The following is a 57671-nucleotide window of genomic DNA, read 5'->3' as shown; positions in this document are numbered from 1 at the left end:
CCACGACCTGGTTGCCTTCGACGCGGGCGCGCTGTACCGCAGGCGCCTGGGTCTGTGCGGCCTTGGCCGACGCCTGAGCCTGCGCTTCGCTGCTGCCCAAGCGGACCATGAAGCGGGCGAGGAATTCGGTCTCGAGTTCCGGGTCGGCCGGGCGCGGCTGCCACTTGGTCTCGCTCTTGCCCTCGTTGACGTAAGTCTCGTACATCCCGCGGTGGGTGAAGTAGACCTCGGTGCCGTTCGCGGTGCGCTCGAGGCGGACGCGGAACTTGTCGCGCTCTGGGGTCGACATCACGCCGCCCAGACCCACGCCTTCAAGCAGGCGGCGCACCGGGTCCATGCCCAGCTTGGCGCGGTTTTCGGCCCAGTCGGTTTCCATCAGGCCGATGTCGGGCTCTTCGCTCTTGATCACGAAGCCGTTGTCCTGCCAGAAAGCCTTGAGCAGCGGCCAGACCTGTTCGGGCTGCTTGCCGTCGATCGCGAGCCAGCGCTGGGTGCCGCCGCGCTCGATGCGCGCGTTGGACGGGGTGGCCAGCAACGCGCTGTTGCCGGTGGTGGCCACGGCGGCCGCGTTCGGTTGCGGCGCGTTGTTGGTGTACGCGTTGAGCGACGCGGTGCCGCTGTCCGGCAACTGGTAGCGGTTCTGGATCTGCGGCGCGGTCAAGTCCGGTGGCATCTCCAGGCTGGCCTTCTTGTCGACCTTGGTGTCGGACTGATAGTCGAGCGGTTTTTCCAGTGGCGCGTTGCTGCCGCACGCGGCGAGCGTGCCGGCGATGAGCGCTGCCAGGGTGGTGTTGCGGGTGGTTTTCATCGGTCAGATCACTCCGGCCTGTTGCATGGCGGTTTCGACGACGGGCTTGGCGCCCTCGCCGATGGGTTCGAGCGGCAGGCGGATGCCGGCGGGGATCAGCCCCATCCGGTGCAGCGCCCACTTGGCAGGGATCGGGTTCGGTTCGACGAACAGGTGCTTGTGCAGGCCCTGCAGCGGGTCGTTGATCGCGCGCGCCTCGCGTACCTGGCCTGCGATGGCGGCCTTGCACAGGCGGCTCATCGCGGCGGGTGCGACGTTGGCGGTCACCGAGATCACGCCGTGGCCCCCGCACAGCATGAACGCCATGCCGGTCGGGTCATCGCCCGAGTAGAGCGCGAAGCCTTCGGGGGCGCGGCGGAACAGGTCGCAGGCGCGGCCGATGTCGCCGGTCGCGTCCTTCAGGCCGACGATGTTCGGGACCTCGGCGAGCTTGAGCGCGGTGTCGTTGCACATGTCGGCGACGGTGCGGCCCGGCACGTTGTACATGATCATCGGGATGTCGACCGCCTCGGCGATCGAGCGGTAATGCCGGTAGATGCCGCTTTGGGTCGGCTTGTTGTAGTAGGGGACGACCGACAGCGTCATGTCGGCACCCAGCGCCTTCGCGTGGCGCGACAGCTCGATCGCCTCGGCGGTGCTGTTGGCGCCGGTGCCGGCGATCACCCGGATGCGGCCTGCGGCGTGCTTGATGACGGCCTGCACGACGGCGAGGTGCTCGTCGACGCTCAGCGTGGCGGATTCGCCGGTGGTGCCGACCGCGACGATGCCGTCGGTGCCGTTTTCGATATGAAAGTCGACGAGGCGATTCAGTGCTTCGAAATCTACCCGGCCATCCTCGAACATCGGGGTGACCAGGGCTACCAGGCTACCGGTGAGCATAGTTGGGCCTACGTTTTTATTGGCAAAGGCTTCAGATTGTAGCGGAATTCGCGAAGCGGGCAAAAGAGCGGCAGGGCGGTGTTGCCACACTGCTGCTGTGCGCGTGTCTATGGTAGAATCTCCCGTTTTTCCGAAGACTTACGGCCGACCGGCCCGGGGATTCCTGAAGTGATTACTACCAGCAACATTACCATGCAGTTCGGCGTGAAGCCGCTGTTCGAGAAAGTTTCGGTCAAGTTCGGCGAGGGCAACCGTTACGGCCTGATCGGTGCCAACGGCTCTGGCAAGTCGACCTTCATGAAGATCCTTGGCGGCGATCTCGAACAGACCTCGGGCGAGGTGGCGATCGAGAACGGCCTGCGTCTGGGCAAGTTGCGCCAGGACCAGTTCGCGTACGAAGACCAGCGCGTGATCGACGTGGTGCTGATGGGCCATGCCGAGATGTGGGCGGCGATGAGCGAGCGCGACGCGATCTACGCGAATCTGGAAGCGACCGAAGACGACTACATGCACGCGGCCGAGCTCGAGGCCAAGTTTGCCGAGTACGACGGCTACACCGCCGAGGCGCGCGCGGGCGAGTTGCTGCTCGGGGTCGGCATCCCGCTCGAGCAGCACACCGGCCCGATGAGCGAGGTTGCGCCCGGCTGGAAGCTGCGCGTGCTGCTCGCGCAGGCGCTGTTCTCCAACCCGGACATCCTGCTGCTGGACGAACCGACCAACAACCTGGACATCAACACGATCCGCTGGCTCGAAAATGTGCTGAACGAGCGCAACTCGACGATGATCATCATCTCGCACGACCGCCACTTCCTGAACCAGGTGTGCACGCACATGGCGGACCTCGACTACAACACGATCCGTATCTACCCGGGTAACTACGACGACTACATGATCGCGTCGACCCAGGCGCGTGAACGCCAACTGGCCAGCAACGCCAAGGCGAAGGAACGCATCCAGGACCTGCAGGAATTCGTCGCCCGCTTCTCGGCGAACAAGTCGAAGGCACGCCAGGCGACCAGCCGCCTCAAGCAGGTCGACAAGCTCAAGTCCGAGATGGTCGACGTCAAGCCGTCCAGCCGCCAGAGTCCGTTCATCCGCTTCGAGACCGACGACCGCTTCAAGCTGCACCGCCAGGCCGTCGAGGTCGACAGCCTGTGCAAGGCGTACGACGACAAGGTGCTGTTCAGGAAGCTGGGCTTCATCCTCGAGGCCGGCCAGCGCCTGGCGATCATCGGCCCCAACGGCGCCGGCAAGTCGACGCTGGCCAAGCTGCTCGCAGGCGCGTTCGAGCCCGAATGGGCCGAGGGCGTGAGCCCCGACTCGGGCTCCATCAAGTGGGCGGAGAAGGCCAAGGTCGGTTACTTCGCGCAGGACCATGAGGCGGACTTCGATTCCGACGAGACGCTGACCGAATGGATGCGCGAGTGCGGGCAGGAGGGCGACGACGAGCAGGTGATCCGCGGTACGCTGGGCCGCCTGCTGTTCGGCAGCGACGACGTGACCAAGGCCGTGCGCGTGCTCTCAGGTGGCGAGAAGGGCCGCATGCTGTACGGCAAGCTGATCCTGCTCAAGCCGAACGTGATGATCATGGACGAGCCGACCAACCATATGGATATGGAAACGATCGAGGCCTTGAACATGGCGCTCGAGAAGTACAAGGGCACCCTGATCTTCGTGTCGCACGACCGCCAGTTCGTCAGCTCGCTGGCGACCCAGGTGATCGAACTGGACGGCAAGGGCGGTTACGACCATTACAAGGGCGACTACGAGGCCTATCTCGAGAGCAAGGGCATCGAATAAGCGTGTGCCGCCCAACCATCCAAACCGCCGGCTTGCCGGCGGTTTTTTTGCGCGCGCCAAGCGTATGGAGTCTTTGCTTTACCGTAAATATGCAATGAGCTATATTGCATCGCGCCAATTTTATGCTGCAATGCAGGGCAGCCTGGCGTATCCATAACGATAAAAACCACGCGGCAAGCCGCGAAGGGCGATGGCAGGAAGGTGCCGGCTTCGCCGGCCTCCCGGACCCGTGTACAAAGGAAGAATCATGCGTTTGAAAGGCAAAGTATCGATCATCACCGGTGCCGCCAGCGGCATCGGCAAGGCTACCGCCGAGAAGTTCGCCCGCGAAGGGGCGATCGTCGCGGTGTGCGACCTCAATATCGAGGCGGTCAGCACGGTGGTCGAGTCGCTGAAGGTGTCGGGTGCCGAAGCCGTCGGTTATCAGGTCAACGTGACCGACAAGGCGCAGATCGCCGCCATGGTCGCCGACCTCAAGGCGCGCTACGGCCGCATCGATGTGCTGGTGAACAACGCCGGCATCGTGATGGACGCGCAACTCTCCAAGATGACCGACGACCAGTTCGACAAGGTGATCGACATCAACCTGAAGGGCGTCTACAACTGCGCGAAGGCGGTGGTCGACACCATGATCGAGCAGGGCGGCGGCGTGATCCTGAACGCCTCGTCGGTGGTCGGCGTGTACGGCAACTTCGGCCAGACCAACTACGCGGCGACCAAGTTCGGCGTGATCGGCTTCGTCAAGACCTGGGCGAAGGAACTGGGCAAGAAGGGCATCCGCGCCAACGCGGTGTGCCCGGGCTTCGTCGCCACCCCCATCCTGAAGGCCATGCCGGAGAAGGTGATCCAGGCGATGGAAGACAAGGTGCCGATGAAGCGCATGGCGGCGCCGGAAGAGATCGCCAACGTCTACGCCTTCCTCGCGTCCGACGAAGCCAGCTACATCAACGGCGCCGCGATCGAGGTGACCGGCGGCCTGACGCTGTAAGCCGGACCGCGCGTGAACAAAGAAAGCCCCGCCGAGTGCGGGGCTTTACTTTTGTGCGTCAGTCGTCGTGGTCGGCGTGCGGGTCGTGCGCGAGCAGCGCGGCGTCGACTTCGCGCCGGTGCAGGTGCGGTGCGAACAGCTCGATGAAGGTATACGCGAAGCCGCGCAGGTAAGCGTCCTTGCGGATGCCGATCTTGGTGGTCGACGGCAGGAACAGGTGGGCGGCGTCGATCGCGGTCAGCTTGTCGTCGCGCTCGGGCTCGAACGCCATGCTGGCGATGATGCCGACGCCCAGCCCCAGCGCGACGTAAGTCTTGATCACGTCGGTGTCGATCGCGGTCAGCACCACGTTGGGGCTGAGGCCGGCCTCGGCGAACGCCTTGTTGATCTTGGAGCGGCCGGCGAACGCGAAGTCGTAGGTGATGACAGGGTAGGCGGCGATGTCGGCGAGCGTCAGCGGACGGTCCAGTTGCGACAGCGGGTGGCCGTTCGGCACGACGACGCTGCGGTTCCACTTGCAGCAGGGCAGCATCGCCAGTTCCTTGTAGAGCTCGATCCCTTCGGTCGCGATCGCGAAGTCGGCCTCGCCGGCGACGACCATCTCGCAGATCTGCGTCGGGCTGCCCTGCTTGAGCGACAGCCTGACCTTGGGGTGGCGGCGCACGAATTCGGCGATCACCTGCGGCAGCGCGTAGCGCGCCTGGGTGTGGGTGGTCGCGATTGTCAGCGCGCCTTCGGATTCGCGCGAGAACTCGTCGCCGACCCGCTTGAGGTTCTGCGCCTCGCGCAGGATGCGCTCGGCGATCTTCAGCACTTCCTTGCCCGGTTCCGAGACCGACACCACGCGCTTGCCGTTGCGGATGAACACCTGGATGCCCAGTTCGTCCTCGAGCAGGCGGATCTGCTTGGAGATGCCCGGCTGCGAGGTGTGCAGCTTCTCGGCGGCTTCCGAAACGTTGAGGCCCTGGCGGGCGACTTCGACCAAATAGCGCAGTTGCTGCAGCTTCATGCGGCCTCCAGATAAAACCGGATGGAATTAAGATCTAACACGATATTCTTTCTGGATTATAAGTCAATTGGGTACGATGCTGGCAACCATCGCCAGGAGAACCCTGATGCCCGCCCAGGACAAGCTGGAACAGACCGTCGCACGCCTGCTGTCGATCGCGCGCGAGGAGGCGTCGGTCGCCTTCGCCAACAGCCTCGGCGCCGAGGACATGGTGCTGACCGACCTGATCGCCCGTCACGCGCTGCCCTTTGCCGTGTTCAGCCTCGATACCGGCCGGCTGCCGGAGGAGACGTACGCGCTGATGCAGCGCGTGCGCGAGCACTACCCCGGTTTCACGCTCAGGGTGTTGTCGCCGGACGCCGCCGACGTCGAGGCATGGGTCGCCCGCTACGGGGTCAACGGCTTTTACGACAGCGTCGACGCGCGCAAGGGCTGCTGCGAGGTGCGCAAGCTCGCGCCGCTCAAGCGTGCGCTTAACGGGCATTCCGCATGGCTGACCGGCCTGCGCCGCGCGCAGTCGGTGACCCGCGACGCGCTACCCGAGTCGGCCTTCGACGAGGCGAACGGGCTGATGAAGTACAACCCCTTGTTCGACTGGAGCGAGGCGGAGGTCTGGGCCTACCTGAAGGAAAACGGGGTGCCTTACAACGCGCTGCACGACCGCCATTACCCGTCGATCGGCTGCGCGCCTTGCACGCGCGCGATCTCGGTGGGCGAGGACGTGCGCTCGGGGCGCTGGTGGTGGGAAAACCCGGCGTCGCGGGAGTGCGGCTTGCACGTCAAGGCGCTCACGCCGCTCACGCCACGCTGACCCAGCCGGAAACACGGAGAAACCATGTACCGATATGATGAAGTCGACCGCCGCGTCGTTGCCGAGCGCGTTGAACAATTCCGCGGCCAGACGCAGCGCTTCCTGGCCGGGCAACTGAGCGAAGACGAATTCCGGCCGCTGCGCCTGATGAACGGCCTGTATGTGCAGCGCCACGCGCCGATGCTGCGCGTCGCGATCCCCTACGGCCACCTGAGGAGCGGCCAGTTGAGGAAGCTTGCCGACATCGCCCGCCGCTACGACCGCGGCTACGCGCATTTCACGACCCGGCAGAACATCCAGTTCAACTGGCCGGCGCTGGAGACCGTGCCCGACATCCTCGCCGAGCTTGCCGAAGTCGAGATGCACGCGATCCAGACCTCGGGCAACTGCGTGCGCAATACCACCACCGACGCGTTTGCCGGCGTCGCCGCCGACGAGCTGGCCGACCCGCGCCCGTGGTGCGAGATCGTCCGCCAGTGGAGCACGCTGCACCCCGAGTTCGCCTACCTGCCGCGCAAGTTCAAGATCGCGGTGTCGGGCAGCGCCGAAGACCGTGCGGCGACCTGGGTGCACGACATCGGCCTGCAACTGCGTAAAAACGACGCGGGCGAGACGGGTTTCCGGGTACTGGTCGGCGGCGGGCTCGGCCGCACGCCCATCATCGGCGAGGAGGTGTGCGCCTTCCTGCCGGCGCGCCACCTGCTGACCTACCTGGACGCGGTGCTGCGGGTCTACAACCGCTTCGGCCGGCGCGACAACAAGTACAAGGCGCGCATCAAGATCCTGGTCAAGGCGCTGTCCGTCGAGGGCTTCGCCGCCAAGGTCGACGAGGAGTGGTGCCACCTGAAGGACGGCGCGGGCACGCTCACCGACGCCGACGTCGCGCACTACGCGTCGTTCTTTGTCGATCCTGTTTACGACACGCTCGAACCGGATCCGGCCGACTTCGTGCGCGCGCTGGCCGAGGTGCCCGCGTTCGCGCGCTGGGCCGGCCGCAATACCCGGCCGCACAAGGCGCCGGGCTACCGTTCGGTCACGCTGTCGCTGAAGAAGACCGGCGTGCCGCCGGGCGACATCAGCGCCGCCCAGATGGACGCCGCTGCTAGCTGGGCCGACCGTTTCGGCTACGGCGAGCTGCGTGTGTCGCACGAGCAGAACCTGATTCTGCCCGACGTGCGCGAGGCCGACCTGTTCGAATTGTGGCAACAGGCTCGCGAGGCAGGCTTTGCGACGCCGAACATCGGCCTGCTGACCGATATCGTGTGCTGCCCGGGCGGCGACTTCTGCGCGCTAGCCAACGCCAAGTCCATCCCGGTGGCCGAGGCGATCCAGCGCCGTTTCGAAGATGCGGACTATCTGCACGACCTGGGCGAGATCGAGTGCAATATCTCCGGCTGCATCAACGCCTGCGGCCACCACCATATCGGGCATATCGGCGTGCTCGGCGTCGACAAGAACGGTGAGGAGTGGTACCAGATCACGCTGGGCGGCAGCCAGGGCAACGAGGCGAGCCTGGGCAAGGTGATCGGCCCCTCGTTCGCGCAGGAGCGGGTGGCCGAGGTATTCGGCCGCATCCTCGACGTCTACGTGCGCGACCGCCTGGCGGGCGAGCGCTTTATCGAAACCGTCCGCCGAGTCGGCATCACCCCGTTCAAGGAGGCTGCGTATGCATAATCTGGTCAAGGAGGGCGTCCCGGCCGAGGACGCGTGGCAACTGGTGCGCGAAGGCGAGGGCGAGCTGCCGGCGGGCGATTTGATCCTGCCCCTGGCGCGCTTTGTCTCCGGCGAGCGTGCGCCGCATGGCCGCACCGCAGCGTGGTTCGCGCCGGACGACGACCCGCTGGCCGCCGCTGCCGACGTGCTGGCGCTGCCCTTGCTGGCGGTCGATTTTCCGGCGTTCACCGACGGTCGCGGCTACAGCGTCGGCCGTCTGTTGCGCGAACGCCGCGCTTTTGCGGGTGAACTCAGGGCGATCGGCGACGTGCAGCGCGACCAGCTGCATTTCCTGCACCAGGTCGGCTTCGACAGCTTCGCGATCCGCGCTGACCTAAACGCGGCGGACGCCGCCGGCGCGCTGGCCGACTTCAGCGCGGGCTGCCAGACCAGCTGGCGGCGCCGGCAGGGACGTGGTCTTCATGTTTGACATTCGGCTTATTTGCCGTTGCATGTGATGCAAAAATGATAATATTGGAGACTAGTGTTGCTTTTGAGCAATGCTGGCGGGTGTATGGCCTGTAAGCGAGTTGACACTATGTAAACGTGTTTATATAGTGGCTAGCGTTTGCAAATTGAATGATGTGCGCTATTTTGCAGGTGCGCCGTGACGAGAATGCTCGGCGACCCCAGGCACAGACGCACGGTCTTATTTGATAAGTAAAGGGAATACAATGATCAAACAGCTGAAAGTAAGCGCTCTGCTGGCTGCTCTGATGGTTTCGTCCAGTGCTTTCGCGGCCTACCCGGGCTACCTGAACGATCCGGCTTCCGAGTCCATCGTCCGCAACAACTACAACGAGTGCTGGCGCACTTCGTCCTTCGACAAGGCGAAGGACGGCGTGGTGCAGTGCGGCGACCGCGAAGCAGTGAAGGCTGCTGCGCCGGCACCGGTGCTGGTGCTGGTTCAGGAGAAAATCTCCCTGTCCGCGGACGTGTTCTTCAACTTCGCCAAGGCAACCCTGAAGCCGGAAGCCAAGGAAGAGCTGGGCCCGCTGGTCGAGAAGCTGAAGGCCAACGGCGACAAGCTGCGCTCGGTTGAGCTGGTCGGCTACACCGACTTCTACGGCTCCGACAAGTACAACCTGAAGCTGTCGCAAGAGCGTGCTGACGCGGTCAAGACCTTCCTGGTCGACAACGGCGTGGCAGCTGAAAAAGTGACCGCCGTGGGCAAGGGCAAGGCAGACGATGGCCTGACCCAAGAGTGCAAGGCGAAGAAGCTGAAGACCCAGAAGGAAATGAAAGAGTGCGTGGCTGGCGACCGTCGTGTCGACATCACCATCAACGCAGTCAAGGAGCAGATGGTCGAGCAGAAGTAATCTGCCCGTTCCTGCTTCACGCGAAAGCCCTGCAATTGCAGGGCTTTTTCCGTTTAAGGGCGGCTCCCTCGCGGGTGGACGCCCGTGCCGTGCCGCCGCTACAATCGAAGACTTTCTGATAAAAGGGCGGCAATGCAGGTTTTCTTCGGCGACCCGGGGCGATTCCGCCTGGACGGCTGCGCGCTGACCATCGGCAACTTCGACGGTGTCCACCTCGGCCACCGCAGCATGCTCGAGCGGCTGCGCGCCGAAGCCGACGCGCGTGCGCTGCCGACGGCCGTGCTGACCTTCGAGCCGCACCCACGCGAATTTTTCAGCCGGACCGAGCCGCCGGCGCGCCTGTCTACCCTGCGCGACAAGCTCGCCGCCTTGCGCGCGAGCGGCCTCATCGACCGGGTGTTCGTCTTCCGCTTCAACCACGCGTTCTCCCGGATGAGCGCGGCCGACTTCATCGACGACATCCTGGTGCGCGAGCTCAAGGTGCGCTACCTGCTGATCGGCGACGACTTCCAGTTCGGCGCGCGCCGCGGCGGCGACTTCGCCTTGCTGTCGGCCTGCCCTCAGTTCGTCACCGAGGCGATGCCGTCGGTGCTCGCGCGCGGCGAGCGCGCGTCGAGCACGCGGGTACGCGAATGCCTGGCCGCCGGTGATCTGGACGGCGCCGCCCATCTGCTGGGCCACCCGTACACGCTGAGCGGGCGGGTGATGCACGGGCAGAAGCTCGGGCGCACGCTGGGCTTCCCGACCGCCAACATCCACCTGCCGCACCGCCGCCCGGCGCTGGAGGGCGTGTTCGTCGTCGAAGTCGACACCCCGCTCGGCCGTTTCGGCGGCGTCGCCAGTTTCGGGCGCAACCCGACGGTCAGCGACACCCCCGATTACAAGCTCGAGGCGCACCTGTTCGGCTTTTCCGGCGACCTGTACGGGCGCCGGCTGACCGTGCGCTTCCTCAAGAAACTGCGTGACGAAGCACGCTATGATGACCTCACCGCGCTGGTCGCCCAGATCGAACGCGACGCGGCCAGCGCCAGAACCTATTTGAACAGTTTGCAGCGAGAGAAGGCATGAGCATCGACTACCGCAAGACCGTCAACCTGCTGGACACCCCGTTCCCGATGCGGGGCGACCTGGCCAAGCGCGAACCCGCTTGGGTCAAGCGCTGGCAGGAAGAGAAACGTTACGACAAGCTGCGCAAGCTGACGGCTGGCCGTCCGAAGTTCATCCTGCACGACGGCCCGCCGTACGCGAACGGCGACATCCATATCGGTCACGCGGTCAACAAGGTGCTCAAGGACATCATCGTGCGCTCGCGCACGCTGTCCGGCTTCGACGCGCCCTACGTGCCGGGCTGGGATTGCCACGGCCTGCCGATCGAACTGATGGTCGAGAAGCTGCACGGCAAGAACATCCCGGCCGCGCGTTTCCGCGAGCTGTGCCGCGAGTACGCGAAGGAGCAGATCGCCCGCCAGAAGAAGGACTTCATCCGCCTAGGCGTGCTCGGCGACTGGGACAACCCCTACCTGACGATGGACTTCAAGACCGAAGCCGACATCGTCCGCACGCTGGGCAAGATCAACGACAACGGCTACCTGTTCAAGGGCGAGAAGCCGGTGCACTGGTGCATCGAGTGCGGCTCGGCGCTGGCCGAGGCCGAAGTCGAGTATGAGGACAAGGTGTCGCCGGCGGTCGACGTCGGCTTCCCGGTCGTTGACGCGGCGGCGCTGGCCGAGGCGTTCGGCGTCGACAATGCCGACAACGCGCTGGCGGTGATCTGGACCACCACGCCGTGGACGCTGCCGGCCAACCAGGCGGTCGCGCTGAGCCCGACACTGGCCTACGGCCTGTACCGCACGCAGCGCGGCCTGCTGGTGCTCGCCAAGGAACTCGCCGAAGCGGCGCTCGCGCGCTACGGTTTCGACGGCTCGCCGTGCATCGGCGAGGCGAACGGCGAGGCGCTGGAGGGGCTGCGTCTCAGCCACCCGTTCTACGCGCGCCAAGTACCGTTCATCCTGGGCGACCACGTCACCACCGACGCCGGTACCGGCCTCGTGCACACCGCGCCGGCGCACGGCCTGGAAGACTTCCAGGTCGGCCGCGCGTACGACCTGCCGATCGACAACCCGGTGATGGACGACGGCCGCTACAAGTCGGACACCGAATTCTTCGCCGGTCTGAGCGTATGGGAAGCCAACCCGGCGGTGCTCGCCAAGCTGGAAGAAAACGGCGTGCTGCTCGCGCACGTCAAGCTCACCCACAGCTACCCGCACTGCTGGCGCCACAAGACGCCGATCATCTTCCGCGCGACCGCGCAGTGGTTCATCGGCATGGACAAGCCGGGCAAGGACGGCGAGCCCTTGCGCAAGCGTGCGCGCCAGGCGGTCGACGTGACCGAGTTCTTCCCGGCCTGGGGCCGCGCACGCCTGGAGGCGATGATCGGCGGCCGTCCTGACTGGTGCGTGTCGCGCCAGCGCAACTGGGGCGTGCCGATGACCTTCTTCGTGCACCGCGAGACGGGCGAATTGCACCCGCGCTCGGGCCCGTTGCTGGAAGAAGTCGCGCTGCGCATCGAACAGCAGGGCATCGAGGCGTGGTTCAGCCTCGACCCCAAGGAACTGCTCGGCGACGAGGCGGACAACTACCGCAAGCTGACCGACACGCTGGACGTGTGGTTCGACTCGGGTTCGACCCACTTCGCGGTGCTCAAGCAGCGCCCGGAGCTCGCGTGGCCGGCCGACCTCTACCTCGAGGGTTCCGACCAGCACCGCGGCTGGTTCCAGAGCTCGCTGCTGACCGGCTGCGCGACCATTGGCCGCGCGCCTTACAAGCAGCTGCTGACGCACGGCTTCGTGGTCGACGGCAAGGGCATGAAGATGTCCAAGTCCAAGGGCAACGTGGTCGCGCCGCAGAAGGTCAACGACAGCCTCGGCGCCGACATCCTGCGCCTGTGGGTCGCGTCGACCGACTACTCGGGTGAACTGGCGATCTCCGACGAGATCCTCAAGCGGGTGACCGAGAGCTACCGCCGCCTGCGCAACACGCTGCGCTTCCTGCTCGCCAACCTGTCCGACTTCGACCCGATCAACGACGCGGTGCCGTTCGCCGACCTGCTCGAGCTCGACCGCTACGCGATCCTGATGGCGAGCCAGCTGCAGGAGCGCGTCGCCGGTGACTGCTACACCCGCTACGCCTTCCACCAGGCGATGCAGGAGATCGTCGGCTACTGCGGCGAAGAGATGGGCGCCTTCTACCTCGACGTGCTGAAAGACCGCCTGTACACCACCGGCGCCGACAGCCGCGCCCGCCGCAGCGCGCAGACCGCGCTCTACCACATCACGCGCAGCCTGCTCCTGCTGCTGGGGCCGGTGCTGTGCTTCACGGCCGACGAGGCGTGGGCGGTGCTCACCGGCTCGGACGAGGAGTCGACGCTGTTCCACACCTGGCACGAGTTCCCGCAGCTGCCGGCCGAAGAGGCCGAGGCGCTCTCGGCCAAGTGGGAGGCGATCCGCGCGCTGCGCGCGCAGGCGAACAAGGACATCGAGGCGCTGCGCGGTGCCGACAAGATCGGCTCGTCGCTGCAGGCCGAGCTCACCATCGTCGCCGACGAGACGCTGTACCCGCTGCTCGCCAGCATCGAGGACGACCTGAAGTTCGTGTTCATCGTCTCCCGCGTGACGCTCGCCGCCGGCGACGAGACGCGGCTGACGGTCGGCGCGTCCGCGCACGAGAAGTGCGACCGCTGCTGGCACTACAGCGCCGACGTCGGCCAGCACGCCGGCCACGGCGATATCTGCGGCCGCTGCGTCGACAACCTGGACGGCAAGGGCGAGGTGAGGCGTTATGCCTGAGGCGGCCCACCCGCTGCAAGGCGGCGCGGACCGGCGCTGGGTCTGGTTCGCGCTCGCCGCCGCGATCATCGTGATCGACCAGCTGACCAAGCTCTGGTTCAACGGCGCGTACAGCTACGGTGAGGTGCGCACGGTGATCCCGGGCTACTTCAACTTCACCCTGCTGTACAACCCGGGCGCCGCGTTCAGCTTCCTCGCCGACGCCGGCGGCTGGCAGAAGTGGTTCTTCACGCTGCTCGCCTTCGGCGTGTCCGGTTACCTGGGCTGGCAGATCGTGCAGCGCCGCTTCTCGGCACTGATGGACTGCGCCGCCGCCTTCATCATCGGCGGCGCGCTGGGCAACGTGATCGACCGCATGCTGCACGGGCACGTGATCGACTTCATCCAGGTCCATTACTACGACAGCTGGTACTACCCCGCCTTCAACCTCGCCGACTCCTTCATCTGTGTCGGCGCCGCGTTGATGGTGATCGACAGCTTCAGGCACCCGAACTGAACAACCCACGGCCGGGCATCCCCCGGCCTTTCTTGACGGAAACCCTTCCGATGACGAAGACCATCCTGCTTGCGAACCCGCGCGGCTTCTGCGCCGGCGTCGACCGTGCCATCGCCATCGTCGAGCGCGCGCTCGAACAGTACGGCGCGCCGATCTACGTGCGGCACGAAGTGGTGCACAACCGCTTCGTCGTCGACGGCCTGCGCGACAAGGGCGCGGTGTTCATCGAGTCGCTCGGCGACGTGCCTGCCGGTGCGACGCTGGTGTATTCGGCGCACGGCGTGCCGCAGTCGGTGCGCGACGAGGCCGAGGCGCGCGGCCTGAACGTGTTCGACGCGACCTGTCCGCTGGTGACCAAGGTGCACGTCGAGGTGCGCCGCATGCACGAGGCGGGGATGGAAATCGTGATGATCGGCCACAAGGGCCACCCCGAGGTCGAGGGGACGATGGGGCAGGTCGACGGCGGCGTGCACCTGGTCGAGTCGGTTGCCGACGTGGCGGCGCTTGCCGTCGCGCGGCCGGACGCGCTCGCCTTTGTCAGCCAGACCACGCTGTCGGTCGACGAGACGCGCGACATCATCGCCGCGCTCAAGGCGCGCTTCCCGGCCATCGTCTCGCCGAAGAAGGACGACATCTGCTACGCGACGCAGAACCGCCAGGACGCGGTGAAGGTGCTCGCCGGGCAGTGCGACGTGGTGGTGGTGGTCGGCTCGCCGAACAGCTCCAACTCCAACCGCCTGCGCGAAGTCGCCGCGCTGCGCGGGGTCGCCGCGTACATGGTCGACAACGCGTCGCTGCTCGACCCCGCGTGGTTCGCGGGCAAGACACGGGTCGGCGTCACCGCCGGCGCGTCGGCGCCCGAGGTGCTGGTCGAGCAGGTGGTGGCGGCGATCCGCGGTTTCGGCGCGGCCGAGGTGAGCGAGCTTGCCGGCGTCGAGGAGTCGGTGCATTTCCCGCTGCCGGCCGCGCTGCGCTAGGCGCTGGTTCCGGCCGGGGCCAGGGCTGCCCTCGGGCAGCCCTTTTTCTTGTGTACCGCAGGGGGTTGAAATGCCTGTTGCTGCCCCTATCTCGCTTGCATCTTTTGACCAACGCTGACGAACAGAACGATGAGCAATAAGGAAACACTGGGCTTTCAGACCGAAGTCAAGCAGCTCTTGCAGCTGATGATCCATTCGCTGTACTCGAACAAGGAAATCTTCCTGCGCGAGCTGGTCTCCAACGCGTCCGACGCCGCCGACAAGCTGCGTTTCGAGGCGCTCGAACAGCCGGCGCTGCTCGAGTCCGACCCGGAGCTTTCGATCCGCATCGAGGCGGACAAGGCCGCGCGCACGCTGACCATCACCGACAACGGCATCGGCATGAGCCGCGCCGAGGTGATCGAGCATATCGGCACCATCGCCAAGTCCGGCACCAAGGCCTTCTTCGAGCGGCTGACCGGCGACGCGCAGAAGGACGCCAACCTGATCGGCCAGTTTGGCGTCGGCTTCTACTCGGCGTTCATCGTCGCCGACCGCGTGACGCTGAGCACCCGCCGCGCCGGCCTGCCCGAGAGCGAAGGCGTGCGCTGGGAGTCGGAGGGGCACGGCGAGTACACGCTGGAGACCATCGATCGCGCGGCGCGCGGCACCGAGATCGTGCTGCACCTCAAAGAGGGCATGGACGAGTTCCTCGACGACTGGACGCTGCGCCGCATCGTGCGCACCTACTCCGACCATATCTCGCTGCCGATCGAGATGAAAAAGGCGGCGAGCTTCGACGAGGACGGCAAGGAAGTCGCCGGCGAAGGCTACGAGGCGGTCAACCAAGCGTCCGCCCTGTGGGCGCGTAGCAAGAACGAGATCAGCGACGAGCAGTACCGCGAGTTCTACAAGCATGTCGCGCATGACTTCAGCGACCCGCTGGCGTGGACGCACGCCCGCGTCGAGGGCAGCCAGGAGTACACCGAACTCCTGTACATCCCGTCGCACGCGCCGTTCGACCTGTACGACCGCGAGCGCAAGCAGGGCGTCAAGCTGTACGTGCGCCGCGTGTTCATCATGGAAGACGCCAACAAGCTGATGCCGATGTACCTGCGCTTCGTGCGCGGCGTGATCGACTCGGCCGATTTGCCGCTGAACGTGTCGCGCGAGATCCTGCAGCAAAGCCGCGACATCGACGCGATCCGCGCCGGCTGCGTAAAGAAGGTGCTCGGCCTGCTGGATGACCTGGCCGCCAACGACGCCGAAAAATACGCGACCTTCTGGCAAGCGTTCGGCCAGGTGCTCAAAGAAGGCGTCGGCGAGGACTTCGCCAACAAGGCGCGCATCGCCAAGCTGCTGCGTTTCGCCTCCACCCACGAGGACGGCGCCGAGCCCAAGGTCTCGCTCGCCGACTACGTGTCGCGCATGCAAGCGGGCCAGGACAAAATCTACTACATCACCGCCGACAGCCGCGCCGCCGCGCTGGGCAGCCCGCACCTCGAGGTGTTCCGCAAGAAGGGCGTCGAGGTGCTGCTGTTGACCGACCGCGTCGACGAGTGGGTGACCGCCAGCCTGACCGAATTCGACGGTAAGGCGCTGGTGTCGGTCGCCAAGGGTGCGCTCGACCTGGGCGAACTGGAGAACGAGGCCGACAAGGCCGCGCAGAAGGAGGCCGAGGAGGCCGCGCGCCCGCTGGCCGAACGCATCACGGCGCTGTTGGGCGACGCGGTCAAGGAGGTGCGGCCGACCGCACGCCTGACCGACAGCCCGGCCTGCCTGGTGGTCGGCGAGCACGAGATGAGCGCGCATCTGGAGCGCCTGCTAAAGCAGGCCGGCCAGGACGTGCCGCACGCCAAGCCGGTGCTCGAGATCAACCCCAGCCACATGCTGGTCAAGCGTCTGGCCGCCGAGGCCGACGACGCGCGCGCGGCGGACCTTGCGCAGGTGCTGTTCGACCAGGCCCTGCTCGCCGAGGGCGGCAAGCTGGAAGACCCGGCCGCTTTCGTGCACCGTATCAACCGCCTGATGCTCGAGCTCTCCGCCTGAGCATTTGTTTGGAACGATGAAAAACGCCACCCAAGGGTGGCGTTTTTTTGCGGGTGAGCGGGTGCTCAGGCGGCGGGCTTCGCGTAACGCTTACCAAAGCGCATCTCGGTCGGGTAGGGGAAGAAATCCTCGATATGGCCCTCGGCGATCATGTCCTTGCGCTGTTGCCAGAACGGCACGTCGAGCAGGTCGCGGTGGTACTTGAGGAACAGCCGCCGCACTTCCGGGTCGCCCAGCAGGAAGGTCGCGAACTCCTCGGGGAACACGTCGTTGCGTTTGACCGGGTACCACACCTCGCCGGAGAGCTCCATTTCCGGCGTTGGCGCCGGCGGGATGCGCCGGAAGTTGCAGTCGGTCATGTACTCGATCTCGTCGTAGTCGTAGAAGATCACGCGGTTGTAACGGGTGACACCGAAGTTCTTGAACAGCATGTCGCCCGGGAAGATGTTGGCCATCGCGAGCTCCTTGATCGCGTTGCCGTACTCGCGTATCGCGTGCTCCTTCTCCTCGGCGTTGCAGTTCATCAGGTAGAGGTTGAGCGGCTTCATGCGCCGCTCGATATACAGGTGGCGGATCACCACGCGCTCGTCGTCCTCCTCGACCAGCGACGGCGCCAGCGTGCGCAACTCGTTCAGCAGCTGTTCGGTGAAGCGCGCCTTGGGGAAGGCGACGTTGGAGAATTCCAGCGTGTCGGCCATGCGCCCGACCCGGTCGTGCTTCTTCACCAGCAGGTACTTTTCCTTGACTGTGCTGTGGTCGACTTCCTTGCTGCTGCCGAACACGTCCTTGATCAGCTTGAACACGTAGGGGTAGGAGGGCAGCGTGAAGACCAGCATCACCAGGCCGCGGATGCCGGGCGCGATGTCGAACTGGTCGTTCGAGTGCGACAGGTGCTGCATGAAGTCGCGGTAAAAGATGTTCTTGCCCTGCTTTTGCAGGCCGAGCATGGTGTAGAGCTCGGCCTTGGTCTTGGACGGCAGCATCGAGCGCAAGAACTGCACGTAGGCGGACGGAACGTCCATGTCGACCAGGAAGTGCGCGCGGCTGAACGAGAACAGGATGCTGATCCGCCACGGCTCGAGCAGCAGGGTGTCCAGATAGAGCCGGCCGGTCTCGTCGCGCAGCACCGGCACCGCGAACGGGTAGGCCTGCCCGCCGTTGATCACCTTGCCGAAGATGTACGCGGTCTTGTTGCGGTAGAACGCAGAACCCAGCACCTGGATCTGGTAGCTCGCCTCGGCCGCCGGCCACGCGCCGCCCAGGTACTCGTGGGCGGTGCGCAGCACGCAGGCGAGGTCGTGCGCGAGGTGGGCGAACGGCTGCGTCCAGCCGAAGTCGCGCACGATGCGGCGGATCACCCGGCGCAGGCCGACCGACTTCGGATAATAGCTGCGCCAGGTCGGCGGTTCCGAGTCGATGTATTCGGTCGACACCGCCGGACGCACGAAGATGAAGTCGTTGTTGAAGTAGTCGCGGTGCAGGATGCGGCAGAACACCGAGTTGAAGAAGGTTTCGGCGAGCTCGGGCTGCTTGTGGTTGGTCAACAGGCCGATGTAGTAGAGCTTGGCCTGTTGCCAGATCTCGTCGTCGAGCAGTTCGGCGTGCAGGTCGCGGTGCAGGCGCTCGACGGTCTCGCCGACGCGTTCGTCGTACAGCTGGATGCGGCCGCGGATCGCCTGCTGCACGCCCTGCCAGTCGCCGGCCTCGAACAGCGCCTTGGCGCCCTGACTGACCGCGCGGAACAGCCGGTAGTGCTTGTTGAAGCCTTCAATCAGCGCCTCGGCGATCTCGCGGGCGACGGGGTTGTAGTAGTCGGGTATCTGCATGGCACGCCTTGTGGTGGGCGGACAGGCGTTGCCATGCGGAAGGTCAGCGTGGTGTGCGGTGCCGCAAGGCTCTGCCCGGGCGGGGAGGTGCTTTTGGCGGCAGTCCCGGCTGGCCTGTCCTCTTGTGAATGCCTTTAGCATGCTGCACTTGCTTCAATTGTTCAAGCGTCAGCGTCTCCTGTCGCCACTGGCCCGGCGCGAGGCCATCGACGCGCCACGGACCGATCGCGACGCGTACCAGGCGCAGCGTCGGCAGGCCGACCTTGGCGGTCATCCGCCGCACCTGGCGGTTCTTGCCTTCGTGGATGACGATCTCGAGCCAGGCGTCGGGCACCGTCTTGCGAAAGCGCACCGGCGGGTTGCGCGGCCACAGCCCGGGCGGGTCGATGCGCCGCACCTGCGCAGGTCGGGTGGTGAAGTCGCCGAGGTCGACGCCCTGGCGCAGCGCCTCCAGTTGTGCGTCCTGCGGTTCTCCCTCGACCTGCACCCAGTAGGTCTTGGGCAGCTTGAAGCGCGGGTCGGCGATCGCGTGCTGCAGCGCGCCGTCGCCGGTGAGCAGCAGCAGCCCCTCGCTGTCGGTATCCAGCCGGCCAGCCGGGTAGACGCCGGGCAAGGGGATGCAGCTTTTCAGGGTCGGGTGCTTGTCGTGTTCGGAAAACTGGCAGATCACGCCATAGGGTTTATTCAGCAGGACGAGTTCAGGCATTTGGTATAGCGGTGCGGCCGGGAATTCAGCATAATAGCAAGCCGGGATGCATCAGGCTGAGAATAAGACCCTCTACGAAGAGGGGACGGCATCCCGCTCTACCCGAGTTCACCACTCGTGGCCGTCCGCGACGGGCCCTAATCTTGCCCGTGACGCCGGGCGGCGGCAGAGTCATTTTGCAACCAACCCATGATGGAGTAGGCATGAGCGCCCAATCCCTGATCAAGGTTCCCGCTGCAGGTCAGAAAATCGTTCCCGGACAGGCTACCCCGAACAACCCGATCATCCCGTTCATCGAGGGTGACGGCATCGGCGTCGACATCACGCCGGTGATGATCAAGGTCATCGACGCAGCAGTCGAGAAGGCCTACGCAGGCCAGAAGAAGATCCACTGGATGGAAGTGTACGCCGGCGAGAAATCGACCCGCCTGTACGGCCCGGACGAGTGGCTGCCGAAGGAAACCTTCGACGCGCTGAAAGAGTACGCCGTTTCGATCAAGGGCCCGATGACCACGCCGGTCGGCGGCGGCATCCGCTCGCTGAACGTCGCGCTGCGCCAGGAGCTCGACCTCTACCAGTGCGTGCGTCCGGTCCAGTACTTCAAGGGCGTGCCCAGCCCGCTGAAGAACCCGGAACTGACCAATATGGTCATCTTCCGCGAGAACACCGAAGACATCTACGCCGGCATCGAATGGTCGGCCGAGTCCGAGGCGGCCAAGAAGGTGATCGCCTTCCTGCAGGAAGAGATGGGCGTCAAGAAGATCCGCTTCCCGGAAACCTCCGGTATCGGCATCAAGCCGATCTCGGTCGAGGGGACTACCCGTCTGGTGCGCGCCGCGATCCAGTACGCGATCGACAACGACCGCAAGTCGCTGACCATCGTGCACAAGGGCAACATCATGAAGTTCACCGAAGGCCTGTTCCGCGACACCGCGTACCAGGTCGCACGTGAAGAGTTCGGCGCCGAGCTGATCGACGGCGGCCCGTGGTGCAAGTTCACCAACCCGAAGACCGGCCGCGAGATCATCGTCAAGGACGCGATCGCCGACGCCTTCCTGCAGCAGATCCTGCTGCGTCCGGCCGAGTACGACGTGATCGCCACCACCAACCTGAACGGTGACTACATCTCCGACGCGCTGGCCGCGCAGGTCGGCGGCATCGGCATCGCCCCGGGCGCCAACATCTCCGACAAGTACGCGTGCTTCGAGGCGACCCACGGCACTGCGCCGAAATACGCCGGCCTCGACAAGGTCAACCCGGGTTCGCTGATCCTGTCCGCTGAGATGATGCTGCGTCACCTGGGCTGGAAGGAAGCGGCTGACCTCGTGATCAAGTCGATGGAAGCGGCGATTGCCGACAAGCAGGTGACCTACGACTTCGCCCGCCTGATGGACGGTGCGACCGAGGTGAGCTGCTCGGCCTTCGGCGACGCGATGATCGCCCGCATGTAAGCCAGGCTTGCCTTGAGGAGCAACCGGCCGCCTGCGGGCGGCCGGTTTCTTTTGGGTGCCCGAACTTTGCGGGCAACAAAAAACCGCCTCCCTGGAGAGGCGGTTTTTTTCATCCGGCGAAGTGGCCTTGGCCGCTTCAGCGACGGCCGAATCAAGCGGCTTGGATGTTCGAAGCTTGCTTGCCCTTCGGACCCTGCACCACGTCGAAGCTGACGCGCTGACCTTCTTTCAGGGTCTTGAAGCCTTGCATGTTGATCGCGGAGAAGTGCGCGAACAGGTCTTCGCCACCTTCATCCGGAGTGATGAAGCCGAAGCCCTTCGAATCATTGAACCACTTTACGGTGCCAAGTGCCATTATACTTCCTTAACTTACGGTAACGGGCTGGTGAGGCCGAACAACAAAAGCGAATGTCTGCAACGGATTCATTCCAATGCAATACATAAGCCAAGCACCAAGGCCATTTCTACGCAATAATGCCCATGGCGTCAAGAGTATTCTTTTCGGGTGACAAGGGCTTGAAAAAGACTGTTGCGGAACCACAATCCAACTAAAGACTTGCTGAATACTAAGGCCGCCATGTCAACGCAGTACCACGACGACGCCCTGCTCGAGGCGTCCAGGGTGCGCACCGCGCCGCCCCCCTTGTTCAAGGTCGTTCTGCTGAACGACGATTTCACCCCGATGGATTTTGTGGTCGAAGTGCTGGAGACGTTTTTTCATATGGAGCGCGACAAGGCCGTACAGGTCATGTTGCAGGTCCACGAGGCAGGGCGCGGCATCTGCGGGGTCTACCCGCAGGACATCGCGGCCACCAAGGTCGAGCAGGTGATGCAATTTGCACGCACGCACCAGCATCCGCTGCAGTGCGTAATGGAGGAAAACTGATGATCGCCCAGGAACTGGAAGTCAGCTTGCACATGGCCTTCATGGATGCAAGGCAGAAGCGGCACGAGTTCATCAGTGTCGAGCACCTGCTGTTGGCCATGATCGACAACCCGTCGGCGACCGAGGTGCTCAAAGCTTGTGGCGCCAACCTCGACCAGCTGAAGAAGCAGCTCACCGACTTCGTCGACGAGCACACGCCGGTCGTTCCCGGCGACAAGGAAGTGGAGACCCAGCCCACGCTCGGTTTCCAGCGCGTGATCCAGCGTGCGATCCTGCATGTGCAGTCGTCCGGCAAGAAGGAAGTGACCGGCGCCAACATCCTGGTCGCCATCTTCGGCGAGAAGGATTCGCACGCGGTGTACTACCTGCACCAGCAGGGCATCTCGCGCCTTGACGTGGTCAACTACATCTCACACGGCATCACCAAGCAGCGCTCGCAGCCGGGCAGCGAGACGCCGCGCGAGAACAACGGCGAGGCCGAGAACGAGGACGCCGCAGGCAGCGGCGGTGCGCTGGAGAACTACACGCAGAACCTCAACCAGCTCGCCCGCGAGAACAAGATCGACCCGCTGATCGGGCGCGAGCACGAGCTCGAGCGTACCATCCAGATCCTTTGCCGCCGCCGCAAGAACAACCCGCTCTTGGTCGGCGAGGCCGGCGTCGGCAAGACCGCGATCGCGGAAGGCCTGGCGCGTCGCATCGTCAACAACGAGGTGCCCGACGTGCTCGCGTCGGCGACCGTCTATTCGCTCGACATGGGGGCGCTGCTCGCAGGCACCAAGTACCGCGGCGACTTCGAGCAGCGGCTGAAGGCGGTGATCAAGCAGCTGACCGACGACCCGACCGCCATCCTGTTCATCGACGAGATCCACACGCTGATCGGCGCCGGCGCCGCGTCCGGCGGCACGCTCGACGCGTCCAACCTGCTCAAGCCGGCGCTGTCCGGCGGGCGCCTGCGCTGCATCGGCGCGACGACCTACAACGAGTACCGCGGCATCTTCGAGAAGGACAACGCGCTGTCGCGCCGCTTCCAGAAGATCGACGTGAACGAGCCTTCGGTCGGGCAGACCGTCGACATCCTCAAGGGGCTGAAGAGCCGTTTCGAGGAGCATCACGGCGTCAAGTACACGCAGTCGGCGCTGCAGACGGCGGCCGAACTTTCGGCGCGCTACATCAACGACCGCCACCTGCCGGACAAGGCGATCGACGTGATCGACGAGGCGGGCGCCGCACAGCGCATCCTGCCCAAGTCGCGACAGAAGAAGGTGATCAACAAGGGCGAGATCGAGGAGATCGTCGCCAAGATCGCGCGCATCCCGCCCAAGACGGTGTCGAGCGACGACCGCAACGTGCTGAAGAACCTCGAGCGCGACCTCAAGAACGTGGTGTTCGGGCAGGACAAGGCGATCGAGAACCTGGCCGACGCGATCAAGATGACCCGCTCGGGCCTCGGTAACCCGCAAAAACCGATCGGCTCCTTCCTGTTCTCCGGGCCGACCGGCGTCGGCAAGACCGAGGTCGCGCGCCAGCTGGCCTTCGTGCTCGGCGTCGAGCTGATCCGCTTCGACATGTCCGAGTATATGGAGCGCCACGCGGTCAGCCGCCTGATCGGCGCGCCGCCCGGGTACGTCGGTTTCGAACAGGGTGGCCAGCTGACCGAGGCGATCAACAAGCACCCATACGCGGTATTGTTGCTCGACGAGATCGAGAAGGCGCACCCGGACATCTTCAACGTGCTTTTGCAGGTGATGGACCACGGCACGTTGACCGACAACAACGGCCGCAAGGCGGACTTCCGCAACGTGGTGCTGATCATGACGACCAACGCGGGCGCCGAGTCGCTGTCCAAGCCCAGCCTGGGCTTCACGGCGAACAAGGCGGCCGGCGACGAGATGGCCGACATCAAGCGTCTGTTCAGTCCCGAGTTCCGCAACCGTCTGGACGCGATCGTGCCGTTCAGCCAGCTGAACGAGGAAGTCATCCTGCGCGTGGTCGACAAGTTCCTGCTGCAGCTTGAACAGCAACTGCACGAGAAGAAGGTCGACATCCACTTCACCGACGCGCTGCGCCGCCATCTGGCGAAAAACGGCTTCGACCCGCAGATGGGCGCGCGGCCGATGGCGCGCCTGATCCAGGACTGCATCCGCAAGGCGCTGGCCGACGAGCTGTTGTTCGGCAAGCTCAGCCAGGGCGGCGAGGTGACGGTCGACGTCGGCGACGACGGCAAGGTCGCCTTGCAGTTCGACGAGACGCCGTCCAAGGCCGCGCAGCCGGCCTGACACGAGCTAGGAAAGATAGAGGCGGCGCCTGCGGGCGCCGTCTTTTTTTGCGCGTATACGCGGCGAGGTGGGCTGCCAAGCGAAAACCCCCGCCGGGAGCCGGACGGGGGTTCGGGAAGACCGTGCGGGCCGTCAGCCCGCACGGTCTCAGTGGAACTGCTCTTCTTCGGTCGAGCCGGTCAGGGCCTTCACCGACGAGGAGCCACCCTGGATCACGGTGGTCACGTCGTCGAAGTAGCCGGTGCCGACTTCCTGCTGGTGCGACACGAAGGTGTAGCCCTGCTCGCGTGCTGCGAATTCCGGCTCCTGCACCATTTCAACGTAGTGCTTCATGCCTTCGCCGCGGGCGTAAGCGTGGGCAAACTTGAAGGTGTTGTACCAGTTGACGTGGATGCCGGCCAGGGTGATGAACTGGTACTTGTAGCCCAGTGCGGACAGCTCTTCCTGGAACGAAGCGATCTGGCTGTCGTTCAGGTTCTTCTTCCAGTTGAAGGAAGGCGAGCAGTTGTAGCTCAGGAGCTTGCCCGGGCAGGCTGCGTGCACGGCCTGCGCGAATTCGCGGGCGAAGCCGATGTCCGGCACGCCGGTTTCACACCACACCAGGTCGGCGTACGGCGCGTAGGCGACGCCGCGGCTGATCGACTGCTCCAGGCCGTTCTTCACGCGGAAGAAGCCTTCCTGGGTGCGCTCGCCGGTCAGGAACGGCTTGTCGTTCTCGTCGTAGTCGGAGGTGATCAGGTTGGCAGCTTCCGCGTCGGTACGGGCCAGGATCAGGGTCGGCACGCCCATCACGTCGGCGGCGAAGCGGGCGGAGATCAGCTTCTCGACGGCTTCACGGGTCGGCACCAGCACCTTGCCACCCATGTGGCCGCACTTCTTGGCGGCTGCCAGCTGGTCTTCGAAGTGCACGCCGGCCGCACCTGCGGCGATCATGTTCTTCATCAGTTCGAAGGCGTTCAGCACGCCGCCGAAACCGGCTTCAGCATCGGCGACGATCGGCAGGAAGTAGTCGATGAAGCCTTCGTCGCCCGGGTTGATGCCACGCGACCACTGGATCTCGTCCGCGCGCTTGAAGGTGTTGTTGATGCGGCGAACCATGGTCGGCACGGAATCGTACGCGTACAGCGACTGGTCCGGGTACATGGTTTCGGAGGTGTTGCCGTCGGCGGCGACTTGCCAGCCGGACAGGTAGACGGCTTCCAGGCCGGCCTTGGCCTGCTGCATCGCCTGGCCTGCGGTGATCGCGCCGAACGCGTTCACGTAACCTTTCTTGGCGCCGCCGTTCACCTTGTCCCACAGCACCTTGGCGCCGCGCTGGGCCAGGGTGTACTCGGGCTGCAGGCTGCCGCGCAGACGGACCACGTCGGCAGCGGTGTAGCCGCGCTTAACGCCTTGCCAGCGCGGATTTTCAGCCCAGTCTTTTTCCAGGGCGGCGATTTGTTGTTCGCGAGTGCTCATATCTCTGGTTCCTCTACTCGATGCGATTTAAAAGCCGGTTGCAGCCGGCCAACCTTTGTAATGGTTTTCGGCGGTGGCCGAAGGGCGGGCGCGTGGTCAGCGCCTTTTGTTTTCCTGCTGCCCGGTCTCTACGCTGGGGTCAGCGCGGCGGGGCAGTGGATGCCTCTGTTGCATGATTAAAACATAATTTCCAAACGGGGTGTGCGCTGCAACAAACAAAAAGTTCATGATTTTCAATTGCTAACAAGACGATCACGTAGCTGGCAAAAACTGATGCTCGCTGTGAGCGAAACCGAAAATAATCCGGTCAAATCGCGAACTGTCCGGCAGGGGCTTGAATTCAGGCCGACCACCCCTACCTTGCGTCAGGTCATTCAGTCATTCGCGATTTCGCCGCAGGAGTTCCAGAGAAATGCAAGAAAACCCGAACGCCACCCATCTCGACCCGGAACAGCAGGAAACGGCCACCGCGGCCGCCTCCGCACAGCAGGCGCAGGAAGAGGAGCTGGGCCTGCCCAACCTGTCGGACGAGGCGGTTGCCCGCATCGACGCGCTCGAACACGAGCTCTCCGCGCTCAAGGACCAGTACCTGCGTGCCGTCGCCGAGCAGGAGAACCTGCGCCGCCGTGCACAGGAGGATGTCGCTGCCGCGCACAAGTACGCAGTCAGCAAGTTCCTGCAGGAAGTGCTGCCGGTGAAGGACAGCCTGGAGATGGCCCTGATGGATCAGAGCGGCCAGTTCGACAACCTGAAGTTCGGCGTTGACCTGACCCTCAAGCAGCTCGCCAGCGCCCTGGAAAAGGCGCAGGTGCGCGAAGTGAACCCGCTGGGCGAGAAACTCGACCCGCACCACCACCAGGCGATGAGCATGGAAGAGTCCGACGCCGAACCGGGCACCGTGGTGCGCGTGATGCAGAAAGGCTACCTGGTCGCCGACCGCGTGCTGCGCCCGGCGATGGTCGTTGTCGCCAAGGCGCGCGGCTGAGTTTTTAAGACGGGCTTGAAATCTGGTTTTCAGCCAATACCTTGAAACGCATGAACCGGTCAGGAATTGCTCCGCGACCGGATAACAGGACAAGAAAGGACGAAGAACATGGGAAAAATTATCGGTATTGACCTTGGTACCACCAACTCCTGCGTGGCGGTCGTTGAAGGCGGCAACCCGAAAGTGATCGAGAATGCCGAGGGCGCGCGCACCACGCCTTCCATCATCGCCTACGTCGACGACGGCGAGATCCTGGTTGGCGCCCCGGCCAAGCGCCAGGCGGTGACCAACCCGAAGAACACCCTGTACGCGATCAAGCGCCTGATCGGCCACCGCTTCGAAGACAAGGAAGTGCAGAAGGATATCGAGCTGATGCCGTTCGATATCGTCAAGGCCAAGAACGGCGACGCATGGGTCAAGGTGCGCGACGAGGAACTGGCGCCGCCGCAGATTTCCGCCGAAGTGCTGCGCAAGATGAAGAAGGCCGCCGAAGACTATCTGGGCGAAGAAGTGACCGAGGCGGTGATCACCGTGCCGGCCTACTTCAACGACAGCCAGCGCCAGGCGACCAAGGACGCCGGCCGCATCGCCGGCCTCGACGTCAAGCGCATCATCAACGAGCCGACCGCGGCCGCGCTGGCCTTCGGCCTCGCCAAGCAGGAAGGTGACCGCAAGATCGCCGTGTACGACCTGGGTGGCGGTACTTTCGACATCTCGATCATCGAGATCGCGGACGTTGACGGCGAGCACCAGTTCGAAGTGCTGTCGACCAACGGCGACACCTTCCTGGGCGGTGAAGACTTCGACCAGCGCCTGATTGATTACATCGTCACCGAGTTCAAGAAGGAACAGGGCGTCGACCTGAAGAACGACGTGATGGCACTGCAGCGCCTGAAGGAAGCGGCCGAGAAGGCGAAGATCGAACTGTCGTCCGCGCAGCAGACCGAGGTGAACCTGCCGTACATCACCATGGACGCGACCGGCCCGAAACACCTGGCGATGAAGATCACCCGCGCCAAGTTCGAAGCGCTGGTTGACGACCTGGTCGAGCGCACCATCGAGCCGTGCCGCACCGCACTGAAGGACGCCGGCGTGTCGATCGCCGACATCGCCGACGTGATCCTGGTCGGCGGCCAGAGCCGCATGCCCAAGGTGCAGGAGAAGGTTAAGGAGTTCTTCGGCAAGGAAGCGCGCCGCGACGTGAACCCGGACGAAGCCGTCGCCGTCGGCGCCGCGCTGCAGGGCTCGGTGCTCTCCGGCGACCGCAAGGACGTGCTGCTGCTCGACGTCACCCCGCTGTCGCTCGGTATCGAGACCATGGGCGGCGTGATGACCAAGCTGATCCAGAAGAACACCACCATCCCGACCAAGGCGCAGCAGGTGTTCTCGACCGCCGACGACAACCAGACCGCGGTGACCATCCACGTGCTGCAGGGCGAGCGCGAGAAGGCGTCCGCCAACAAGTCGCTCGGCCAGTTCAACCTGTCGGACATCCCGCCGGCGCCGCGCGGCATGCCGCAGATCGAAGTCGCCTTCGACATCGACGCCAACGGCATCCTGCACGTGTCAGCCAAGGACAAGGGCACCGGCAAGGAAGCGAAGATCACCATCCAGGCGTCGTCGGGTCTGTCCGAGGACGAGATCCAGCGCATGGTGAAGGACGCCGAGGCGAACGCCGAGGAAGACAAGAAGCTGCACGAGCTGGTCCAGGCGCGCAACCACGCCGACACCATGATCCACAGCGTGAAGAAGTCGCTCTCCGAGCACGGCGACAAGCTGCCGGCCGACGAGAAGGCCAAGATCGAGGAAGCCCTGAAAGAAGCCGAAGAGGCGCTCAAGGGTGACGACAAGGAAGCGATCGAAGGCAAGACCGAGGCGCTGATGACCGCGTCGCACAAGCTGGCCGAGATGATGTACGCGCAGACCCAGGCCGAAGGTCAGCCGGGCGCGCAGCCGGAAGCGGCCAAGGCCGACGACGGCAACGTGGTCGACGCTGAGTTCGAGGAAGTGAAGGACAAGAAGCAGTAAACCGCTTCGTCTGAAGTAAGAAGGCACAGTGCCGGTCGCGCCTTGACCGGTGGCTGTGCCTTCGACCGTATTGGCTTAACAAGCGCGCCGGCGACAGCCGGCCCAATGGTGTGAGAATGTCCAAACGCGATTTGTACGACGTGCTCGGCGTGAACCGCGACGCGTCCGATGACGATATCAAGAAGGCCTATCGCAAGCTGGCGATGAAGTACCACCCGGACCGCAACCCGGACAGCAAGGAAGCCGAAGACAAGTTCAAGGAAGCCAAGGAGGCTTACGAGATCCTGTCCGACGGCCAGAAGCGTTCGGCGTACGATCAGTTCGGTCACGCCGGGGTCGACCCGCAAGCGGGGATGGGCGGCGGCGGCGGGGCCGGCTTCGGCGGCTTCGGCGACTTCGCCGACATCTTCAGCGACATCTTCGGCGGCGGCCGTGCCGGCGGTGGCGGCCGCTCCAACGTCTACCGCGGTGCCGATCTGCGCTACAACATGGAGCTGACGCTGGAAGAGGCGGCGCGCGGCTGCGAGAAGCAGATCCGCATCCCGACCCACGAAGAGTGCGGCACCTGCCACGGCAGCGGCGCCAAGCCGGGGACCGAGGCGAAGACCTGTTCGACCTGCGGCGGCCACGGCCAGGTCCGCATGAGCCAGGGCTTCTTCTCGGTGCAGCAGACCTGCCCGACCTGCCATGGCACCGGCAAGGAAATCAAGGACCCGTGCCCGAAGTGCCACGGCGCGGGCCAGGTGAAGACGCACAAGACGCTGAACGTGAAGATCCCGGCCGGTGTCGACGACGGCGACCGCATCCGCCTCTCCGGCGAGGGCGAGCCGGGCCAGAACGGCGGCCCGTCCGGCGACCTGTACGTGGTCACCCACATCAAGCAGCACCCGGTGTTCCAGCGTGACGGCAGCGACCTGCACTGCGAGATGCCGATCTCGTTCGCGACCGCCGCGCTTGGCGGCGAAATCGAGATCCCGACGCTCGACGGCATGGCCAAGGTCAAGATCGCGCCGGAGACGCAGTCCGGCCGCGTGTACCGCCTGCGTGGCAAGGGCATCAAGGCCGTGCGCGGCAGCCAGGTCGGCGACCTGATGTGCCACGTGGTCGTCGAGACGCCGGTCAAGCTGACCGAACGCCAGAAGGAGTTGCTGCGCGAGTTCGACGCGATCAGCCAGGGCGACGTCGCGACGCACAGCCCGCGCACCAAGTCGTTCATGGACAAGCTGAAGGACTTCTTCGGCTGATATACGGGTGTTTCCCTACAAAGCGGCAGCCTGCGGGCTGCCGCTTTGCTTTTGTGCGCTCTCTTTCTGCTTCGACGTGAAAAATGTTAAATGCATTGCTGCATGAAATTTTCTTTGCATTTCACGCTAAAAAACCGCTATCTTCTGCCCTGAAACCGATTCGGATTTGTCGACTATATCCATTCGACAACCGGCGGGGCGAGGTCCCACACCGGCAGGCGCGGCCATGAGCCGCCACCCCAGGGGTGGGCGATCGGGAAACTGAGAGAGAAACAGCAGATGAATGAAATCGTGAATGCCATCAACGGCGTGATCTGGAGCCCGGCGCTGATCTACCTGTGCCTGGGCGTGGGGCTGTATTTCAGCCTGCGCGGCCGCTTCCTGCAGGTGCGCCACTTCGGCGAGATGATCCGCCTGATGTTCGACGGCAAGAGCTCGGACGCCGGCGTGTCTTCGTTCCAGGCGCTGGCGATGACGCTGGCCGGCCGCGTCGGCACCGGCAACATCGCCGGTGTTGCCACCGCGATCACCTTCGGTGGCCCGGGCGCCGTGTTCTGGATGTGGATGGTTGCCTTCCTGGGCGCGAGCTCGGCGTTTGTCGAGTCGACCCTCGGCCAGATCTACAAGGAAAAGCTCGACGGCCAGTACCGTGGCGGCCCGGCCTTCTATATCGAGAAGGGCCTGGGCGTGAAGTGGTACGCGTGGGTATTCGCCGTGGTCACCATCTTCGCCTGCGGCGTGCTGCTGCCGGGCGTGCAGGCGAACTCGATCGCCGCCGGCCTGCAAGGCGCGTTGGGCATCGACCCCAACGTCACCGCCGCGCTGCTCGCCGTGCTGCTCGCCTTCATCATCTTCGGCGGCCTCAAGCGCATCGCGGGCTTCGCCGAGCTGGTGGTGCCGTTCATGGCGCTGGGCTACATCATCGTCGCCTGCGTGATCATCGCGCTGAACATCCACATGCTGCCTGACGTGCTCGCGCTGATCTTCAAGAGCGCCTTCGGCATGGAAGCGGGCTTCGGCGCCATCCTCGGCCTTGCCATCCAGTGGGGCGTGAAGCGCGGCGTGTACTCGAACGAAGCCGGCCAGGGTACCGGCCCGCACGCATCGAGCGCTGCCGCCGTGTCGCACCCGGCCAAGCAGGGCCTGGTACAGGCGTTCTCGGTGTATATCGACACCCTGTTCGTGTGCTCGGCCACCGCCTTCATGCTGCTGATCACCGGCCAGTACAACGTGCAGGGCCCGGACGGCCAGGCGCTGTACACCGGCATCGCCGGCGTCGCCGCGGGCCCGGGCTACGTGCAGACCGCGATGGAACATATCATGCCGGGCTTCGGTTCGCTGTTCGTCGCCACCGCGCTGTTCTTCTTCGCGTTCACCACCATCGTCGCCTACTACTACATCGCCGAGACCAACATCGCCTACATCAACCGCAAGGTGCACCGCCCGTGGCTGATGTTCGTGCTGAAACTCGCGCTGTTGGCCGCGACCGTGTACGGCACCGTGAAGACCGCCGACCTCGCCTGGGGCCTGGGCGACATCGGCGTCGGCCTGATGGCGTGGCTGAACATCGCCGCCATCCTGCTCCTGCAAAAGCCGGCCTTCATCGCCCTGCGCGACTACGAGGCACAGCGCGCACAGGGCCTCGACCCGGTGTTCCACCCGGAAAAGCTCGGCATCAAGAACGCCGACTACTGGGCCGGCCACCGCGCCGAGGACAACCTGGAAGACGAGCAGCGCCAGGCCGCCGGCCAGCAGCCGCTGCACCAGCAGTAAGCGTCAAGCCGGGCGGCGCTGGCCGCCAACTTGGCATGGGCATACAATTGCCCTGTCCTGACCGGGGCCTTGCCCCGGTTTTTCTTTTTCTGCCGGGGGCGATCATGGATTTTCTGCATTCGACCTGGTTCTGGTGCGTGGTGGCGGCGGCGCCCTTCGTGATGGCGGTCGGCACGCTGGCGCGCCTCGCCCGGCGCGAACCGCCCCCCGAGCTGCCGCCCGGGGTGGGGCCGGGGACCTACCGCCGCTACGGCGACGAGACCGCGCCCGATGCGCGCACCGAGCCACCGGCCGGCCCAACAGAAGAAAGGTAAGCGCCGATGATTTTTGCCAACCGCTATTTCCCCGCCACCCGCTTGCGCCGCATGCGCCGCGACGACTTCTCGCGCCGGCTGATGCGCGAGCACTCGCTGACGGTGGACGACCTGATCTACCCGGTGTTCGTGCTGGAAGGCGACAACCGCGAACAGGACGTGAAGTCGATGCCTGGCGTCAAGCGGCAGAGCCTCGACCGCCTGCTCTATACGGCCGAGGAAGCGGTACGGCTGGGCGTGCCGATGCTGTCGATCTTCCCGGTGATCGAAAGCGGCAAGAACAACGAGGCGACCGAGGCGTACAACCCGGACGGGCTGGTGCCGACCGTGGTGCGCGCGCTCAAGGCACGCTTCCCCGAGCTCGGCCTGATGACCGACGTCGCGCTCGACCCGTACACCATCCATGGCCAGGACGGCCTGATCGACGACGCCGGCTACGTGCTCAACGACGAGACCACCGCGGTACTGGTCAAGCAGGCGTTGTGCCACGCCGACGCCGGCGCCGACATGGTCGGCCCGTCCGACATGATGGACGGGCGCATCGGCGCGATCCGCCAGGCGCTGGAAGAAGAGGGCTTCATCCATACCAAGCTCTTCGCCTACTCGGCCAAGTACGCGTCAAGCTTCTACGGCCCGTTCCGCGATGCGGTGGGCTCGGCCGGCAACCTCGGCAAGGCCGACAAGAAGACCTACCAGATGGACCCGGCCAACGTCGACGAGGCGGTGCAGGAAGTGGCGATGGACCTGGAAGAGGGCGCGGACCTGGTGATGATCAAGCCGGGCATGCCGTATCTTGACGTGATCCGCCGCGTGAAGGACACCTTCGGCGTGCCGACCTTCGCCTACCAGGTGTCGGGCGAGTACGCGATGCTCAAGGCGGCCGCCGCCAACGGCTGGCTGGATGGCGACAAGTGCATGATGGAGAGCCTGCTCGCCTTCAAGCGCGCCGGCGCCGACGGCATCCTCACCTACTTCGCGTTGGACGCCGCCCGCCTGCTCAAGGCCTGACGCTTCCCCACGCGCGCGCGGGTAGAATCCCGAACCGCTCCGCAAGCCGCAGCTTGCGGGGCGGTTTGTCGTCTGGGCCCCATCCACCTTGCGGATCGGCCGGCGATGCGCGGCATGCTTGCGTCAGTCACCCTTCCGCCCGATTCAGCCCGCACCCCATTTTTCTATCTCAAACGAGTAGTTTGCGCGATTTTTCTTTGCAAAATAGATAGAGCGCAGGTTATCTTTTTGTCGTGATGCCATGTGCAAAGGCGTGGCACACGCCGTCCGTTCCCCATCCGGGCGGCTGGTCGTACCCAAAACAGACAAGAGAGAGAACTGACATGGAACAACTCGTCAATGCCGTCAACGGCATCATATGGAGCCCGGCGCTGGTCTACCTGTGCCTCGGCGTCGGGCTTTACTTCAGCGTGCGCGGCCGCTTCCTGCAGGTACGCCACTTCGGCGAAATGGTCCGCCTGATCTTCGACGGCAAGGGGACGGACGCCGGCGTGTCCTCGTTCCAGGCGCTGTCGATGACGCTGGCCGGCCGCGTCGGCACCGGCAACATCGCCGGGGTCGCCACCGCGATTACCTTCGGCGGGCCGGGCGCGGTGTTCTGGATGTGGGTGGTCGCCTTCCTGGGCGCGAGTTCGGCCTTCGTCGAGTCGACCCTCGGCCAGGTCTACAAGGAAAAGCTCGACGGCCAGTTCCGCGGCGGGCCGGCCTTCTATATCGAGAAGGGCCTGGGCATCAAGTGGTACGCGTGGCTGTTTGCGGTGGTCACCATCTTCGCCTGCGGCGTGTTGCTGCCCGGCGTGCAGGCCAACTCGATCGGCGCGGGCCTCGAGCAGGCGTTCGGCGTCGCGCCGACCGTCACCGCCGCCGTGCTGGCGATGGCGCTGGGCTTCATCATCTTCGGCGGCATCAAGCGCATCGCCACCTTCGCCGGCGCGGTGGTGCCCTTCATGGCACTGGGTTACATCACCGTCGCCTGCGTGATCCTGCTGCTTAACATCCACCAGGTGCCGGCGGTGTTCATGCTGATCGTGAAGAGCGCGTTCGGCCTGGAAGCGGGCTTCGGTGCCATCCTTGGCCTCGCCATCCAGTGGGGCGTGAAGCGTGGCATCTACTCGAACGAGGCCGGCCAGGGCACCGGCCCGCACGCCTCCAGCGCCGCCGCCGTGTCGCACCCGGCCAAGCAGGGGCTGGTGCAGGCGTTCTCGGTGTATATCGACACCCTGTTCGTGTGCTCGGCTACCGCCTTCATGCTGCTGATCACCGGTCAGTACAATGTGCAAGGGCCGGACGGCGAGCCGATCTACACCGGCATCGCCGGCGTCGCGGCGGGGCCGGGCTACGTGCAGACCGCGATGGAGTCGATCATGCCGGGCTTCGGCGCCGCCTTCGTCGCCGTCGCGCTGCTGTTCTTCGCCTTCACCACCATTGTCGCCTACTACTACATTGCCGAGACCAATATCGCCTACATCAACCGCAAGGTGCACCGCCCGTGGCTGATGTTCGTGTTGAAACTCGCGCTGGTAATCTCCACCGTGTACGGCACGGTGAAGACGGCCGACCTTGCGTGGGCAATGGGCGACATCGGCGTCGGCCTGATGGCGTGGCTGAACATCGTCGCCATCATCCTGCTGCAAAAGCCCGCCTTCGCGGTGCTGCGCGACTACGAGGCGCAGCGCGCACAGGGCCTGGACCCGGTGTTCCACCCCGAGAAACTCGGCATCAAGAACGCCGACTACTGGGCCGGCCACCGCGCCGAGGACAACCTCGAAGACGAACACCGCGCCGCCGAGGGCAAGGCACCGCTGCACGACAGGGGGTAGCTGGGCTTATTGATCCGCTTGTTGCTGGCTTGAACGAAACCGCCACGCAGTTTTTTAAGCTGCGGGGTGGTTTGGTGGAGGTAGGCTGCATGCGGCGTATACGACTCTGCGAAGCTAGATAAATTTTGAATTAACAGATGTCGTCGCTGGTTTTGTAACGACGCCCCGTTGAAGGACTAGTCGAGGGCCAAAGGTCGCCGGCAACGTGTTGCTGGATGAGGTCATGGTCATGCTACGAAAACTTTATTCTCTTCCTTGTAGACGGAGATGCCACCGTCCTCTGAGATTTTTATTCCAAGCCCGAGGCTGCTGCCCTTCTTGGCTGCAGCGGTTCGGCCGCCACCTTCGCTACCCGCTGGTACGCTAATTATTGCGCCAACTGCAATTATATTACCTAGGTGGTCTAGAACCATTGCGCCATCCAAAGCTAGCAGTTCCTGTCGCAATCTTCGATCCAGATTCTGGAATTTTTCGTTCACCATGGTGCGAATTGTTTTTGATTTGATGGAAGGATTTTCTCCTAAGAGCAGGTCTGGCTCTGAAACAATGCTTTTGATTTCGACGAGTTTTCCGGATTTTATTACAATAATGCAGCCGCCGCTTCTAGTAAACGATATGTCGAGACAGCTTTGATAGATTGCTTCGCGTAAAACTCTATTTTGAGGGGGCTGTATTTGGCGGAGATACAATTCATGAGCGTAGTATTGCCATTCGCCACGCCGCTTGGCAAAGATTAGCTTCTTGTTTCTGAATATTAGTTGCTCCCCAAGACGATTTAATACTAGGGCAATTCGGTCATTATTGGTCCAATCTGCAATTGCATTTAATCGGTATGGAACATATTCAAGACCTAGCTGGTTTGCTGTAAGTTGACCTGATCCAGATATTTTACAATCAGGAGTAACAACTAGAAGGGTGTCAAATCCGTTGCTTATGACTGCCGAGAAGTCTTCTTGAAATATTTCTGCGAGATAGATTTCTTGGCTGTTGGCGTTTGGATCAATCCCTATGGAGGAAGTGATTGCTCCTCCTTCATATGTGCGGGCAGACCAAGCCTCAAATTGGCGCAATATTTGGCTTGTTGCGGCAAGATCGCCTAGGTGACGTGAAATTGCCCGTGCGGGTAGAAAAGTGAATAAATCAGATCTGTAGTCTGGATCAGTGGCGTCATGTATAGCGACGAGTTCTTCAACAAAATCCTTCGTAAGCGTCAACTCTTCGGGCATAAATCCAGGCTGGCGATAGAGGACGAGTCTCTCTACACCCCTATCCTCAGCCTTGATGGCTGTCTTTGTGGGGTCTAGTGCTGCAACTCGTGGGCTAGAGGCTCTACAAAATACAGTTTCTGGCAAAACTTGGGCGGACAGCAGTGGCGCCAGGTACGCACCCAAAGCCTCCCGCAATTCGTCGATGGTCAATTGTTTTTCTCCGAAAGTATGGTGTGCAGAATTATTTATAAGCACCCAGTGTAAAAAATTTGTACAGATTTATATTTTGCTTGTCTTCGTGTGATATGGCAGGTGTCTGGTATATTCAGGCATCGATTCGTTCTGCCTTAGGGTGAGGTTTGGTCTACGCATACTGAATGATTTCAGTGCTAGTGGAAGACACTTCGCTGGAATGGTTGGTGAGCTTCGCCTTTACTGCCGTTCCATTGAGATATGGAGTGAGAATTTCTGTTGCTCCCATCATGTCTGTGATAAAAATAACTTCCATGAGCATCAAAATTATTGGCAGGGTAAATCCAAATGCACGGATGAGATGAGCTTCTGTGTATAGCTTTAAGCGTGGGAGTCCAGTAATGAAATAATCGTTTACCATCTCTAGGGTTGCAAAGCGATAATCGTTTCTGTCGTGGTTTTCAACATCGGTGACTATTTCGGAGTAGTGTTTTTGATAGGTGGCTAGTTTTTCACCGCTTATTGATCCATTACTTAATTCTCGATCTTTGTCTAATGATCGAATTAGTTCTTTTAACTTATCTCCGCATTCCGTTAGTTGCTCGGCACGCATGTCGTATCTAGCAGTGCCTATTACGACAGAGTAAACAAGAACGGCTACGCCCAAAAATATTTGCATCATATTAAGTACGTTTGCTTGAAATGCAAGTGGCACTTCGGCATTTTGCATTAATGGTATGAAAACTAAGCCCAAAGACAATACTGTTGTGGTGAAAAAAGAAAATTTCCCTTGGCGTTGAAGGCGACTAGAGGCGTTGTATCGACATTTTGCAGTAGTTCGCATGCTCATCTGTAATTTCTCAGCTGCGTCTTTTGCCGCTCGTTCTCGTTCTCCGCCTGCGGTTATCCATGAAATGAATTTTTTCATATGGGTATGATGTGCTTGTTAGGATTTAGGATTTTAACACTTAATCCTGTTAAGAAAATCTGATTGTCATGGTGGTTGGACTTTTAATGCGCAGTATTCTTGCGCCAGCCACCCTTCCACGTAGGCTCGCGCCGGCGACAAGGGCGCTGGCGAGGTCTTAAGCTGGCCCTTGTTCGAGCGATTCGACGGTAGCGAATCGCGAGTTGGCCAGCGCCTCGCCAGCGTCTTTGTTGACGGGGAAGTCGCGAGCCTTCGGGGGCGTTTGGGATGCAAGGGGCTTGTCGCGACAAGCCCCTTGCCCGTTCGCCGCGCGGAAGCGGCACCCAAACACGTCCGCGCAGCGGACACAAAACCCGATGCGGCCTGCGTGGCCGGAAAACAGGCGAAAAAATGGCCGGCGTGAGGCCGGCCATTTGCATGGAGGTGCGTGTCAGCGCGGTAGGGTGGGTTAGCCGCAGCATGCGGCGTAACCCACCGCGACTTGGTGGAGCTCGGCCGCTGGTGGGTGGTGGGTTACGGCCTGCGGCCTAACCCACCCTACGCAGCTAACCCACCCCACTTCTGCGAAGCCACCCGACGCCGCCAACCCGCCCCGCGCGGCGGACGCAAACCCGGCGCGGCCTGCGCGGCCGGAGCGCAGGCGAAAAAATGGCCGGCGGGATGCCGGCCATTTGCTGGATGATGCGTGTCAGCGCTTGCCCATCAGGTGCAGCGCCAGCGCGTGGTAGGCCGGCAGCGAGGTCGGGTCGATCGCCTTGTTGCTGGCGACCGGGTAGGACGCGTAGCGGGCGATGACCATCTGCGCAGCCGGGTCGATGTACAGTGCCTGGCCGTGCACGCCGCGCGCCATGAAGGCGCCGTGCGGGTTGTGGCTGACCCACCACATATTGCGGTAGCTCCACCCCGGCAACTGGCTGTAGCCGGCCTTGGCGAACGCGGCCTTGTCGCCACCGGTGCGGATGTCGGCCACCGCGGCGGCCGGCACGACCTGCTGGCCGTGGTAGGCGCCGTTATTCCTCAGCATCTCGCCGAAGCGGGCGAGGTCGCGCAGGCCGGTGTTGAGGCCGCCGCCGGCAAACGCGGTGCCGGTGGAATCGACGGTCATGTATGCGTCCTGCTCGGCACCGAGCTTCTGCCAGATCTTCTCCGACATCAGCTGCGGCACGGTTTTTCCGCTGGCACGCGCGATCACCCAGCCCAAGGCGTCGGTGTTGGCGGTGCGGTAGCCGAACGCCTCGCCGTGTTTGCCTTCGCCGTGGATGGTCGGCAGGAACTCATAGTACGACTGCGGGCCCTGGTAACCGGCCGGCTTGGGCAGGGGGTTGCCGGCGTTGGCGTGCTGCCACACTTCGGCGTTGGGGTCGGCGTAGTTTTCGCTGAAGCGGATGCCGGTGGTCATGTCCATTAGCTGGCGCACTGTCGCGTCGCCGAAGCCGGACTTCGCCAGTTCCGGCACGTAGTCGGCGACCTTGCGCGCCGGGTCGAGCTTGCCTTCGGCTGCCAGCAGGGCGGCGAGGGTGCCGACGAAGCTCTTGGTCACCGACATCGCGCCGTGCTGGCCGGTGGGGGTGAGCGAGCCGAAGTAGCGTTCGTAGACGACGCGCCCCTTGTGCAGCACCACGATGCCGTCGGTGTAGTTGGCAGCGAGCGAGTCCTGCCACGTCATCGGCTGGCTCGCGCCCGTCGGCGTGAAGGTCAGCGCGTCGATGTCGCTACGCAGCGCGTACTTGAGCTTGCCCGGCGCACCTACGCCGCGCGAGACGCCGACGGTCGGCATCAGTTCGCGAAAGTGCGAGACGGTCCAGCGCAGTTGCGGGAAGCGGTAGTAGCTGCCGTCGGCGAAGCGGATCTGCTTGTCGGCCGGCGGCGGCGAGCCGACCATCCAGCCGAGCTTCACCGGGTCGCTGTTGGCCGCATCGGGAAAGGCGGGGGCGGCGGCCTGGGCCGACAGCGCTGCGCAGAGCAGGGCCAGGCCCGGCAGCAGGCGGGCAAGGGCGGGGCGGTTGGGTCGGTTTTGCATTGCGTCCTTGTCGGTCATGGTTGGGGCGCCAGGCTCGGGTATACCTTGCCTGCGCGCGCGGGTCATCCCCCGTTCAGCCGATGGATGAGCTGGTTGCGGCTGCCGCGCCACACTAAAGAGGCGTCGGCTTGCGTCTCGTCATACTTGCCGTCGATGAGCACGTCGACGAGCGCCACTACTTCGCACTGCGCGGGGGTCAGTTGATCCAGCGTGTAGCCGGTCCAGCACCACACGTCCTTGCCCGGGCACTCGGCGCGCACGCGCGCGAGCAGCCGTTTGACGGCGGCAAGGTTCGGCGGGTAGAGCGGGTCGCCGCCGGAGAGCGACAGCCCGCGCCGGCGGATGCGGGCGTCGCTAAGGTCCGCGATCACCCTGTCTTCCATCTCGGCGTCGAACGGCAGGCCGCTGTCGGCCTTCCAGGTCAGAGCGTTGTAGCAGCCGCGGCAGCGGTGTTCGCAGCCGGACACGAACAGGGTCACGCGGGTGCCGGGGCCGTTCACCACGTCGACCGGGTAGTACTGCTGGTAGTTCACGGGGTCTCCTCAGGCCGCGCCCGCCCGCGCTGGGACTGGCGAGGCACCGCGTTTACAGGTGCTTGACGCGGCGTTTGACTTCTTCCTGCTTGCCCGCGTTGAACGGGCGCGCGTCCGGGCTGCCCAGGTAGCCGCACACGCGGCGGGTCACCGACACCCGGGAGGGGTTGTGGTTGCCGCAAGACGGGCAGACGAAGCCCTTGCTGGTGCAGGAAAACTCGCCGGTGAAGCCGCAGTCGTAGCACTCGTCGATCGGCGTGTTGGTGCCGTAGTACGGCACCTTGCGGTAGCTGTAGTCCCACACGTCTTCCAGCGCCTCGACGTTGTGCCTGAGGTTGGGGTACTCGCCGTAGCAGATGAAGCCGCCGTTGGAGATGGGCGGGTACGGCGCCTCGAAGTCGATCTTGTCGAAGGGGTTGACCTTCTTCTCGACGTCGAGGTGGAAGCTGTTGGTGTAGTAGCCCTTGTCGGTGACGCCGGCGATGGCGCCGAAGTCGCGCGCGTCGATCCGGCAAAAGCGCGAGCACAGGTTTTCCGAAGGCGTCGCGTACAGGCTGAAGCCGTAGCCGGTCTCGGTCTTCCACGCGTCGGTCGCCGCGCGCAGCCGCTCGACGATGGCGATGGCCTTGGCGCGCAGCGCCTCGCTGTCGTAGAGGTGGGTGGCGGCGCCGTAGAGCGCGTTGACGGTTTCATGCAGGCCGATGTAACCCAGGCTGATCGACGCGCGGCCGTCCTTGAAGATCTCGCTGACGTCGTCGTCGGCCTTCAGGCGCACGCCGCACGCGCCTTCCATATAGAGGATGGGCGCGACGCGCGCCTTCACGCCCTTGAGCCGCTCGATGCGGTAGTTGAGCGCCTCGCGCGCGACGTCCAAACGTTCGTCCAGCAACTGCCAGAAGCGCGTCTCGTCGCCGGCGGCCTCGATGGCGATGCGCGGCAGGTTCAGGCTGACCACGCCCAGGTTGTTGCGGCCTTCGTGCTGTTCGACGCCGTCCTTCTCCCAGCGCGACAGGAAGGAGCGGCAGCCCATCGGCGTCTTGAACGAGCCGGTGACGCGCACCACCTCGTCGTAGTTGAGGATGTCCGGATACATGCGGCGGCTCGCGCATTCGAGCGCCAGCTGCTTGATGTCGTAGTTGGGGTCGCCCGCCTTGTGGTTGAGACCGTCGCGGATCGCGAACACCAGTTTGGGGAACACCGCGGTCTTGCGGTTCTTGCCCAGCCCCTCGATGCGGTTGGCGAGGATGGCGCGCTGGATCATGCGCGCCTGCCAGCTCTCGCCCAGCCCGAAGCCGAAGGTGACGAACGGCGTCTGCCCGTTCGAGGTGTGCAGGGTGTTCACCTCGTATTCGAGCGACTGGAACGCGTCGTGGCAGTCCTTCTCGGTGCGCGCCATCGCGTAGCCGTCGATGTCGGCGACGCCCCATTCCTCGGCGACCGTGCGGTGCTTGGCGTGGCTGAGGGTGACGTAGGGCGCGAGCACCTCGTCGATGCGGTTGATGGTGGTGCCGCCGTAAATATGGCTGGCCACCTGCGCGATGATCTGCGCGGTGACCGCGGTGGCGCTGGTGATCGAGCGCGGGGTGTCGATCTCGGCGTTGCCCATCTTGAAGCCGCGCGTCAGCATGCCTTCGAGGTCGATCAGCATGCAGTTGAACATCGGGAAGAACGGCGAGTAGTCGAGGTCGTGAAAGTGCATCTCGCCCGCCTCGTGCGCGCGGGCGACGGCCCGCGGCAACAGCCGGGTCAGCGCGTAGTGGCGCGCGACGATGCCGGCCAGCAGGTCGCGCTGGGTGGGGATCACCTTGGCGTCCTTGTTGGCGTTCTCATTGAGCAGCGCGCTGTCGTTCTGCTCGATCAGGCCGGCGATGTCGCGCGCCAGGCGGCCGCGCGCCTCGCGGGCGAGGTCGCGGTCGTGGCGGTATTCGATATAGCGGCGCGCGACGGCGGGCGCGACGGTCATCAGCGCGTCCTCGACGCGCTGCTGCACTTCGTGGATGTCGACTTCGGCGCGCGTATCCAGCGCGGCTTGCAGCGTGCGGGCGATGCCCTCGGCGAGGTCGGGGTCGGCGTGGCCGGCGGCGGCACTGGCGGCGAGGACGGCGTCGGCGATGCGCGCGCGCTCGAAGGGGGCGCGGCAGCCGTCGCGCTTGATGATCACGGTGGGCATGAGATCCTTACTACGGGTGTTAACCACTACATATGGTTAACACGCTGGTGTCTTGTCAAAATGTTGCGGCATTGAAGCAGTTTGGACGCTGTCAGGTATTGATCCAGGACAGGTTTTCGCGCGAGGGGGCGTACTTTAAGCCAGAGTATGCTTGCTTTCAAATATTCGGATGCGGGGGTATTCTCACGCCTTCGCGTATTTAGCGTTCGGCGCCGTGCCCGGCACCGGACGCCTACATTGACAGTGCCGCTTCTGGACAAGGATGCACGATGAACCACACCTACCTCGCCCACCTCGAAGCCACGCTCGCCCAGATCAAGGCTGACGGCTTCGAGAAGCCCGAACGCGTGATCGCCACCCCGCAGAGCGCCGACGTCGCGCTCGCGGACGGCGCGCATGTGCTGAACTTCTGCGCCAACAACTACCTCGGCCTCGCCGACGACGCGCGCCTGATCGCCGCGGCCAAGCAGGGGCTGGACGACTACGGCTACGGTTGTGCGTCGGTGCGTTTCATCTGCGGCACGCAGACCGTGCACAAGGACCTTGAGCGCGCCATCTCCGGCCTGCTCGGCACCGACGACACCATCCTCTATTCCAGCTGCTTCGACGCCAACGGCGGCGTGTTCGAGACGCTGCTGGGCGAGGAAGACGCGGTGATCTCCGACGCGCTCAACCACGCGTCCATCATCGATGGCGTGCGCCTGTGCAAGGCCAAGCGCTTCCGTTACGCGAACAACGACATGGCCGACCTCGAGGCGCAACTGCAAGCGGCCGACGCCGCCGGCGCGCGCTTCAAGCTGATCGTCACCGACGGCGTGTTCTCGATGGACGGCATCATCGCCGACCTCAAGTCCGTCTGCGACCTGGCCGAGCGCTACGGCGCGCTGGTGATGGTGGATGATTCGCACGCGGTCGGCTTCATTGGCGACACCGGCGCCGGCACCCCCGAGCTGTGCGGCGTGTCTGACCGCGTCGACATCTACACCGGCACGCTGGGCAAGGCGCTCGGCGGCGCGTCCGGCGGCTACGTGTCCGGCCGCGCGGCCATCGTCGCGCTGCTGCGCCAGCGCTCGCGCCCCTACCTGTTCTCCAACTCGCTGGCGCCGGCGATCACCGCGGCCAGCGTCAAGGTGCTGCAGATCCTGCAGGGCGAAGAGGGCCGTGCGCTGCGCGAAAAGCTTACGGCCAACGCCGAGCGCTTCCGCGCCGGCATGAGCGCGGCCGGCTTTAGCTTGGTGCCGGGCGAACACCCGATCATCCCGGTGATGCTGGGCGACGCGCGCCTGGCCGGCGAAATGGCGTCGCGCCTGCTCGCCGAGGGCGTGTACGTGGTCGGCTTCTCGTTCCCGGTGGTGCCCAAGGGCAAGGCGCGCATCCGCACGCAGATGTCCGCCGCGCACAGCTTCGAGCAGATCGACCGCGCCATCGAGGCATTCACCCGCGTCGGCCGCGAGCTGGGCGTGATCACCGCTTAAATTGCACGGAGCGCCGCGCGGCTCACCCGCGCGGCGCCGCAAAGAAGAAGGATGTTACAGAGATGAAAGCACTTGCCAAACTGCAAGCGGCGCCGGGTCTGGAGATGACCGACGTGCCGATGCCCGAGGTCGGCCCGAACGACCTGCTGATCAAGATCACCAAGACCGCGATCTGCGGCACCGACATCCATATCTGGAACTGGGACGAGTGGTCGCAGAAGACCATCCCGGTGCCGATGCACGTCGGCCACGAGTACGTCGGCGTCGTCGCCGGCATGGGCTCGGAAGTGAAGGGCTTCAAGATCGGCGAGCGCGTCTCCGGCGAAGGCCACATCACCTGCGGCCACTGCCGAAACTGCCGCGCCGGCCGTCGCCACCTGTGCCGCAACACGGTCGGTGTCGGCGTCAACCGCGCCGGCGCGTTCGCCGAGTACCTGGTGATCCCGGCGTTCAACGCCTTCCCGATCCCCGACGGCATCTCGGACGACCTGGCCGCCATCTTCGACCCGTTCGGCAACGCGGTGCACACCGCGCTGTCGTTCAATATGGTCGGCGAGGACGTGCTGATCACCGGCGCCGGCCCGATCGGCATCATGGCGGTCGCCGTCGCCCGCCACGTCGGCGCGCGCCACGTGGTGGTCACCGACGTCAACGAGTACCGCCTCGATCTCGCCCGCAAGATGGGCGCGAGCCGCGCGGTCAACGTCGCCAAGGAAGACCTGAAGGCGGTGATGAGCGAGCTGCACATGTGCGAGGGCTTCGACGTGGGCCTCGAGATGTCGGGCAACCCGCACGCGTTCCGCCAGATGCTGGAAGTGATGAACAACGGCGGCAAGATCGCGCTGCTGGGCATCCCGCCGGCCGACACCGCGATCGACTGGAACCAGGTGATCTTCAAGGGCCTCGAGATCAAGGGCATCTACGGCCGCGAGATGTTCGAGACCTGGTACAAGATGGTCGCGTTGATCCAGTCCGGCCTCGACATCAGCCCCATCATCACCCACCACTTCAAGGTCGACGACTACCGCCAGGGCTTCGAGGCGATGCTCTCCGGCCACAGCGGCAAGGTCATCCTCGACTGGCAGTAAACCCGGGCTTTGCCCGGGACGGACAGAAGCCTGCTTGCGCCGCAAGCGGGCTTTTTTTGGATTTGAAGACAGCCAAGGCGGCTCGGCGCGCCGCCTTGACCGCCGTCAACTGTTTGGACTGCCCTTTGCGGCATGCTTGCTTTCATGAACGATACCAACAGCTTGCAAACTTTCCCCGGCCAGGACGCCACGACCGTGCTGGTGGCTGGTGCCGGCATTTCCGGCCTGTCCTCGGCGTGGCACCTCGCGCAAGAGGGCGTTGCCGTGCGCGTGTACGAGGCGGCCAGCCGCGTCGGCGGCAAGATCATGAGCCTTGAGGCGGGCGGCGCGAGCTACGAGGGCGGCCCGAACACCCTGCTCGCCGACGGCGCGCAGCTCGAATGGCTCGCCTCGCTCGGGCTGTCGGTCGAGTACCCGTCGAAACTCTCGAAGAAACGCTACGTGCTGCAGCAGGGGCGCTACCGCCCGCTGCCGGCCGGCCCGGTGAGCTTCCTGTTCGGCGACTTCTTCAGCTGGCGCGCCAAGGCGAAAATCCTCAGCGAGCCGTGGCGGCGCAACGCGCCGGCGTCGGACGCCGAGACGGTCGCCGACTTCATCCGCCGCCGCCTGGGTGGCGAGGTGCTCGACAAGGCGGTCAACCCCTTCGTCGGCGGCGTGTTCGCCGGCGACCCGGAGAAACTGCTGGTCGGCGAGACGCTGGGCCTGCTGGCCCGCGCCGAGCGCGAGGCCGGCTCGATCACCGGCGGCATGTGGCGGCGCGCGCGCGCGGGCGCCTTGCGCCGGCGCGACACCTATTCGCTCAAGGGCGGGCTGGAAGCGCTGCCGCGCGCACTCGCGCGCGGACTGGACGTGCGGCTGGGCTGCCCGGTGATGGCGCTCGAGCGCGACGCGGACGGCTCCTGGTGGGTCGAGACCGGCAACGCGCGCGTGCACGCCGAAAAAGTGGTGCTCGCGCTGCCCGCGTTCGCGGCGGCGCGCCTGCTGGAAAACGTCGACGCGGCAGCGGCCGAGGCGCTCGCCGCGGTGCGCTACGCGCCGATGACGGTGGTGGTCAGCCGCATCGCGCGGGCCGACCTTACCCGTCCGCTCGAGGGCTTCGGCGGGCTCAACCCGGCCTGCGAGGGCGCGTTCGCCGCCGGCCACCTGATGACCGGCGCGCTCTACCCCGGGCGCTGCGCCGAAGACGAGGTGCTGGTGACCAGCTTCGTCGGCGGCGAGCAGTACGCGGCCAACGCGACGCTCGCCGACGACGCGCTGCTCGCCGCGCTCAACGCCGAACTTGGGTCGCTATTGGGGCTCACCGGCACGCCGCGCGCGCAGCATGTGGTGCGCTGGCCCGCCGCGATCGCGCAGGGGAGCAGTGAAGTGCTGGCGGTGCGCGAGGCGTCGGCACGGCTGGCCGCGCAGGGGGTCTACCTGTGCGCGTCTTACCTTGACGGCGTGTCGGTGCCCGACTGCATCGGCAAGGGCCGGCGCCTAGCCGGGACAATTGCCGACGAACTGGTCGTGATGCCATAAGCAACGCCGGCGGGGCTTCCCGCCGGCGTTTGCTTTTCCCGTGGCCTGTTCGCCGTTAGAATCGTCCTTTGATTCTAAAACGACGAACCGCCATGCTGACCTTCCAGGAAATCATCCTCACGCTGCAGAACTATTGGAACCGGCAAGGCTGCGTGATCATGCAGCCTTTCGACATGGAGGTGGGCGCGGGGACGTCCCACCCGGCCACCTGCCTGCGCGCTATCGGTCCCGAGCCGTGGAACGCCGCGTACGTGCAGCCGTCGCGCCGCCCGAAGGACGGCCGCTACGGCGAGAACCCGAACCGCCTGCAGCACTACTACCAGTTCCAGGTGGCGCTCAAGCCCAGCCCGGACAATATCCAGGAACTCTACCTGGGTTCGCTCAAGGAACTGGGCATCGATCCGACCGTGCACGACATCCGTTTCGTCGAGGACGACTGGGAGAACCCGACCCTCGGCGCGTGGGGCCTCGGCTGGGAAGTCTGGCTCAACGGCATGGAAGTGACGCAGTTCACCTACTTCCAGCAAGTCGGCGGCCTCGACTGCAAGCCGGTGCTGGGCGAGATCACCTACGGCATCGAGCGTCTGGCCATGTACCTGCAGGGCGTCGAGAACGTGTACGACCTGTTGTGGACGGTGTACCCGAACGGCCAGCGCGTCACCTACGGCGACGTCTACCACCAGAACGAGGTCGAGCAGTCGACGTACAACTTCGAGTACGCCAACGTCGACAAGCTGTTCGAGCTGTTCGCCTACTACGAGTCCGAGGCCAAGCGCCTGCTGGACATCCCGCTCGCGCTGCCCGCGTACGAGATGGTGCTCAAGGCCGGCCACAGCTTCAACCTGCTGGACGCGCGCGGCGCGATCTCGGTGACCGAACGCGCCGCCTATATCGGCCGCGTGCGCGCGCTCTCGCGCGGCGTCGCCCAGGCGTACTACGCGTCGCGCGAGGCGCTCGGCTTCCCGATGTGCCCGAAGGCCAACTGACGTGACGTTCCGCCTGCCCCTGATGCTGCTGGCGCTCGCGCCGGCCTTCGCGGCTGCCGCCGACTGGCGCGTCTACGACGAAGGCCCGGCGCTGCAACTGTCGATCGACGCGGCGAGCGTCTGGCACGACAAGGGCAGGGTCCATTTCGTGAACCAGGAGCGGTTCACCGAACGCCAGCGCTCGAAAGAGCTGGCGATCGACTATCACATCCGCCGGCTCGAAGGCTGGGCCGAATGTAACAGGCAGCGCTACGCCTTTGTCTCCGCCGGCTACTACCGGCTGGACGGCAAGAGCGTGTACGCGCAGATGTTCCCGCTGCCCGAGTATGACTGGGCCTGGCAGGATGTAGACCGGGGGTCGGTCGCCGCGGCGATGTTCGCCGAGGTGTGCCGGCTTGCAAGAACCGCCCACAGCAAGAAAACACCATGACCATGCAACAGACGCTGCTTATCGAACTCCTGACCGAGGAGCTGCCGCCCAAGGCGCTGCAGCGCCTCGCCGACAGCTTTGCCACCACCATCACCGACGAACTCAAGCGGATGGGCTTTGCCGGCGCCGACGCCGAAGCGGCCGTGTTCGCCAGCCCCCGCCGCCTGGCGGTCAGCCTGCCTGGCGTACTCAACCTGCAGCCCGAGCAGACCATCGTGCGCAAGGGCCCGTCGCTTGCCGCCGGCATGAAGGACGGCGTGCCCTCCAAGGCGCTGGAAGGCTTCGCGCGCTCGTGCGGCGTCGCCGTGTCCGAGTTGACCACCATGAGCGACGGCAAGCAGGACGTGTACGCGTACCAGAGCGTCAAGGCGGGCGAGCCCTTGTCGGCGGTGCTCGCCGGCGTCGTCGAGCTTGCGCTGAAGAAGCTGCCGGCGCCCAAGCTGATGCGCTGGGGCGACCTCGAGCACCAGTTCGTCCGTCCGGTACACGGGCTGATGATGCTGTGGGGCGAGACCGTGGTCGACGGCGAGGTGCTGGGCCTGAAGAGCCGCAACGCGACCCGCGGCCACCGCTTCATGAGCGAGGGCGAGGTGTTCGTCGAGCACGCCGACGCGTACGCGAAGACGATGTTCGAGACCGGCAAGGTGGTCGCCAGCTTCACCGCGCGCCGCGAACTGATCGGCAAGCGCCTGCGTGACGCGGCTGCCGTGCTCGGCGCGACCATCGCCGCCGACGACGCGCTGCTCGACGAAGTCACCGCGCTGGTCGAATGGCCGGTGGTGCTGGAGGCCGGCTTCGAGGCCGAGTTCCTCAAGGTGCCGCAGGAATGCCTGATCCTGACCATGCAGCAGAACCAGAAGTACTTCCCGCTGCTGGACGCTGCCGGCAAGCTGATGAACCGCTTCTTGCTGGTGTCGAACATCGAGGCGGCCGACCCCATCCATGTGGTGCAGGGCAACGAGCGCGTGCTGCGCGCGCGCCTGTCGGACGCCAAGTTCTTCTTCGAGCAGGACCAGAAGCAGACGCTGGACGCGCGCCTGCCCAAGCTTGCCGGTGTCGTCTACCACAACAAGATCGGCTCGCAGCTTGAGCGTGTCGAACGCCTCGAGGCGCTGTCCGCCGCCTTCGCAGGCGCCCTGGGTGCCGATCAGGCCGCCGCGCGCCGCGCCGCGCGCCTCGCCAAGGCCGACCTCGTCACCGACATGGTCGGCGAGTTCCCCGAGCTGCAGGGCGTGATGGGCATGTACTACGCGCGCATTGGCGGCGAGACCGGTGAAGTGGCCGCCGCCATCGAGGGCCATTACCACCCGCGCTTCGCCGGCGACACCCTGCCCGAGGGCAAGGTCGCGACCGCCGTCGCGCTGGCCGACAAGCTCGAGTCCATCGTCGGCATCTGGGGCATCGGCCTGATCCCGACCGGCGACAAGGACCCGTTCGCGCTGCGCCGCGCCGCGCTTGGCGTGCTGCGCATGGTGATGGAAACCCCGCTCGACCTGCGGGTTCTGGTGGCCGACACCGCCGCCGCCTTCCCGGCCGGCCTGCTCGCCGACGGCACCGTCGACGAAGTGGTCGCCTTCTGCCAGGAGCGCCTGAAGCACCTGCTGGCCGCCGAGTACAAGGCCGACGAGATCGACGCCGTGCTGTCGCTCGCACCGACCCGCCTGGACGAAGTGCGCGCGGTGCTCGCCGCGGTCGCCGGCTTCAAGGCGCTGCCGGAAGCCGCCGCACTGGCCGCCGCCAACAAGCGCGTGAAGAACATCCTGAAGAAGGCCGAAGGCGCGGTGGCTACCGTGAACCCCGCTCTGTTCGCCGAGGATGCCGAGCGCGCGCTGTTCGCCGCGATCGAGGCGATCGCCCCCGAGGTCGACGCCAAGTTCGCAGCGCACGACTTCGAAGGCGCGCTGTCGAGGCTGTCCAGCCTGAAGGCGCCGGTCGACGCGTTCTTCGACGGCGTGATGGTGATGGCCGACGACGCGGCGGTACGTGCGAACCGCATCGCGCTGCTCGCGCGCCTGGCCGAGCTCTTCAACCGCGTGGCCGACATCTCGCTGTTGGCCGACTAAGGGAGGACAGGCGGACGGCCCGCTGCTGGCGGGCCGTCCGCTTTATGCGCGATGAAACTAGTGATTCTCGACCGCGACGGCGTGATCAACCAGGACCGCGACGACTTCGTCAAAAGCGTCGACGAGTGGGTGGCGCTGCCCAGGAGCCTGGAGGCGATCGCCAACCTGACGCAGGACGGCTGGCATGTGGTGGTGGCGACCAACCAGTCGGGCATCGGCCGCGGCTACTTCGACATGGCCGCGCTCAACGCGATGCACGAAAAGATGCACCGGCTGGTCGGCCAGGCCGGCGGGCGCATCGACGCGATCTTCATCTGCCCGCATACCGCGAACGACAAGTGTGGCTGCCGCAAGCCCCTGCCGGGCATGGTGCACGACATCATCGAGCGCTTTAACGTGCGCGCCGAGGGCCTGCCGCTGGTCGGCGACAGCCTGCGCGACCTGGAGGCAGTCGCCGCGGTCGGCGGCCAGCCCATCCTGGTGCGCACCGGCAAGGGCGAGAAGACGCTCGCCGCCGGCAACCTGCCCGAGGGTACGCTGGTGTTCGACACCCTGTTCGACGCCGCCGCCCACCTGATCGCCACGTGCTGACAAGGAAGTACGCATGAGCTTGGGTCTTCTGATTCGCAACCTGATTTACTGGCTGGGCGTGGCAGTGCTCACGCCCTTGTGCTTTGCCGGTATGTTCGTGTTCTGCTGGCTGCCCCGCCGCAAGCGCCACATCTTCGGCCAGACGTGGGCGGTCTCGCTGCTGTGGCTGCTCGAGCATGTGGTCGGCCTGCGCTACCGCGTGGTCGGCGCCGGCAACATCCCGGCCGTGCCGTCCATCATCTGCTCCAAGCACCAGTCCGGCTGGGAGACGCTGGCGCTGCAGAAGATCTTCCCGCCGCAGATCTACGTCGCCAAGCGCGAACTGTTGTGGATCCCGCTGTTCGGCTGGGGGCTGTGGCTGACCAACGCGATCATGATCAACCGCAGCGACCGTGCCAACGCCAACCGGCAGATGCTCGAGCAGGGCCTCGCGCGCAAGGAGCTGGGCTTCTGGATCACCGTGTTCCCGGAAGGCACCCGCGTGCGTCCGGGCGCGCCCGGCAAGTACAAGCTGGGCGCCGCGCGCATGGCCAAGCAACTCGACATGCCGCTGGTGCCGGTCGCGCACAACGCCGGCGAATTCTGGCCGCGCAACGCCTTCTTCAAGCACCCGGGCGAGATCACCGTGGTGATCGGCGAGCCCATCCTGCCCGAAGCCGAGACGGGTCCCGAGGGGCTGATGAAGCAGGCGGAAGCCTGGATCGAGGCGCGCCAGCGCGAGATCGGCGGCGTCGGCCCGTACGCCGACCCGAAAGAGCGTGCCGCGCGCCGTGCCTGCGTCCAGCCTGCCTGATCTGGGCCTGCCGCTGACGCTGGTCCGCCGCCCGCGCAAGCGGGTGTCGCTGCGTGTCGGCGCGGCGGGCGCCGAACTCATCGCCGACCCTTCGGTGCCGGTGGCTTGGCTTGCCGCCTGGCTCAAGCAGAAGCAAGGCTGGCTCATCGAGCGCTACCATGCGGCGCGCAGGGCCGGGCAGACGCCGCCCGACTCGCTTTTGTGGCAGGGTAGGGCGCTCGCGCTGGCGTGTGCTGCCGGCAGCCGTGCCGGCCTGCGCCTGAGCCTGGACGATGGGACCGCCTGCCTGAGCGTGCCGGCGCGGGAACTGGGCGACGCGGAAGCGATTCGGGCGCGGCTCTCGTCCTTGCTGCGTAGCCGCGCCCGCGTGCTGTTTGACGAATGTCTCGCGGCATTCGGGCCATCCCTGATGCGCAAGCCTGCCGCGTGGCGTCTATCATCCGCACGTTCGCGTTGGGGTTCGTGCAATGCCGCCGGCGTGGTGAGGCTGAACTGGCGGCTGGTGATGGCGCCGCCGGCGGTGCTCGCGTATGTCGTTGCGCACGAGCTCGCGCACCTCATCCACATGAATCATTCGGCGGCCTTCTGGTCTGAAGTTGATCGTTTGCACCCATCGTGGCGCGCAGATAGGGACTGGTTAAAGACCCACGGCGCGTCATTGTTCAGCCTCGGTTGAACCCTTACCAAAACAGGAGATCTATCCATGCGTTTGCTGCATACCATGCTGCGGGTCGGCGAACTCGACCGTTCGCTGGCCTTCTACCAGGACGTGCTCGGCATGCAATTGCTGCGCCGCCAGGACTACCCGGACGGCCGCTTCACGCTGGCCTTCCTCGGCTACGGCGACGAGGACAGCAACACCGTCATCGAGCTCACCCATAACTGGGACACCGCAAGCTACGAACTGGGCAACGCGTTCGGCCACCTCGCCGTCGAGGTCGACGACGCGTACGCCGCGTGCGACGCGGTGCGCGCCAAGGGCGGCAAGGTCGTGCGCGAAGCCGGCCCGATGAAGCACGGCACCACCGTGATCGCCTTCGTCGAGGACCCGGACGGTTACAAGATCGAATTCATTCAAAAAGGCACCCGTTAAGGGGCCGCTAATCACGGAGACATGATGTTCAAGAAAATGCTTGTGGCCGCCACGCTGGGCTTGCTGCCCGCGCTGGCCAGTGCCGCCGAGCTCGACGGCGCGACGCTCAGCCTGATGTGGGGGCTGCCGTTCGCGGCCATCCTGCTGTCGATCGCGCTGTTCCCGATCTTTGCGCCGGGCTTCTGGCACCACCATTTCGGCAAGATCACCGCGCTGTGGACGGTGTGCTTCCTGGTGCCGTTCATCGCCGTGTTCGGCTTCGGCGCGTCGGCCGCGCTGGTCGTGCACGCGCTGATCGCCGAGTACATCCCCTTCATCATCCTGCTGCTGGCGCTGTATACGGTGTCCGGCGGCATCCTGGTGTGGGGCAACCTGCACGGCTCGCCCAAGCTCAACACCACGATCCTGGCGATCGGTACCGTGCTCGCGTCGATCATGGGGACCACCGGCGCGGCGATGCTGCTGATCCGCCCGCTGCTCAAGGCCAACGACAACCGCAAGCACAACGTGCACGTGGTGGTGTTCTTCATCTTCCTGGTCGCCAACGTCGGCGGCGGCCTGACCCCGCTGGGCGACCCGCCGCTGTTCCTGGGCTTCCTCAAGGGCGTGACCTTCGGCTGGACCATGGTGCACATGGCGCTGCCGGTGTTGCTGACCGCGCTGATCCTGCTGGCGATCTTCTACGCGGTCGACAGCTACTTCTTCGCCAAGGAAGGCGTCGAGCCGCGTGACCCGACCCCGGACGCGCCGATCTCGCTGCACGGCAAGTTCAACTTCCTGCTCTTGGGCGGCGTGGTCGGCGGCGTGCTGCTGTCCGGCTTCTGGAAACCGGGCGTGTCCTTCGACGTGATGGGCACCCACTGGGAACTGCAGAACATGGTGCGTGACGGCCTGCTGCTGGCGATCGCCGGCGCGTCGCTGATGCTGACGCCCAAGCAGGTGCGCGCGGGCAACGACTTCAACTGGGACCCGATCCTCGAAGTGGGCAAGTTGTTCGCCGGCATCTTCGTGACCATCGCGCCGGTGATCGCCATCCTGCGCGCCGGCACCGACGGCCACCTGGCGCCGCTGGTGCATATGGTGTCCGACAGTTCGGGTGCGCCGATCGACACCATGTATTTCTGGATGACCGGCATCCTGTCGAGCTTCCTCGACAACGCGCCGACCTACCTGGTGTTCTTCAACCTCGCGCACGGTGACGCGCAGACCATGATGGGCCCTATGGCCGACACCCTGCTGGCGATCTCGATGGGTGCGGTGTTCATGGGTGCCAACACCTATATCGGTAACGCGCCGAACTTCATGGTGAAGGCGATCGCCGAACAGCGCGGCGTGAAGATGCCGAGCTTCTTCGGCTATATGGCGTGGTCGATCTGTTTCCTGCTGCCGGTGTTCGCGCTGCTCACCTTCGTGTTCTTCTGATCAGTCGTTCCTGCTGCACCAGGCCCGCCCGATGGCGGGCCTTTTTCATGCGCGTTTGATTTGCGCCAAGTTAAGCGGTGCGGGCTTCATTTATAAATAGTCATCGATACCTATATTGCCGGCACAGGCCGGCCGGAGGCGAGATGAAGTTTTCCAACCTGGTACAGGCGGTCGACGCGCATACGGCAGGGGAGCCGGCGCGGGTGCTCACCGGCGGCATGCCGTTCATCCCGGGGTGCGACATGCCCGCCAAGCGCGCGTGGTTCCAGCGCGAACTCGACTACCTGCGCACGGCGGTGATGCTCGAGCCGCGCGGCCACGCAGACATGTTCGGCTCGATGCTGCTCGCGCCGACCCGCGATGACGCCGACCTCGGCGTGCTGTTCCTCGACAGCGGCGGCTACCTCAATATGTGCGTGCACGGCTCGATCGCCGCGGTGACCGTCGCGATGGAAACCGGCATCGTGCCGATGGACGAGGGGGTGTCGCATCTGACACTGGAGACGCCGGCCGGCTTGGTGCGCGCCAAGGCCGAGGTTAGCAACGGTCGGGTGCGCGAGGTGGCGATCGCCAATATCCCGGCCTTCGTCGCGCACCTGGACGCTACGGTCGACGTGCCGGGGCTGGGGAGCGTGCGCATGGACGTCGCCTTCGGCGGCAACTTCTTCGCGCTTGTCGACGCTGCGCAACTGGGGGTGGCGCTGGTGCCGGAGAACGCGGCTGCGCTGGCCGGGCTTGGTGTGCGGCTGCGCGACGCGGCCAACGCAGCGCTTAGGGTGCGTCACCCCGAGCTGCAGCATATCGACAGCATTGACCTCGTCGAACTCTACAGCCACGAGGACGCGGGCGAGGGCGCCTGTTGCCGCAACGTGGTGGTGTTCGGCGACGGCCAGCTCGATCGTTCGCCATGCGGCACCGGCACCTGCGCGAAGATGGCGTGCCTCGCCGCGCGCGGCCAGTTGGCCGAGGGCGGGACCTTCGTCAACGAGAGCATCATCGGCACCCGTTTTCACGGGCGCGTGCTGGGGCATGCCCGGGTTGGCGCCTTCGACGCGATCCTGCCGCAAGTCAGCGGCGCGGCGTATATCACTGGTTTCAACCAGTTGCTGATCGACGAGCGCGACCCGGTACGCCACGGCTTCATGCTGAAGTAGGCGAGGGCTCAAATGCACAAGGCCAGCGCGGAGGCTGGCCTTGTGAGGAATTGCCGCCTTATGGCGGGCTGAAATGGAAAAAGGCCAGCGCAAGCGCTGACCTTTGAAATTCCTTGGTGCCCAAGAGAAGACTCGAACTTCCACACCCTTGCGGGCGCTAGGACCTGAACCTAGTGCGTCTACCAATTCCGCCACCTGGGCACAACAGAGTATTTAGACGTTTGCGGTATCGCTGGTGCCCAGGAGAAGACTCGAACTTCCACACCGTTGCCGGCGCTAGGACCTGAACCTAGTGCGTCTACCAATTCCGCCACCTGGGCATGCCAAAGTGCGAAACCGCATTGTCTGTGTTTTGTACTGGTGCCCAGGAGAAGACTCGAACTTCCACACCGTTGCCGGCGCTAGGACCTGAACCTAGTGCGTCTACCAATTCCGCCACCTGGGCCAGAACAAAACAGTTACGCTACTGCAACGATCAAACTAAAAGCGATTGGTGCCCAAGAGAAGACTCGAACTTCCACACCCTTGCGGGCGCTAGGACCTGAACCTAGTGCGTCTACCAATTCCGCCACCTGGGCTTCGCTTTACTGTATGATCTGCGCTACAGTGTTGCAACGAAGTGCGAATTATATTGAGCTCTCAGCGAATGTCAACGCCTACCTCCAAAAAAAATCGCAATATCCCGCCCCTGCGCCTGCAGGATCCCCATCTTGAGCGTGAAAAGCTCAAATACGAACAGCCGCTACCCAGCCGGGAATTCATCCTGCAGCAACTGGCCGAACACGGCGTGCCGATGTTTGCCGCCGAGTTGTCGGCGCTGCTGGATATCGAAGCGCACGAACAGGCGAATTTCAGCCGCCGCCTCGCGGCGATGGAGCGCAGCGGCGAAGTCGTGATCAACCGCAAGGGCGCAATCTGCGCGGCGGACAAGCTCGACCTGGTGCGTTGCAAGGTCGCCGCGCACCGCGACGGTAACGGTTTTGCCATGCCGCTCGAAGGCGAGGGCGGCGACTTCTATCTGGGTGAGCGCGAGATGCGCCAGCTGTTGCCTGGCGACACCGTGATGGTGCGTCCCGGCGCGCCGGACAGGCGCGGCCGGCGCGAGGGCCGGGTGGTCGAGGTGCTTGAGCGCGCGCTGACCGAGATCGTCGCGCGCGTCTATTTCGAGCATGGCGTGTGGACCGCGCGTGCCGAAGACCGGCGCATCGCGCAGGACTTCCTGGTCGAGCCAGGTGGCGAGGGCAACGCTGCGAGCGGGCAGGTCGTCGTGCTCGGCATCGTCGAATACCCGGGGCTGCACCGCCTGCCGGTCGGCCGGGTGACCGAGGTGCTCGGCGACTACGCCGACCCGGGCATGGAAATCGAGATCGCGCTGCGTAAGCACGACCTGCCGCACCGCTTCAGCGAGGCCGCGCTTGCGCAGGCCAAGGCGACGCCTAAGAAAGTTCGCAAGAAGGACATGGCCGGGCGGGTCGACTTGCGCGAGATGCCGCTGGTTACCATCGACGGCGAGACTTCGCGCGACTTCGACGACGCGGTGTACGCCGAGCGTGCCGGCAAGGGCTGGCGGCTGGTCGTCGCCATCGCCGACGTCAGCCACTATGTGGCGCCGGGCGACGCGCTGGATGTGGACGCGTACGAACGCGCGACCTCGGTCTACTTCCCGCGCCGGGTGATCCCGATGCTGCCCGAGGCCTTGTCCAACGGCATCTGCTCGCTGAACCCCGACGTCGACCGCCTGTGCATGGTGTGCGACATGCAACTGGGCGCGCGCGGCAAGGTCAAGGCGTACCGCTTCTACCCCGCGGTGATGCGTTCGCGCGCACGACTGACTTACGGCCAGGTCTGGCAGTGGCTGCAGGACGGCAGCGAACATCCGCTGCGCGCAGAGATCGACGCGCTCCACGCGGTGTTCCGCCTGCTGCTCGCTCGGCGCGAGCAGCGCGGCGCGATCGAATTCGACACGGTTGAGACGCAGATGCTGTTCAACGAGTCGTGCAAGATCGACGAGATCGTACCGGTGGTGCGCAACGACGCGCACCGCCTGATCGAGGAGTGCATGCTAGCGGCCAACGTCTGCGCGGCCGACTTTATCGCCACGCACCGGCGCAAGGTGTTGTACCGCGTGCACGAGGGGCCGACCCCGGAGAAACTCGAGAACCTGCGCGCCTTCCTGGGCGGGGTCGGTTTGACCCTGGAAGGGGGCGACCAGCCGACCACCGCCGACTACGCGCAACTGGCCGCGACCATCCGCACCCGGCCAGACGCCGAGGTGCTGGAGACCATGTTGCTGCGTTCGATGCAGCAGGCGGTCTATACGCCGGATAACAAGGGGCACTTCGGCCTGGCTTATGCTGCGTACGCGCACTTCACCTCGCCGATCCGCCGCTACCCGGACCTCTTGGTACACCGTGCGATCAAGGCGACGCTGGAAGGCCTCAAATACAAGCCCGCGCGCAAGTGGACCGAGATGGGCGTGCACTGCTCGATGGCCGAGCGGCGTGCCGACGACGCCAGCCGTGACGTCGAGGCCTGGCTGAAGACCTACTATATGCGCGACAAGGTCGGCGAAGTCTTCGAAGGCAAGATTTCCGCCGTCACCGGCTTCGGCGTGTTCGTGCTGCTCGACGGCGTACATGTGGAGGGGCTGGTCCATATCTCCGAACTGGGGCGTGACTACTTCCACTTCCGCAAGGAGCAACAGGCGATCGTCGGCGAGCGCAGCGGTGCGCGCTACCAGCTGGGCGACCGTCTGCAGGTGAAGGTGGTGCGTGCCGACCTCGACGCCGCACGCATCGACTTCGCGCTGGTGGCACCGGATGTGACGGAAGACGTCTCCGCCGAGCCCGCAGCCGGGGCGAGCGCCAAGCGCCGTCGCCGCCGCCGTGGGCCGGCGGCTGGCGACGCAGCGACTGTCGCGGAGGATAGGGGCGCAGGCGATGCCGCCGCTGCAAGTAAAGAGGCGGAAGCACCGGTCGCGGGTGGCGAGGCTGCCACGGCGATGCCTGCCTCTGAAGAGGCCGGCGGTGCCGGGCCGGTTGCTGGTGCGGCAGCCAAGCGTCGACGTCGCCGTAAGTCAGCTGATGATGTCGCGCCTGTCGCGCTAGGTGCGGGCGATGTCGCCGCTACGGAAGTGCCTGTTGCGGGTGGCGAGGCAGCCACGGCGGTGCCGCCGTTTGAAGAGGCGGGCGCTACCGGGCCGGTTGCCGGCACGGGCGCCAAGCGTCGCCGTACGGCTGCAGGCGCTGCCGCCACTAAGGCCAAGGATGAGGAGGTGCCGGCCGCGAGTGGCGAGGCCGTCCCGTCGATGCCAGCCTCCGAAGAGGCGGGGGTTGCCGAAAGCGGGGCGGAGGCGAAGCCGCACCCGCGTCGGCGCCGGCGCAAACCCGCGGCTGGCGCGGAAGATGCTGGGGAAAACAGCTGATCCTTCAAGGGCTTGTCCGGTTTGTGTCGTTTAAGTTGCCGAAAGGTGTTGACGCAGACCGGGCGTCCCCGTATAGTTCGCCACCTCGACGCAACGCACACAACGCGAAACGTCACTGCTCTTTAACAGAAC

At 64.8% G+C, this 57671-nt stretch carries 46 protein-coding genes and 4 tRNA genes (1 of these 50 running past the window's edge); 34 read left to right on the top strand and 16 right to left on the bottom strand.

Going from position 1 to position 57671, the window contains the following annotated elements; all coding sequences use genetic code 11:
- Positions 1-808 carry the 5' portion of an outer membrane protein assembly factor BamC gene (gene bamC, locus E5K04_RS13365; RefSeq protein ID WP_136554944.1) on the bottom strand. The gene continues 338 nt to the left of window position 1, outside the view, so 808 of the gene's 1146 nt are visible here — the first part of the coding sequence; the start codon lies at positions 806-808; its stop codon lies off the left edge, out of view.
- 3 nt (positions 809-811) lie between these two features.
- Complete coding sequence (dapA, locus tag E5K04_RS13360; protein ID WP_136554942.1) at positions 812-1687, bottom strand: 4-hydroxy-tetrahydrodipicolinate synthase; 876 nt, start codon at positions 1685-1687, stop codon at positions 812-814.
- 168 nt (positions 1688-1855) lie between these two features.
- Between dapA and E5K04_RS13355 the strand changes: the two genes are divergently transcribed.
- Positions 1856-3487 (top strand): ABC-F family ATPase, encoded by a 1632-nt coding sequence (locus E5K04_RS13355; RefSeq protein WP_136554939.1) that lies wholly within the window; start codon positions 1856-1858, stop codon positions 3485-3487.
- Between the two features lie 247 nt (positions 3488-3734).
- Positions 3735-4475 (top strand): 3-oxoacyl-ACP reductase FabG, encoded by a 741-nt coding sequence (fabG, locus tag E5K04_RS13350; RefSeq protein WP_136554937.1) that lies wholly within the window; start codon positions 3735-3737, stop codon positions 4473-4475.
- A 58-nt stretch (positions 4476-4533) separates the two neighbouring features.
- On the opposite strand, the gene cysB is transcribed toward fabG, so the two are convergent.
- Positions 4534-5484, bottom strand: coding sequence for an HTH-type transcriptional regulator CysB (gene cysB / locus E5K04_RS13345; RefSeq protein WP_136554935.1), 951 nt, complete (start codon positions 5482-5484; stop codon positions 4534-4536).
- A 106-nt stretch (positions 5485-5590) separates the two neighbouring features.
- Between cysB and E5K04_RS13340 the strand changes: the two genes are divergently transcribed.
- The 9 genes from E5K04_RS13340 (at position 5591) to htpG (ending at position 16673) form a co-directional block, all read left to right on the top strand.
- The gene (locus E5K04_RS13340; protein WP_136554933.1) at positions 5591-6295 is read left to right on the top strand and encodes a phosphoadenylyl-sulfate reductase; all 705 of its coding nucleotides are present in this window, start codon (positions 5591-5593) and stop codon (positions 6293-6295) included.
- 24 nt (positions 6296-6319) lie between these two features.
- A complete protein-coding gene (locus E5K04_RS13335; RefSeq protein ID WP_136554931.1) occupies positions 6320-7969 on the top strand; it encodes a nitrite/sulfite reductase in 1650 nt (549 codons plus the stop codon).
- Positions 7962-8438 (top strand): DUF934 domain-containing protein, encoded by a 477-nt coding sequence (locus tag E5K04_RS13330; RefSeq protein WP_136554929.1) that lies wholly within the window; start codon positions 7962-7964, stop codon positions 8436-8438. The genes E5K04_RS13335 and E5K04_RS13330 overlap by 8 nt, the downstream gene beginning before the upstream one ends.
- A gap of 244 nt (positions 8439-8682) precedes the next feature.
- On the top strand, positions 8683-9327 hold the full coding sequence (locus E5K04_RS13325; protein ID WP_136554927.1) for an OmpA family protein: 645 nt from the start codon (positions 8683-8685) through the stop codon (positions 9325-9327).
- A gap of 132 nt (positions 9328-9459) precedes the next feature.
- A complete protein-coding gene (locus E5K04_RS13320) occupies positions 9460-10395 on the top strand; it encodes a bifunctional riboflavin kinase/FAD synthetase (RefSeq protein WP_136554925.1) in 936 nt (311 codons plus the stop codon).
- The gene (gene ileS / locus E5K04_RS13315; protein ID WP_136554923.1) at positions 10392-13172 is read left to right on the top strand and encodes an isoleucine--tRNA ligase; all 2781 of its coding nucleotides are present in this window, start codon (positions 10392-10394) and stop codon (positions 13170-13172) included. Before E5K04_RS13320 ends, ileS begins: the two co-directional genes overlap by 4 nt.
- Positions 13165-13668 (top strand): signal peptidase II, encoded by a 504-nt coding sequence (gene lspA, locus E5K04_RS13310; protein WP_136554921.1) that lies wholly within the window; start codon positions 13165-13167, stop codon positions 13666-13668. Before ileS ends, lspA begins: the two co-directional genes overlap by 8 nt.
- Before the next feature lie 50 nt (positions 13669-13718).
- Entirely contained in the window at positions 13719-14645 is a 927-nt protein-coding gene (gene ispH / locus E5K04_RS13305) for a 4-hydroxy-3-methylbut-2-enyl diphosphate reductase (RefSeq protein ID WP_136554919.1), read from the top strand.
- Positions 14646-14774: 129 nt separating this feature from the next.
- On the top strand, positions 14775-16673 hold the full coding sequence (gene htpG / locus E5K04_RS13300; RefSeq protein WP_136554916.1) for a molecular chaperone HtpG: 1899 nt from the start codon (positions 14775-14777) through the stop codon (positions 16671-16673).
- Positions 16674-16738: 65 nt separating this feature from the next.
- Here the strand turns inward: htpG and aceK are convergent, their stop codons facing one another.
- Positions 16739-18499 (bottom strand): bifunctional isocitrate dehydrogenase kinase/phosphatase, encoded by a 1761-nt coding sequence (gene aceK / locus E5K04_RS13295; RefSeq protein WP_136554914.1) that lies wholly within the window; start codon positions 18497-18499, stop codon positions 16739-16741.
- A gap of 43 nt (positions 18500-18542) precedes the next feature.
- A complete protein-coding gene (locus tag E5K04_RS13290; protein ID WP_136554912.1) occupies positions 18543-19205 on the bottom strand; it encodes a pseudouridine synthase in 663 nt (220 codons plus the stop codon).
- Positions 19206-19408: 203 nt separating this feature from the next.
- On the opposite strand from E5K04_RS13290, the gene icd reads away from it, so the two are divergent.
- Positions 19409-20656, top strand: coding sequence for an NADP-dependent isocitrate dehydrogenase (gene icd, locus E5K04_RS13285; protein ID WP_136554910.1), 1248 nt, complete (start codon positions 19409-19411; stop codon positions 20654-20656).
- 151 nt (positions 20657-20807) lie between these two features.
- Here the strand turns inward: icd and E5K04_RS13280 are convergent, their stop codons facing one another.
- Positions 20808-21011 (bottom strand): cold-shock protein, encoded by a 204-nt coding sequence (locus E5K04_RS13280; RefSeq protein ID WP_136554908.1) that lies wholly within the window; start codon positions 21009-21011, stop codon positions 20808-20810.
- Between the two features lie 222 nt (positions 21012-21233).
- Here E5K04_RS13280 and clpS point away from each other — a divergent pair, with 222 nt between their 5' ends.
- Both clpS and clpA read left to right on the top strand, forming a co-directional pair.
- Positions 21234-21542 (top strand): ATP-dependent Clp protease adapter ClpS, encoded by a 309-nt coding sequence (gene clpS, locus E5K04_RS13275; protein WP_136554906.1) that lies wholly within the window; start codon positions 21234-21236, stop codon positions 21540-21542.
- On the top strand, positions 21542-23821 hold the full coding sequence (clpA, locus tag E5K04_RS13270; protein WP_136554905.1) for an ATP-dependent Clp protease ATP-binding subunit ClpA: 2280 nt from the start codon (positions 21542-21544) through the stop codon (positions 23819-23821). The genes clpS and clpA overlap by 1 nt, the downstream gene beginning before the upstream one ends.
- 147 nt (positions 23822-23968) lie before the next feature.
- Here clpA and aceA read toward each other — a convergent pair whose 3' ends face one another.
- Entirely contained in the window at positions 23969-25279 is a 1311-nt protein-coding gene (gene aceA / locus E5K04_RS13265) for an isocitrate lyase (RefSeq protein ID WP_136554903.1), read from the bottom strand.
- A 412-nt stretch (positions 25280-25691) separates the two neighbouring features.
- Between aceA and grpE the strand changes: the two genes are divergently transcribed.
- The 7 genes from grpE to E5K04_RS13230 all read left to right on the top strand — a co-directional run bounded on the left by grpE (position 25692) and on the right by E5K04_RS13230 (position 34451).
- Positions 25692-26264, top strand: a complete 573-nt coding sequence (gene grpE / locus E5K04_RS13260) for a nucleotide exchange factor GrpE (RefSeq protein WP_136554901.1) — start codon at positions 25692-25694, stop codon at positions 26262-26264.
- 108 nt (positions 26265-26372) lie between these two features.
- Positions 26373-28292, top strand: coding sequence for a molecular chaperone DnaK (gene dnaK / locus E5K04_RS13255; protein ID WP_136554899.1), 1920 nt, complete (start codon positions 26373-26375; stop codon positions 28290-28292).
- Between the two features lie 116 nt (positions 28293-28408).
- Positions 28409-29536, top strand: a complete 1128-nt coding sequence (gene dnaJ / locus E5K04_RS13250) for a molecular chaperone DnaJ (RefSeq protein ID WP_136554897.1) — start codon at positions 28409-28411, stop codon at positions 29534-29536.
- A gap of 279 nt (positions 29537-29815) precedes the next feature.
- Positions 29816-31309, top strand: a complete 1494-nt coding sequence (locus E5K04_RS13245) for an alanine/glycine:cation symporter family protein (RefSeq protein WP_136554895.1) — start codon at positions 29816-29818, stop codon at positions 31307-31309.
- 104 nt (positions 31310-31413) lie between these two features.
- Entirely contained in the window at positions 31414-31623 is a 210-nt protein-coding gene (locus tag E5K04_RS13240; RefSeq protein WP_136554893.1) for a hypothetical protein, read from the top strand.
- Positions 31624-31629: 6 nt separating this feature from the next.
- On the top strand, positions 31630-32631 hold the full coding sequence (gene hemB / locus E5K04_RS13235; RefSeq protein WP_136554891.1) for a porphobilinogen synthase: 1002 nt from the start codon (positions 31630-31632) through the stop codon (positions 32629-32631).
- A gap of 323 nt (positions 32632-32954) precedes the next feature.
- Entirely contained in the window at positions 32955-34451 is a 1497-nt protein-coding gene (locus E5K04_RS13230) for an alanine/glycine:cation symporter family protein (protein WP_136554889.1), read from the top strand.
- Between the two features lie 227 nt (positions 34452-34678).
- Here the strand turns inward: E5K04_RS13230 and E5K04_RS13225 are convergent, their stop codons facing one another.
- The 5 genes from E5K04_RS13225 to nrdD all read right to left on the bottom strand — a co-directional run bounded on the left by E5K04_RS13225 (position 34679) and on the right by nrdD (position 41502).
- Entirely contained in the window at positions 34679-35869 is a 1191-nt protein-coding gene (locus tag E5K04_RS13225) for a hypothetical protein (RefSeq protein ID WP_136554887.1), read from the bottom strand.
- A 154-nt stretch (positions 35870-36023) separates the two neighbouring features.
- Positions 36024-36779 (bottom strand): SLATT domain-containing protein, encoded by a 756-nt coding sequence (locus E5K04_RS13220; protein ID WP_136554885.1) that lies wholly within the window; start codon positions 36777-36779, stop codon positions 36024-36026.
- A gap of 688 nt (positions 36780-37467) precedes the next feature.
- Positions 37468-38799 (bottom strand): serine hydrolase domain-containing protein, encoded by a 1332-nt coding sequence (locus tag E5K04_RS13215; protein ID WP_136554883.1) that lies wholly within the window; start codon positions 38797-38799, stop codon positions 37468-37470.
- Positions 38800-38861: 62 nt separating this feature from the next.
- Positions 38862-39332: an anaerobic ribonucleoside-triphosphate reductase-activating protein gene (gene nrdG / locus E5K04_RS13210; RefSeq protein ID WP_136554881.1), complete on the bottom strand. Its 471-nt coding sequence runs from the start codon at positions 39330-39332 to the stop codon at positions 38862-38864.
- Positions 39333-39384: 52 nt separating this feature from the next.
- Positions 39385-41502: an anaerobic ribonucleoside-triphosphate reductase gene (nrdD, locus tag E5K04_RS13205; RefSeq protein ID WP_136554879.1), complete on the bottom strand. Its 2118-nt coding sequence runs from the start codon at positions 41500-41502 to the stop codon at positions 39385-39387.
- Positions 41503-41771: 269 nt separating this feature from the next.
- On the opposite strand from nrdD, the gene E5K04_RS13200 reads away from it, so the two are divergent.
- The 12 genes from E5K04_RS13200 to E5K04_RS13145 all read left to right on the top strand — a co-directional run bounded on the left by E5K04_RS13200 (position 41772) and on the right by E5K04_RS13145 (position 54115).
- Positions 41772-42977 carry a glycine C-acetyltransferase gene (locus E5K04_RS13200; RefSeq protein WP_136554877.1) on the top strand — a complete coding sequence of 402 codons (1206 nt, stop codon included), beginning with the start codon at positions 41772-41774 and terminating at the stop codon, positions 42975-42977.
- A 62-nt stretch (positions 42978-43039) separates the two neighbouring features.
- Entirely contained in the window at positions 43040-44065 is a 1026-nt protein-coding gene (gene tdh / locus E5K04_RS13195; protein WP_136554874.1) for an L-threonine 3-dehydrogenase, read from the top strand.
- A 144-nt stretch (positions 44066-44209) separates the two neighbouring features.
- Entirely contained in the window at positions 44210-45583 is a 1374-nt protein-coding gene (gene hemG / locus E5K04_RS13190; RefSeq protein ID WP_168929226.1) for a protoporphyrinogen oxidase, read from the top strand.
- Positions 45584-45675: 92 nt separating this feature from the next.
- Positions 45676-46569, top strand: a complete 894-nt coding sequence (gene glyQ / locus E5K04_RS13185; RefSeq protein WP_136554870.1) for a glycine--tRNA ligase subunit alpha — start codon at positions 45676-45678, stop codon at positions 46567-46569.
- A 1-nt stretch (position 46570) separates the two neighbouring features.
- A complete protein-coding gene (locus tag E5K04_RS13180; protein WP_235844371.1) occupies positions 46571-46999 on the top strand; it encodes a surface-adhesin E family protein in 429 nt (142 codons plus the stop codon).
- A 2-nt stretch (positions 47000-47001) separates the two neighbouring features.
- Positions 47002-49062, top strand: coding sequence for a glycine--tRNA ligase subunit beta (glyS, locus tag E5K04_RS13175; RefSeq protein WP_136554973.1), 2061 nt, complete (start codon positions 47002-47004; stop codon positions 49060-49062).
- A gap of 51 nt (positions 49063-49113) precedes the next feature.
- On the top strand, positions 49114-49653 hold the full coding sequence (gmhB, locus tag E5K04_RS13170) for a D-glycero-beta-D-manno-heptose 1,7-bisphosphate 7-phosphatase (protein WP_136554868.1): 540 nt from the start codon (positions 49114-49116) through the stop codon (positions 49651-49653).
- A gap of 13 nt (positions 49654-49666) precedes the next feature.
- Positions 49667-50446 carry a lysophospholipid acyltransferase family protein gene (locus tag E5K04_RS13165; RefSeq protein WP_136554866.1) on the top strand — a complete coding sequence of 260 codons (780 nt, stop codon included), beginning with the start codon at positions 49667-49669 and terminating at the stop codon, positions 50444-50446.
- The gene (locus E5K04_RS13160; RefSeq protein WP_136554863.1) at positions 50412-51122 is read left to right on the top strand and encodes a M48 family metallopeptidase; all 711 of its coding nucleotides are present in this window, start codon (positions 50412-50414) and stop codon (positions 51120-51122) included. The genes E5K04_RS13165 and E5K04_RS13160 overlap by 35 nt, the downstream gene beginning before the upstream one ends.
- A gap of 27 nt (positions 51123-51149) precedes the next feature.
- Complete coding sequence (gloA, locus tag E5K04_RS13155) at positions 51150-51539, top strand: lactoylglutathione lyase (protein ID WP_136554861.1); 390 nt, start codon at positions 51150-51152, stop codon at positions 51537-51539.
- A gap of 24 nt (positions 51540-51563) precedes the next feature.
- Complete coding sequence (locus tag E5K04_RS13150) at positions 51564-52961, top strand: sodium:proton antiporter (protein ID WP_136554858.1); 1398 nt, start codon at positions 51564-51566, stop codon at positions 52959-52961.
- Between the two features lie 143 nt (positions 52962-53104).
- Positions 53105-54115: a proline racemase family protein gene (locus E5K04_RS13145; protein WP_136554856.1), complete on the top strand. Its 1011-nt coding sequence runs from the start codon at positions 53105-53107 to the stop codon at positions 54113-54115.
- Positions 54116-54229: 114 nt separating this feature from the next.
- On the opposite strand, the gene E5K04_RS13140 is transcribed toward E5K04_RS13145, so the two are convergent.
- The 4 genes from E5K04_RS13140 to E5K04_RS13125 all read right to left on the bottom strand — a co-directional run bounded on the left by E5K04_RS13140 (position 54230) and on the right by E5K04_RS13125 (position 54693).
- Positions 54230-54316, bottom strand: a tRNA-Leu gene (locus tag E5K04_RS13140).
- Between the two features lie 32 nt (positions 54317-54348).
- Positions 54349-54435 (bottom strand) — tRNA-Leu (locus tag E5K04_RS13135).
- Between the two features lie 38 nt (positions 54436-54473).
- Positions 54474-54560, bottom strand: a tRNA-Leu gene (locus E5K04_RS13130).
- 46 nt (positions 54561-54606) lie between these two features.
- A tRNA-Leu gene (locus E5K04_RS13125) sits at positions 54607-54693 on the bottom strand.
- 68 nt (positions 54694-54761) lie between these two features.
- On the opposite strand from E5K04_RS13125, the gene rnr reads away from it, so the two are divergent.
- Positions 54762-57539: a ribonuclease R gene (rnr, locus tag E5K04_RS13120; protein ID WP_136554854.1), complete on the top strand. Its 2778-nt coding sequence runs from the start codon at positions 54762-54764 to the stop codon at positions 57537-57539.
- Positions 57540-57671 lie beyond the last annotated feature (132 nt).

Origin of the sequence: Crenobacter intestini, assembly GCF_004919095.1 — a bacterium.
GTDB classification, from domain to species: domain Bacteria; phylum Pseudomonadota; class Gammaproteobacteria; order Burkholderiales; family Chromobacteriaceae; genus Craterilacuibacter; species Craterilacuibacter intestini.
This window is presented reverse-complemented; position numbering and strand designations above follow the sequence as displayed.

What these genes read in the sequence shown, in the direction of transcription:
- dapA (WP_136554942.1), bottom strand. Translation starts at nt 1,687, where the DNA reads ATGCTCACCGGTAGCCTGGTAGCCCTGGTCACCCCGATGTTCGAGGAT.
- fabG (WP_136554937.1), top strand. Translation starts at nt 3,735, where the DNA reads ATGCGTTTGAAAGGCAAAGTATCGATCATCACCGGTGCCGCCAGCGGC.
- cysB (WP_136554935.1), bottom strand. Translation starts at nt 5,484, where the DNA reads ATGAAGCTGCAGCAACTGCGCTATTTGGTCGAAGTCGCCCGCCAGGGC.
- E5K04_RS13340 (WP_136554933.1), top strand. Translation starts at nt 5,591, where the DNA reads ATGCCCGCCCAGGACAAGCTGGAACAGACCGTCGCACGCCTGCTGTCG.
- E5K04_RS13335 (WP_136554931.1), top strand. Translation starts at nt 6,320, where the DNA reads ATGTACCGATATGATGAAGTCGACCGCCGCGTCGTTGCCGAGCGCGTT.
- E5K04_RS13330 (WP_136554929.1), top strand. Translation starts at nt 7,962, where the DNA reads ATGCATAATCTGGTCAAGGAGGGCGTCCCGGCCGAGGACGCGTGGCAA.
- E5K04_RS13325 (WP_136554927.1), top strand. Translation starts at nt 8,683, where the DNA reads ATGATCAAACAGCTGAAAGTAAGCGCTCTGCTGGCTGCTCTGATGGTT.
- E5K04_RS13320 (WP_136554925.1), top strand. Translation starts at nt 9,460, where the DNA reads ATGCAGGTTTTCTTCGGCGACCCGGGGCGATTCCGCCTGGACGGCTGC.
- ileS (WP_136554923.1), top strand. Translation starts at nt 10,392, where the DNA reads ATGAGCATCGACTACCGCAAGACCGTCAACCTGCTGGACACCCCGTTC.
- lspA (WP_136554921.1), top strand. Translation starts at nt 13,165, where the DNA reads ATGCCTGAGGCGGCCCACCCGCTGCAAGGCGGCGCGGACCGGCGCTGG.
- ispH (WP_136554919.1), top strand. Translation starts at nt 13,719, where the DNA reads ATGACGAAGACCATCCTGCTTGCGAACCCGCGCGGCTTCTGCGCCGGC.
- htpG (WP_136554916.1), top strand. Translation starts at nt 14,775, where the DNA reads ATGAGCAATAAGGAAACACTGGGCTTTCAGACCGAAGTCAAGCAGCTC.
- aceK (WP_136554914.1), bottom strand. Translation starts at nt 18,499, where the DNA reads ATGCAGATACCCGACTACTACAACCCCGTCGCCCGCGAGATCGCCGAG.
- E5K04_RS13290 (WP_136554912.1), bottom strand. Translation starts at nt 19,205, where the DNA reads ATGCCTGAACTCGTCCTGCTGAATAAACCCTATGGCGTGATCTGCCAG.
- icd (WP_136554910.1), top strand. Translation starts at nt 19,409, where the DNA reads ATGAGCGCCCAATCCCTGATCAAGGTTCCCGCTGCAGGTCAGAAAATC.
- E5K04_RS13280 (WP_136554908.1), bottom strand. Translation starts at nt 21,011, where the DNA reads ATGGCACTTGGCACCGTAAAGTGGTTCAATGATTCGAAGGGCTTCGGC.
- clpS (WP_136554906.1), top strand. Translation starts at nt 21,234, where the DNA reads ATGTCAACGCAGTACCACGACGACGCCCTGCTCGAGGCGTCCAGGGTG.
- clpA (WP_136554905.1), top strand. Translation starts at nt 21,542, where the DNA reads ATGATCGCCCAGGAACTGGAAGTCAGCTTGCACATGGCCTTCATGGAT.
- aceA (WP_136554903.1), bottom strand. Translation starts at nt 25,279, where the DNA reads ATGAGCACTCGCGAACAACAAATCGCCGCCCTGGAAAAAGACTGGGCT.
- grpE (WP_136554901.1), top strand. Translation starts at nt 25,692, where the DNA reads ATGCAAGAAAACCCGAACGCCACCCATCTCGACCCGGAACAGCAGGAA.
- dnaK (WP_136554899.1), top strand. Translation starts at nt 26,373, where the DNA reads ATGGGAAAAATTATCGGTATTGACCTTGGTACCACCAACTCCTGCGTG.
- dnaJ (WP_136554897.1), top strand. Translation starts at nt 28,409, where the DNA reads ATGTCCAAACGCGATTTGTACGACGTGCTCGGCGTGAACCGCGACGCG.
- E5K04_RS13245 (WP_136554895.1), top strand. Translation starts at nt 29,816, where the DNA reads ATGAATGAAATCGTGAATGCCATCAACGGCGTGATCTGGAGCCCGGCG.
- E5K04_RS13240 (WP_136554893.1), top strand. Translation starts at nt 31,414, where the DNA reads ATGGATTTTCTGCATTCGACCTGGTTCTGGTGCGTGGTGGCGGCGGCG.
- hemB (WP_136554891.1), top strand. Translation starts at nt 31,630, where the DNA reads ATGATTTTTGCCAACCGCTATTTCCCCGCCACCCGCTTGCGCCGCATG.
- E5K04_RS13230 (WP_136554889.1), top strand. Translation starts at nt 32,955, where the DNA reads ATGGAACAACTCGTCAATGCCGTCAACGGCATCATATGGAGCCCGGCG.
- E5K04_RS13220 (WP_136554885.1), bottom strand. Translation starts at nt 36,779, where the DNA reads ATGAAAAAATTCATTTCATGGATAACCGCAGGCGGAGAACGAGAACGA.
- E5K04_RS13215 (WP_136554883.1), bottom strand. Translation starts at nt 38,799, where the DNA reads ATGCAAAACCGACCCAACCGCCCCGCCCTTGCCCGCCTGCTGCCGGGC.
- nrdD (WP_136554879.1), bottom strand. Translation starts at nt 41,502, where the DNA reads ATGCCCACCGTGATCATCAAGCGCGACGGCTGCCGCGCCCCCTTCGAG.
- E5K04_RS13200 (WP_136554877.1), top strand. Translation starts at nt 41,772, where the DNA reads ATGAACCACACCTACCTCGCCCACCTCGAAGCCACGCTCGCCCAGATC.
- tdh (WP_136554874.1), top strand. Translation starts at nt 43,040, where the DNA reads ATGAAAGCACTTGCCAAACTGCAAGCGGCGCCGGGTCTGGAGATGACC.
- hemG (WP_168929226.1), top strand. Translation starts at nt 44,210, where the DNA reads ATGAACGATACCAACAGCTTGCAAACTTTCCCCGGCCAGGACGCCACG.
- glyQ (WP_136554870.1), top strand. Translation starts at nt 45,676, where the DNA reads ATGCTGACCTTCCAGGAAATCATCCTCACGCTGCAGAACTATTGGAAC.
- glyS (WP_136554973.1), top strand. Translation starts at nt 47,002, where the DNA reads ATGCAACAGACGCTGCTTATCGAACTCCTGACCGAGGAGCTGCCGCCC.
- gmhB (WP_136554868.1), top strand. Translation starts at nt 49,114, where the DNA reads ATGAAACTAGTGATTCTCGACCGCGACGGCGTGATCAACCAGGACCGC.
- E5K04_RS13165 (WP_136554866.1), top strand. Translation starts at nt 49,667, where the DNA reads ATGAGCTTGGGTCTTCTGATTCGCAACCTGATTTACTGGCTGGGCGTG.
- gloA (WP_136554861.1), top strand. Translation starts at nt 51,150, where the DNA reads ATGCGTTTGCTGCATACCATGCTGCGGGTCGGCGAACTCGACCGTTCG.
- E5K04_RS13150 (WP_136554858.1), top strand. Translation starts at nt 51,564, where the DNA reads ATGTTCAAGAAAATGCTTGTGGCCGCCACGCTGGGCTTGCTGCCCGCG.
- E5K04_RS13145 (WP_136554856.1), top strand. Translation starts at nt 53,105, where the DNA reads ATGAAGTTTTCCAACCTGGTACAGGCGGTCGACGCGCATACGGCAGGG.
- rnr (WP_136554854.1), top strand. Translation starts at nt 54,762, where the DNA reads ATGTCAACGCCTACCTCCAAAAAAAATCGCAATATCCCGCCCCTGCGC.